Origin of the sequence: Paenirhizobium daejeonense, assembly GCF_014280875.1 — a bacterium.
GTDB classification, from domain to species: domain Bacteria; phylum Pseudomonadota; class Alphaproteobacteria; order Rhizobiales; family Rhizobiaceae; genus Allorhizobium; species Allorhizobium daejeonense.
On the sequence record NZ_JACLAL010000009.1, the window covers coordinates 173,015 to 230,685 of the forward strand.

A 57,671-nucleotide genomic window follows, 5' to 3' on the forward strand; every position below is an offset into this window, starting at 1 on the left:
GGCACCGGTCGAGGATACGACGCTTGCGATGTGGAACAAGAATATCGACATCCTGGCGACCGGCTATTTCCTCGTCTCTCGCGAAGCGTTCCGCCTGTTCCGCCGTCAGGCGCTCGGCGGCAACATCGTCTTCGTCGCGTCGAAGAACGGCCTTGCCTCCTCGCCGAACGCATCGGCCTATTGCACCGCCAAGGCGGCAGAGATCCATCTCGCCCGTTGCCTGGCGCTGGAAGGGGCAGACGCCGGCATTCGCGTCAATACCGTCAATCCCGACGCGGTCCTGCGCGGTTCCAAGATCTGGAACGGCGAATGGCGCGAACAGCGTGCGGCTTCCTCGAAGATCGAGGTCACCGATCTCGAGGAGCATTATCGCAAGCGTTCGATGCTGAAGCTCAATGTCTTCCCGGAAGACATTGCGGAAGCCATCTACTTCCTCGCGTCCGATCTCTCGGCCAAGTCTACCGGCAACATCATCAACGTCGATGCCGGTAACGCCCAGAGCTTCCCGCGCTGATCGACAGCAATTGCCTGCTGCCGGCGCTCCCAAGGTCGGCGGCAGGCCCCTTCGCGGTTTGGAAAGTTGCAACGTCTTCGGCGCGGCCTCATGCTCGCGCGGCGTTGCAGGGAGGATGACATGACAGAACAGAAGATCCCCGCCGACGTGATTTCGGCCGAGAACGAAAAGCGCGCCGGCGCGCTCAAGTCCGACTATGCAGCCCTTGGCGAAAAGCTCGCCCGCAACAATATCGACATCGACGCCGTCACGAAGCAGGTGGCCAAATTCTTCGTCGCCGTTCCCTCCTGGGGTGTGGGCACCGGCGGTACGCGCTTTGCCCGTTTTCCCGGCCTCGGCGAGCCGCGCAATATCTTCGACAAGCTGGAAGACTGCTCGGTCATCAACGAACTGACCCGCGCCACGCCGACGGTTTCGCTGCATATTCCGTGGGACAAAGCGGACCCGATGGACCTGAAGGCAAAGGGCGATGCGCTCGGCTTAAGCTTCGACGCCATGAACTCCAACACCTTCTCCGACGCGCCGGATCAGGCCCATTCCTATAAATACGGCTCGCTCAGCCACGTAGACGCGGCAACCCGCGCGCAGGCCGTCGAGCACAACATCGAATGCATCGAGCTTGGCAATGCCATCGGCTCGAAGGCGCTCACCGTCTGGATCGGCGATGGTTCGAACTTCCCGGGACAGTCGAATTTCACTCGCCAGTTCGAGCGTTACCTCGCCTCCATGGCCGACATCTACAAGGCACTGCCGGACGACTGGCGGCTGTTCTCAGAACACAAGATGTACGAACCGGCCTTTTATTCGACGGTGGTGCAGGACTGGGGCACCAACTTCCTGATCGCCCAGACGCTTGGCCCAAAGGCTTTTTGCCTCGTCGACCTCGGCCATCACGCTCCGAACACCAATATCGAGATGATCGTTGCCCGCCTGATCCAGTTCGGCAAGCTCGGCGGCTTCCATTTCAACGACTCGAAATACGGGGACGACGACCTCGACGCCGGCTCGGTCGAACCTTACCGCCTCTTCCTCGTCTTCAACGAACTGGTTGATGCCGAGCATCGCGGGGTCAAGGGCTTCCACCCGGCCCACATGATCGACCAGAGCCACAATGTCACGGATCCGATCGAGAGCCTGATTTCCAGCGCCAACGAGATCCGCCGCGCCTATGCCCAGGCCCTGCTGGTCGACCGCGTGGCACTGGAAGGCTTCCAGAGCGATAACGATGCGCTGATGGCGACGGAAACGCTGAAACGCGCCTATCGCACGGATGTCGAGGCGATCCTGGCCGAAGCCCGTCGCCGCGCCGGCGGCGCCATCGATCCGATTGCCACCTATCGTGCCAGCGGCTATCGCGCGCAGGTCGCCGCGGAACGGCCCGCGGTGAAGGGTGGTTCGGGTGGCATCGTCTGAGGCTTTCATCCCCTCCCCGAAATCCGCTTGCTCAAGCAAGTGAACACAGACGCCGGTAGCCCCTGCTGCCGGCGTCTTCCGTTTAGGGACTTTCTGACGGGTTCCTGCAGGCGCCCACCAGAGTGCCACTCTTCCATGACGGAAGTCACATTTGCTCTCTGGACAAGATAGTGGATGTCATCCACTATCTTGGTGCCGGCGACGGTCAAAAGGCCGCGCGGCACATAGCGACGATACCAGAAAACAAGGGGAACCTATGTCGCAAGCCTCCATGCCTCCCAACGTGGTGCTATCGGTGCGTCATCTGACGGTCAGTCTGCCTCCCAAGATGGAACGCGCCCACGCAGTCCACGATATTTCCTTTGATCTCAATGCCGGCGAAATCCTCTGCATCATCGGTGAATCCGGCTCCGGCAAATCCGTCACCGCCAACGCCATCATGGGCCTTCTCGCGCCCTCCATTAAAGTGACCGGCGGGCAAATCCTGTTCAAGGGCATGGACATCATCGCCACGCCTGAGGAAAAGATCCGCCCCTTACGCGGACAGGCCGTCTCCATCATCTTCCAGGACCCTCTTTCAGCTCTCAACCCGCTGATGACCATCGGCGACCAGATCGCAGAAGTCATGGAGGCGCATGGCGTCGGCACGCCCGAAACGCGCACCTCGCGGGTGCTCGAACTGCTGGAGGAAGTCGGCCTTCCTGATCCGGCGCTGATGCGCCTGCAATATCCCTTCCGCCTTTCCGGCGGCCAGCGGCAGCGTGTGATGATCGCCATGGCGCTGGCGCTCGATCCCGATGTCCTGATCGCCGACGAACCGACGACCGCGCTCGATGTCACCACGCAGGCGCAGATTCTGGAACTGATCCGCAAGATCCAGCAGCGCAAGAACATGAGCGTGATGTTCATCACCCATGATTTCGGAGTGGTGGCGGAGATCGCCGACCGCGTGGTGGTGATGGAAAAGGGGATACTGGTCGAGCAGGGCAAGGCCGACGACGTGCTGACCCGCCCGTCACATCCCTATACCCAGCGCCTCGTGGCTGCGGTTCCGCGTATGCGCGGCGATGACCGCTCCGCGGTCGAGGAAACACCCGTCGTGCTCAAGGTGGAAAACCTGCAGAAGGAATACCGTACGACCGGAACCTTCCTCAGCAAGGGCCGCACCGTCAAAGCCGTCAACGACGTGAGCTTCGTCATTCACAAGGGCCAGACACTCGGCGTCGTCGGCGAAAGCGGTTCGGGCAAATCGTCTCTCGGACGCGTCCTGCTCAAGCTTCTCGAACCGGATGCGGGACGCATCCTCTTCGACGGGCGCGATGTCGCGAGCATGCCGGAAGAGAGCTTTCGGCTTCTCAGGCCCTATATCCAGATGATCTTTCAGGACCCCTTCGCGTCGCTCAACCCGCGTCACACGATCGGACGTATCCTGACGGTCGGACCGATTGCCCACGGCCTCGCCGTCCATGAAGCGAAAACCAAGGCCTTCCGCCTGCTGAAGCTGGTCGGTCTCGACGAAGCGGCCTTCGACCGTTTTCCGCACGAATTCTCCGGCGGACAGCGTCAGAGGATAGGCATCGCACGCGCCCTGATGTTCGACCCTGTCCTGCTTGTCGCAGATGAAGCCGTCTCGGCGCTCGACGTTTCCATCCAGGCCCAGATCCTCGAATTGCTGGCCCGCGTACAGAAGGAAATGAAGGTCGCGATGATCTTCATTACCCACGACCTGCGCGTGGCAAGCCAGATCTGCGACAACGTGATCGTGATGTACAAGGGAAGCGTCGTGGAGCACGGTCCGCCCTCGAAGATATTCCGGGCGCCCGAACACGAATATACGCAGCGGCTGGTTTCAGCCATCCCAGGAGCGGACTGGGAACCGACCGCGAAGCTGGCCGAAGCCTGACGAGGTCACCCCGCAGGAGATACACTGGAGGTAACTCGCTTCCGCTCCGGTAGAGGAAGCGGGTTCACCTCGGCCACGACAAAAAAGACACGAAAACCGGCTGGATCAGCAATGAATCCGGGGATTTTTGGGTTGCACCCAAAAATTTCCGATCAGGTGAAAAAATTTCCTGTCAGGCAGAATAATATAGTTGCATTTATCCACTATTTGCCCTTTCCTATCCATCACAGTGACACATGATATGGCCGGACGGATTTCCCCGGCAGCCCGATGCAAACACGGGTTGCCGATGATTTTTCTCGTCCGTCAGAAGACAGGAATGTAATGCCGAAACCACCTGTAAAGCCGCCGACAACCGTCAAGGAGATCGATCTCGATGTCCTGGGGGATACGTTGAGCTTCTATATCCGGGCGCTCAGCCTCGCAGTCTCCCGGGATCTCGACGAATGTCTCGACGGTCTCGACGTGGCCAAGGGCACGGGAAAGATTACCACGCTCCTTCTGGTCGACAGCCATCCCGGCATCAGGCCGTCGGTGCTCGCCCATCTGACCATGAAGGACCGATCGGCCATGGGGCGGATCATCGACCAGATGGAAGCCCATCATCTCCTCCGGCGCGAAACGTCCTCCGAGGACAACCGTGCCCAGGAACTCTATATCACCGAGACCGGTGCAGCACTCGCCGTGAAGATCCGCGAACTCGTTCCGAAACAGTCGCGAGACTTCTTCGACTTCATCCCGGAAAACGAACAACAGCAACTTATGGACATATTGCGGCGCGCCTACCGCCGCATAGTGGGGCTTAGCGAATGACAGACAAGATCGATAGGCGCGTGGCACTGATATCGGGTGCCAGCAGGGGCATCGGCGACCATGTGGCAGCCGAACTGTTCCGGCAGGGATGGGCGGTATCGCTCGGCATGCGCAACCCCGCCATGCCGGCCTGGGCCGGTTCCGGCGATGCGGCAGATTTCGTGCATCTTGCGCAATACGACGCCAACGACACCGGAGCCGAAGCCCGCTGGGTCGAAGACGCAATGCAGCGTTTCGGTCGGGTCGATGCGATCATCGCCAATGCCGGCATCATGATCCCCAAGACCGTGATCGAGGCGGACGACGAGGACATCGACGCGATGCTCGCCGTCAACGTCAAGGCGCCGCGGCGTCTTGCAAAGGCCGCCTGGGAGCCGCTCTGCGAAAGCGGCGAGGGACGTGTCATCATCCTCGCATCGCTCTCCGGCAAGCGCGTCAAGTCGGCGGGGTCGGGCAGCTACGCCATCTCCAAGTTCGCAGCCGTGGCGCTTTCCCATGCGATCCGTCAGGCCGGTTTTGAAAAGGGCGTGCGCGCCACCGCTGTCTGCCCCGGTTTCGTCGCCACCGACATGGCGGCAGGGCTGACTGCGCGCCCGGCCGAACTGCTGACGCAGCCTGCCGATCTCGCCCGCATCATTGCCCTGCTCGTGTCCCTTCCGAACGAGGCCTCGGTCGCCGAATTCGCCATCAATTGCCAGCTTGAGGAGTCTTTCTGAGATGCCCGGTCCCTATGTCGTTCCCGTCCATGGCGATGATGAACTGCCGAAGGAGGTGGATGTCGTCGTGATCGGCGGCGGAATCATCGGAACATCGACGGCGCTGGAACTGGTCGATAGCGGTCTGCGCGTCGCGCTCTGCGAAAAGGGCGGCATCGGCCACGAGCAGTCGAGCCGCAACTGGGGCTGGGTGCGTATTTCCCGCCGTGACCCGCGCGAAGTGCCACTGATGGCGGAATCGCTCCGGATCTGGGCCGATCTCAATCGCCGCACCGGCCGCGAGACCGGCTTCAAGCGATCCGGCATCGTCTTCACTTGCGCCGACGAAAAGCAGTTCGAGGAACACGCCAGCTGGAACCGCAATCTGGAAGGCTACCAGATCGAATCCCGCATGTTGAGTGCTGCGGAGTTCAAGGCAAAGTATCCAGACTCCAATATGAACATCGCCGGCGCTCTCTATACTGCTGGCGACTGCCGCGCCGAACCGCAGCGCGCCGCACCGGCGATTGCCGAGGCAGCGCGTGACCGCGGCGCCCATATCCTCACCGAATGCGCGGTACGTGGGCTGCAGCTTTCCGCAGGCCGGGTCTCCGGTGTCGTGACCGAACGCGGGGAAATCGCCTGCAAGGCCGTCGTTCTCGCCGGCGGCGCATGGTCCAGCCTCTTCCTCGGCAATAACGGCCTCGACCTGCCGCAGCTGAAGGTGATGAACTCGGTGCTCAGAACCAAGCCGCTGGAGGGCGGACCGGACGAGGCCCTCTGGTCGAGCGGCTTTGCCATTCGCAAGCGACTGGACGGCGGTTACACCATCGCCGACGGCTTCCAGAACATCGTCGACATCGTGCCCGCCTCCTTCCGCTATGCGACAAAATTCCTGCCCGCACTGGGACATGAATGGCGCTCGCTCCGCTTCCGCTTCGGCGGCAGGTTCTATGACGAGTTCCGCATGCCCCGCCATTGGGCTCTCGATGAGCCTTCCCCCTTCGAATACAATCGCGTTCTCGACCCGATCCCCTCGAAGGCAATGACCGACAGCGCGCTCGCCAAGCTGGCGAAGGCCTTCCCGGTCTTCGAAAAGGCGGAGATCGCGCAGCGTTGGGCGGGAATGATCGATGTCACGCCGGATGCGATCCCGGTGATCGACGCTATCGACGCCATTCCCGGTTTCCATGTCGCTACCGGCTTTTCAGGTCACGGTTTCGGCATCGGCCCGGCGGCCGGCCGATTGATGGCAGACATTGTGACCGGACGCCCGCCGCTCGTCGAACGTGAAAACTTCCGCTTCAAGCGGTTTTCGGACGGATCGAAGATCGAGCTGATCAGCGGCTTCTGACAGGTTTTGGCCGGCGGCATCGATGTCGCCGGCACCGGAACAGGCGGTGAAGAGGGTTCACCGCCTTGCTGCGAGAACTGCCCGGAGAGGCAGCGCAGAAATGCAAACTGACGTTTCATCCAATCCAAGAACAAGGGGAACTGACATGTCTGACCAAAACAACCCATTCATGAAACCGACCCGCCGGCAGGCGCTTGGCCTGATGGCTCTGGGAGCCTCGGGGCTCGTTCTTTCCGGAATGCCCGGCATGGGCAAGGCTCTCGCCGCCCAGCCGAAAACCATCAAGGGCCAACTCACCGTCGGCTTCTCGCAGGAGCCGACCGTCTTCAATCCGCATATGCCGCACATCGAGGTGGATGAAGGCATCCATTTCAGCATCTTCGACACGCTGTTTTCCGTTGATCCTGAGGGCAAATTCGTCGCCGCCCTGGCGGCCGAGGTGCCGACCGTCGAGAATGGCGGCATTTCCGCCGACGGCCTGAGCTGGAAGGCCAAGCTGCGCGACGACGTCAAATGGCACGATGGCAAGCCGTTCACCGCCGAGGACGTCAAGTTCACCATCGATCTCTTGGTCGATCCCAATTTCCGCAGTTGGCGCAAGACCGGCCACGAACTGGTACGCGACCTGACCGTCGTGTCGGCGACCGAGATCACATGGCGCATGGAAAAGCCCTTCGCGCCCTACCCGTCCATTCTCGCCTCGACCTTCATCACGCCGAAGCACATTCTTGGAGCGGAAGCAGACAAGAACACGGCCGCCTTCAACAACGCTCCCGTCGGCACTGGTCCGTTCAAATGGTCTGAGCGCGTCGCCGGCGACCATATCCTGCTTGAAGCCAATGCCGACTATTTCGGCGATGGCCCCTATGTCGAAAAGCTGATCTACAAATACGTCCCCGACCTCAACGTCATGTACACCCAGTTCAAGACCGGCGATATCGACGTCGTCGGCCTGCAGTGGATCACGCCTGATCATTACGACGAGGCGAAGGCGCTCGAAGGCAAAGCGGTCGACGTTGTGCCAGGCTCGACAATCGAATCCTTCACCTTCAACATGGAGCGGCCGCAGTTCAAGGATCCGGCCGTGCGCGAGGCGCTCTACCACGCCATCGACAAGCAATCGATCATCGACGCGCTCTATTACGGCCTGCCTGCGCCGACCGAAAGCTACGTCCCGCAGCAGTCCTTCTACTTCAACCCGGACCTTCCGAAGCACGAATACGATATAGAGAAGGCCAAGAAGCTTCTCGATGACGCGGGCTGGGCGGCAGGCGCCGACGGCATCCGCGCCAAGGATGGAGTGAAGCTTTCCTTCACCTGCTCCACGACGGCAGGCAACCACATCCGCGAACAGGTGCAGCAATACATGCAGCAGTCGTTCAAGGACCTCGGCGTCGAGATGACCATCTCCAACCTGCCGCCGGCCGTCATGTGGGGCGATTACTGGATGCTGTCGAAGTTCGATACCGTCATCGTCGGCCTCGACTTCCTCACCGGATCGGACCCGGATACGTCCGACTTCTTCCGCTCCAATTCAAGCCCGGCCAAGGGCGGCGCCGGCCAGAACACATGGCAGTTTGCCAACACGGAAGTGGACGACCTGCTGACCAAGGGCGGTGAGATCTTCGTGCCGGAGGACCGCAAGGCGGTCTATCTGAAGATCCAGGAAATCATGCGCAAGGAACTGCCGTTCCTGCCGCTCTTCCAGTATGCGACCGTCCGTGGCCACAAGAAGGAGGTCGAGAACGTCATCCCCAACGTCAACGTTCGCATCGACACCTGGAACGTCGCGACCTGGCGCTGGGCCTGAGGCTGAAGACCCGGCCGGCGCCGCATCGGCACCGGCTACGGAACCTCGACCGGCCGCACGACACGCGGCCGGCCTGACGTATCCATTGGTGTGACCCCGGAGCCCCGCACATGCTGTCCTATCTTCTTCACCGGCTGTGGCAGAGCCTTGTGCTCTTGCTGCTTGTCTCGGTCATCGGATTTGCCATCCTTAACCTCGCGCCCGGCGGGCCCTTGTCGCAATATGCGCTGACCCCCGGCATGACCCGCGAGGCGCTCGACCGCATCGCTCATCAGATGGGCCTCGACCGTCCGTTGCCCATCCAGTACCTCGACTGGATCTGGAGGCTTTTACAGGGCGACTGGGGCAAATCCTACCGCGACCAGAGACCGGTTCTGGAGATCATCTCCGGCCACCTGTTCGCCACCCTGCTGCTGATGGTCTCCTCGACGGTGATCTCGATCCTGATCGGAACATGGATCGGCATAAAGGGTGCCACCAGCCGCTACTCGATCTTCGACTATGCGGCGACCGTCGGCGCGATGATCGCCCTTTCGATCCCGACCTTCTGGTTCGGCCTTGTCGCCATCTACGTCTTCTCGCTCAAGCTCAGATGGCTGCCGGCCGGCAACATGTACACGATCGGCAACGGATCGTTCTATGACTACGCGATCCATCTCATCATGCCGAGCCTTGTGCTGGCGCTGGTCAATATCGCGGTGTGGAGCCGCTACATGCGGACCGCGACACTGGATGTCATCAATCAGGACTTCGTGCGGACGGCCCGCGCCAAGGGACTGAAACCCAACAGGGTGCTGATGAAGCATGTCGTCGGCAATGCCCTGCTACCGATGATCACCCTTGCCGGCCTGCAGCTTCCGACCATCCTCGGCGGCGCGCTGGTCACTGAGACGGTGTTCACCTGGCCCGGCATGGGACGCCTGTTCCTCGACAGCCTCGGTTACCACGACTACCCGGTCGTGATGGGGCTCCTGATGTTTTCCGCCATTCTCGTTCTGCTCGGCAGCCTGATCGCCGACCTGCTGGTCGCCTTTGTCGATCCGCGCATCCGCCTCGGATAGGAGACGCACCATGTCCGCTACGACGCTTCCCTCCCCGGACCTCGCGCCGCGTTCCCGCTGGTGGAACAACCGCACCGTCCGCCGCTTCGCCCGCCACAGACTGGCCGTCGTCGGCCTCGTGATGATTACCGTACTTGTGATCGCCTGCGTGGCTGGCCCCTATCTCCTGCCCTATGACGAACTCTATATCGATCTGAGAGCCCGCTTCGCACCGCCGTTCACCGGCTACCACATCTTCGGCACCGATCCCCTCGGGCGCGACCTCGCAGCACGGCTCTTCAATGCCGGACGCATCTCGCTCTTGGTCGGCTTCTTCGCCATGGTGCTGTCAACGGCGCTCGGCACGGTAATCGGCATCATCGCGGGATATTACGGCGGTCGCCTCGGCGCCATTCTGATGCGCCTCGTCGATGCCTTCCTCTCCTTCCCCAGCATCTTCCTGCTGCTCGCACTTGCCGCCTTCATCAAGCCGAGCCCCTTCATGATCACCGTCATCATCGCGGTGACGAGCTGGATGGAAATCGCCCGTCTGGTGGAAGCCGAGGTCCGCTCGCTGCGCGAACGCGACTTCGTGCTCGCCGCCCGCATGCTCGGCCTTTCCAACACCTGGATCATGTTCCGCGAACTTCTGCCAAATGCAATTGGCCCGATCATCGTCGCCGCGACGCTCACCGTCGCCCGCGCCATCCTGCTCGAGGCCTATGTCAGCTTCCTCGGCTACGGCATCCAGCCGCCTCTGCCAAGCTGGGGCAACATGCTGAACGGTGCTCAACAGTATCTCGACAGCGCCCCATGGCTCGCCATCGTTCCCGGCGTTGCGATAACGCTTGCGGTGACCAGTTTCAACTTCATTGGCGACGGGCTGCGCGATGCCCTCGACGCCCGCAGCGACCTGAACTGAGGGGGCCGATGAACACGTTTTCTCCCTTCGACGTGACGCTATGGTATGCGACGGCTGCCGCGACACCCAAGACCGAACCGCTGGAAGGCCGCGTGCAGGCGGATGTCTGCATCGTCGGAGCCGGCTATACCGGCCTGACGACCGCTCTCGAACTTGCCCGGGCCGGCGTCAAGGTCGTGCTGCTGGAGCGGGCTGAAGCGGGCTTCGGCGGTTCCGGCCGCAATGCCGGTCACTGCACCCCCACCTTCACCCATTACAGTCTGCCCGAATTGCGCACCATGCTGGGCGCGCCCTGGGCAGAACGTCTGATCGAGCGCCAGACGCGGGCGAACGACCGCGTTTCCAGCATGATCCGCGACTACCAGATCGACTGCGAATGGGTGCAAAACGGCTATGTCATGGGCGCGCCCTACAAGGGGGCGTTGGCCGGCATCGACAAGAAGGTAGAGACCTACAATGCCGTCGGCGCCCGCACTCGAGTCCTCGACCGGGACGAGGTGGAAGTCATGACCGGCAGCCCCCGCTTTTATGGAGGCTGGCTCCACGAGGAAGGCGGACATCTCAATCCGCTCGGCTATGCGCGCGGTCTTGCCCGCGCCGTCATGCAGGAGGGCGGCGTCATCCACACCGGTTCGGCAGTCATCGCCTGTGACCGCAACCCGACCGGCGGCTGGTCGGTAAAGACGGACAAGGGCGAGGTGGTCGCAGACAAGGTGATCTTCTCCACCGGCGCCTACACCATGGGCGGATGGCCGAAACTCGACCGCACCTTCAAGATCCAGAGGGTTTTCGTCGCGGCAACCCAGCCGCTGGACGAGGAAACGCGTCGCACCGTGCTGCCGAACAACACGACGATCCACGACGGACGCGGCGATATCTACGTCTACAAGTACAATGCTGAGGGACGCATCGTCGCTTCGATGTTCCCGATGGGCCGGCGCGGCCGCGACATGGCCTATACGCGGCAGGTCATGAGCGACCGGCTGAAATGGCTGCATCCGCAGATCAAGGGCGAGATCCGCTGGGATTACTTCTGGTTCGGCGAACTCGACATGCAATATCGCACCGTACCCCGCTTCTATTCCCTCGCTCCCGGCGTGGTGGCGCTGACCGGCCTTTCCGGACGTGGGGTACCGACCGGTTCCATGCTCGGCTCCATCCTTTCGGAATGGGCGCTCGGCAAACCGGAAAACGAACTTCCCCTGAGGCTCGAGCCCCTGAAGGAAGCGCCCTTCTACATGAACTTCGGCCCGGCCCTGACACTGCGCTACTACCGGATCAGAGACAATATCGCAGCCAGGCTTTCTGGCGCACCGCTACCGCCACACGCCTGAGCGTTTTCATCGCCACGCGCCGTGACGGCGGGAGTGTCACTTCCGCCGCAATAACTATGGATCGAGAACAAGGAGATCACTAATGACCATGCAGATTTTCAACATTTCCGACGACATCGACCTGACGCCCGGACTGCCGGCGGATGGCCGTGACAGCGGTTCCTACAGGCGCTCCATCTGGCAGGATGATGTCGAAAACGGCACCATCGTCGCCGTCTGGAAGGCAGAGCCCGGCACTTACAGCTATCCGGGCCGCGACCTCGAGGAAACCTTCGTCGTGGTGGAAGGCGAGGCGCTTTACTCCCAGGAAGACTCAGAACCGATGAGGATCGGCCCCGGCTCCATCGTGCGCGTCGCCAAAGGGGTGGCGAGCCGGCTGGAGATCCTTTCGACCTTCCGCAAGCTCGCAACCGTCGTGCCCAAACCCTGACGCGCTAGAGCAATTTCAGCCGAAGCGCGATCGCTTTGGCGTCGGACCATGCGGTAAGAACAAAAAGTAGAGAGTTTTCGCGATCCGGAGAAAAGCGGAAACTTTCTAGCGACATGGCTGCCGGTGTTTTTTCACACCGGCGAGATCTAGGCGGTGGAAACGAGAAGTTCCGCCATCTTGATGTCGGTCACGAGATGATCCACGAAGCCACCGCGCAGGGCAGCTCTCGTTGCATCGAGCTTGAAGGTGCCGCTCACCACGAGCAGCCCTTCCATCTTGCGGAGCAGATCGTGGTCGGCGCCGATGATGCGTTGATCGAGATCGCCGAGAACCGCCCGCCCCGCTTCGTCGATGAAACGGCCGGCGATGATCCCGACCGCGCCCCGGTTGCGGTATTCATCGATTTCCTCCACGGTCGCGATCTTGAACTGCACCACATGGGTATCCGGCGTACAGGGGCTGAGCGAAAAGATCGACTTGTTGCACTTATGCAGGTTCTCGAGCTGCTCGCGGATGATCGGCTCCACTTTCAGCGCCGACGCCAGCGCCGAGCTGGAACAGACGGCCGGCGCATTGAAGTTGATGCAATAGGCATCAAGGCGCCGGGCGATTTCGGTGGTACAGCTTTCCGACGTGCTGAGCAGCGGATTGGCGATCGATCCGAGAAGCTGGCGCACCGTCAGGTCTTCGATCGCCCAGTGCGGCACATATTCCGAGACGAAGGACACGGTCTGCCCCCAGGAAACGCCGAGCACATCGCCCTTTTCGAGGAAGTTCGGCAGATGGTGCGCTGCGACCTCACAAACCGCCCGCGTCAGCATTTCGCCCTGCATCCCGTCATCGGGAACGACATGCACGCTCTTCAGGCCGTATTTCTCTGTCAACGCATCCGCCATGGCATTGACGCGGTAATGCTCCGGTGCGACCTGGATGCAGACGATGTTCCGCTCCTTGGCTAACTTCAGGTAGCTGATCACGGTCGGCCTCGACAGGGAGAGCGCGTCGGCAATCTCTCCCTGATTGAGGTTCTTGACGTAGTACATCCACGCCACCTCGGCGACAATCTTGTTTGACGGATGTTGCGGTCGGTACATGGATGTTTCCCGGTTACCCTCTTACCGCTCTGCGGCGGCCATCAGTACCTCTTCGGTGATCAGCAGATCGTCGTCAACAGAGCGGTCCGCCGCAAGGCCGAGATTGGCGAGATCGCCGTGATAGCCGCGAATGGCCTGAACAGGCGTGGCGTCGCCATCCGCCACGGCACGCATCCATTTGATGAAGGTGGGCTGATGCTCCGCCATGTTGATCTTGCGGCCGAAAAGCGCAAGACGGGCGCCGAACTTTTCCGCCTGCCAGACCAGCTCGAACGTGTCGCGATGCGTGCCGGTGCCACCGCCAAGCACGCCGATCACGACGGAACTGTCGTGAGCGACAAGCTCCTCAAGGGCAGCGGGGCCGTTATAGGCGACCTTCAGGAATTCCGGTCGCTCTTCCACCGTCAGGCTCGCAAGTGCGCGGGCGATGCAGTCGTTGACATACATGCCCGTTTCCGCGGCGCTAAAGCCGGTCGGCATGTTGGGGTTGAACACTTCAAGGAAATGCTTCTTACCGGCAGCCCGCGCCTTCGGACGGAAATCGCGATAGGCTTCAAGCGTCGCGGTATCGGCCTCGGTGTTGTTGTTGAACGTCATCGAATAGAGGCAAAGCTCCGCCTGCGCGCGCGTCAGATCCGTGCCGCTATAGGGCAGCGACTGCGTCGCGCGGTAGTTGCCGCCGCGAATGACGCCCCAGACATCCGTCGTGTCGTTGGCCCGGAAGGCCGGCATGATGCGCGAGCCGGAAAAGGCGCCGCGCGACTGCAGGTTCTCGATGTTGGACGTGGAAGCCAGCATGATGTCGACGACATCCTGCTTCACCAGTGCCTCGATCTCGGCAAGAAATTCGGCGCGGGTGCGGTTGCCGGTCGCCCGACCCTCGGCATCCCTGCGACGCCCGGCCGTGAGGATGCCGCCGGAGAGATCGGCGTCCTTGGCATCGGCGATGATGAAATCTCCCTTCGCGTACTGGCCGGCACGGATGCGTTCCATCTTTTCTTCGTAACGGGTTTTCGTCATGTCATGATCCATCGTGCTGTCGAAGATGCCTCAAGCCGCGGCGCGCAGGAGCGAGCGGCCATCTTCCTTCGAGAAAATGTGAATACTGTCCGCGTCGATGGAGAAATCGACCCGCTGTCCGGCCTCGAGCGTCCGGAATGCCTTGGTGACAAAGGACATCTCCCGGCCATCGACATCGACGATCACCTGTCCCTCGCTGCCCATGTTTTCGACGAGCACCACCGTTCCGCTGATGACGTTGACATCGCCCTCTGCGGCAATGTCCATCTTGGAAGGACGAAGGCCCACCTCGACCCTCGCTCCCTGACCGAGCTCCCGATAATCCTTCGCCGACACCTTCAGTCGGATCGACCCCGAGGTCAGTTCCGCCTGTTCGCCGTCGATGGCGACGCTGCAATCGCGGAAATTCATCGCCGGCGAGCCGATGAAGTCGGCAACGAAGCGGGTGGCCGGCCGGTCGAAGATTTCCGACGGCGTGCCCTGCTGCTCGATCGCACCTGCCCGCATCAGCACGATGCGGTCGGCAATCGTCATCGCTTCGAGCTGGTCGTGCGTGACGAAGATGGTGGTGGTCTTCAGATCGAGATGCATGCGGCGGATTTCGGTCCGCAGCTTCTCGCGCAGCTTGGCGTCGAGGTTAGACAGGGGTTCATCGAACAGGAAGAGCTTCGGCGTCTTGATCATGGCGCGGGCCATGGCAACGCGCTGCTGCTGGCCGCCCGAAAGGTTCTTCGGCTTGCGCTCCAGAAGCTGGGCGAGACCGAGCATATTCGACACATGCTCGACACGCCGGCGGATCTCCTCGGCCGGCACTTTCTGCCGGCGCAGGCCGAAGGCGATGTTGTCGAACACGGACATATGCGGATAGAGCGCGTAGGACTGGAAGACCATCGCCACGCCACGCTCGCCCGGCGGCAGATGCGTCACGTCGCGGCCGCCGATGCTGACCGTGCCGTCCGATATCTCCTCGAGACCGGCGATCATGCGTAGCATGGTGGACTTGCCGCAGCCGGAAGGTCCGAGAAAGACCACGAATTCATGGTCGGCGATGTCGAGGTTGAGATCCGAGATGACCGTATGGCTGCCATAGGACTTGCGGATCTTGGTGCATTTGATGTTGGCCATGTCGATTTTTCCTATTTCCGGCCCGTGGCAACCATGCGGTTGATGAAGCTCATCAGAAGACCGATGAAGACCAGCGGCGGCAGTACGAGGATGACGGTCGAGGCATTGATGACGCCCCATGGAACTTCCTTGCCGAGCGACGTGATGGACGCGGCCACGACGGGGAGCGTGGAGTTTTCGGCAGCGAGCGTGAGCGCGAGCAACAGTTCGTTCCAGACCAGCACGAAGGTGAAGACGAGGGAGCCGAACAGCGAGGGTGCGGCGATCGGCAGCGCAAACTTGAGGAAGATTTCGGTCTGCGAGCAGCCTTCCATCGCCGCCGCTTCCTCGATCTCCTTCGGTACCCGCTCGAAGGCCGGCACGGAAAGCCATATGACCGTCGAGATGGTGGAGATCAGGTAGACCAGGATCAGGCCCGTCAGCGTGTCGTAGATGCCGCTGTCGAGATAGATGATGATGAACGGGATCGCGATTGCCACCGGCGGCATGAAGCGCAGGGACAGAACGAAGAACTGCAGGTCGTCCTTCTTCTTCTCCACATGCCGCGCGAGGCTGTAGGCGGCGGGAATGCCGAACAGCGCCCCGAGCAGGACCGAGACACCCACGACCACCACCGAATTGCCGAGACCATCGCGGATGGACGGGTTCTTCAGGATGGTCGCGAAGTTCTCCAGCGTCGGCGTGAAGATGAGCGTCGGGACCGGCGTCACGATATCCTTCAGCTTCTTGAACGAACCGAGGATGGTCCAGACGATCGGCAACAGCGCGATCAGGATCATAAGGGCCAGGAAGCCCCGGGAAAAGGTGCGGCGGATCAGGCTGACCATTTGCGGATACCTCGCCAGACGAGCGTAAAGACGACCGTGGTTATGAGAAGAAGGAGAATGGACATGGCGGAGGCATAGGAAACGCGACCGCCGAGATTGATGCCGGCCTGATAGGCATAGAGATCGAGTGTCTCGGTCGCCGTTCCCGGTCCACCGCCGGTCATGACGAAGATCAGGTCGAAGGACCGCAGCGATTCCACCGCCTTGACGAGGGCAAGGCTGATGATTGGCGCCTTCAGCATCGGCATGGTCACATAGGCGTGAATTTCCCAGGTCTTGGCATTGTCGAGCTGGGCGGCTTCGATCGGATCCTTGGGCAGGGTCTCAAGCAGCTTCAGCATGATGACGGTGAAGAACAGGCCCCACTGCCAGATGTCGACGACGGCGACCGAGAACAGCGCGAGCTTCGGATTGGCCAGAAACTCGATCGGACCTAAGCCGAACAGGCCGGCGATGTAGTTGATGAGGCCAAGCGACGGCGAATAGAGAAAGCGCCAGATAAAGGCGGCCGCGACGCGCGGAAGCAGGACCGGCGCGAGAAACGCCAGGCAGATCAGGTTGCGTGCGCGCGCAGAACGCGTGTTCTCGAAGATGTAGACCGACAGGAACATTGCCACCAGCAGCGAGCCCGCAACGGTCACCACCTCCCAGATCGCGGAGATCTTGAGGGCATTGAGGAAGCGGCGGTCGCCGAGAAGACGCTGGTAGTTGTACAGCCCGACGAAATCATAATCGGGATAACGCAACGACCGGTCCATCACCGAGAAGTACAGCGCTCCGGCAACGGAAACCAATGCCAGGATCGCGAGAATGGTAAAGGCGGGCGCAAGCGTCCAGAAGACGAATCTCTGTTTTTGCATTCCGTTGCTCTTTGAAAGTTGCGGGCCCGGCCGGGCGCATGTTCGCCCGGCCGCGGCCTCTGCAGTTATTTTGCGTGCCGAAGCGTGTCCTCGGCGGCGAAGGCTGCCTCGTCGAGCGTTGCCTGAACGTCCGTCTTCGTACCGGTGAAGAGTTCTTCAAGCGCAAGGCCGAGATTGTCGCCGATCTCCGGCCAGACGGGGCTCGCCATGATCAGAAGCTGCGTGCGCGAACCCGTCGCCAGCAGTGCCTCAATGTATTCGGCCGGCACGGCGTTGGCGAAGGCCTCGCTCTTCAGCGTGGACTGGCGGCCGATATCCGAGGCGATGCCGTCGGCAAGGCGATGGGCTTCCATCTCCTTGGAGGTTGCCCAGCCGACGAAATCGCCGGCAACCTTCTTCGTGCACTCGTCCTTGGCGCCGACCGTCGAGACGGCGAAACCATGCGCCCAGCCGGCAGAGCCGAGCGGCTCGGGCGGCGGGGCATAACCGACCTTGCCCTTGACCACCGACTTTTCCGGATCTTCCATCCACGGACCGAACACGTCGGATTCGATCAGGTACGCGACCTGACCACCACGGAAGGCTTCGACTGAGTCCGACCAGTTGAACGTGCCGACGCCGGGCGGCGCATACTTCATCAGGTCGATATAGAGTTCGGTCGCCTGAACGCCCTTGTCGGAGTTAAAGGCCGGCTGATCGCCATTCATCCATTCGCCGCCAAGACCGCGGAAGAACGGTGTCCAGCGCCATACGTTCATGCCGGAGCCGCGCTGGCCGCGGGCAGCCCATCCGTAAAGCTTGTTGGCAGGATCGTTGACCGCCTTGATGCCGGCAACCATCTCGTCCAGCGTCTTCGGCACGGCAAGGCCAGCCTTTTCAAGCACATCCTTGCGGTAGATTAGGATATCGCCACCACCGACGAAGGGCGCGAAATACTGCTTGCCCTGATAGCTTGCGACATTGGCGAGGTCGACGCGGAAGTCGGCGATGTCGTATTCGGCGGGTAGCACATCAGCCAGCGGATAGATCCATCCGGCCGTCGCATATTCGGGCGTGTTCGCCTCATCGACGTAAAGGACCTGATAGGCACCGGCGCCAGTAGAGGCATCGAGACGCGCCTTGGCGCGGCGCTCGTTCTCACCGAGAAGATTGATCTTCACCGTCGTCTGCCACTTCTTGTTGAACTCGCCGACATACTTGTCGAGTTCAGTGACGGACGGCATGCCCTGGCCGATCACGTTCAGAGTCGGCACCTTGCCGACGCAGGCATCTTCCTGCGCCCGGACGGCAGCCGGCACCGCCAGCATGCATACGGAGCATAAAAAGGCTGTCTTCAATTTCATCGTCATTCCTCCTCCAAAGAACTGATTTTCCAGGTTGCCGATCGCTAGAAGAGATCGGCGAGTTTCTGATCGAGTGTCAGAAATTGCTGATAGCGTTCCTCGTAGAACTGGCGCACCGCCGCATTGGGCAGGGCCGTCCGGGTCACGCGGCACATGCCGCGCGACGCCGCCGCAAGATCGCTGTAATGGCCTGTTGCAACCGCCGCGCACATCGCGGCACCGAGCGCGCCAAGTTCCTCGCCCTCGGATACTTCCACCGGCAGGCCGCAGATATCGGCGAAGATCTGCGACCAGACCTCACTCTTGGATGCGCCGCCTGCGAGGCGGATGGTCGAAGGCCTGAGCGGTGCGACATATTCCGCAACGCTCTCGCCATGCCGGCGATGCTGGAAGGCAACCCCTTCGTAAAGGGCGCGCAGCATCGAGCCGCGATCGTCGGAATTGACGATGCCGACGAAGGCGCCACGCCTCGGCGCCGGACCGTTGACGAAGGGCATGAAGTGGCAGCGCCGGCCGGCAACCGGGCTTGCCGCAACCAGTTCATTGGCCGTCGCCACGTCGATCTGGCCACCGGCGGCGCGCGCAAGATACCAGTTGAGATTGGCCGCCGATGTCGGGCTTCCTTCTGCCAGAAGACGGCAGGCGCGGTCCCGGTGCAGCATGTTGAGGATGGGCGGCGGCTGGCGAACCTTCCTGTCCGTTTCGATCGCATTGATCGACCACGTTCCGGCAATCATGGTCAGCGCATCGCCACCGATCACGCCGGAGCCGGTGACGCAGGCGCTGACATCCATCATCGCCGCGACGACCGGTGTTCCGGCCAACAGGCCTGTTTCCTCGGCCGCGGCATGCGAGATCCGCCCGGCTATGCCGGTGTTTTCCACGAGCGGCGGCATGCGGCTTACGAAAGAGCCGATACCCAGACGCTCGAAATAGGCGGCGTCGTAATCGCCGCGCTCCAGATCCAGCAGACCACCGCCGCTTGCATCGGTCGGGTCGGACGCCGCAACACCCGTCAACCGCATGCGGATGTAATCCTTGCAGGCCAGCGCCCAGCGGGTTCTCGCGACGACATCGGGTTCGTTCCGCGCCAGCCAGATCAACTGCATGATCGTCTGGCCACCCCAGATCCTGTGGCCGGACAGTTCCTCCATCGCTTCGGCCGTACCGTCGCGATGAAACTCCTCGACGATCGACTGCGCCCGGTGATCGACCGAGACGATGCCATCGCGCGTACCGCGACCGTTCTCGTCGACCAGAAAGATGCCATTGCCGAAACCCGTGCAGGCGATGGCGGCGATGCGGCCGGGATCGACCTGCGTGGAGGTCAGTTCGCGGATAGCGAGCGCCGTGTTGCGCCAGAAGGCCTCCGGCTCGCGCTCCACCCAGCCATTGTCGCGATGGATCGTGGAAACATCGACGGCGCGGGATGTCACCAGCCGTCCGTTTCCGTCGAAGATCGCGGCCTTGACCGCAGTGCCGCCGGCGTCGATTGCCAGAAAGAGGTCACCCATGGCGAACCTCCAGCATTTCGGCTCGCGCAGCACCCTGCGGCAGAACGGTCGGCATGGCGAGGCAGCGGGCGATTTCCTTCTCGGCCCATGCAGTATCGAGCCCACGCACCTTCGCCAGATGCAAACCAAAATCGCGCACGATGGCCTCGGTGCAGCGACCGTCGAGAACGATCTGCGTGCGCCGCAAAAGCAGGTCATCGAGGAAAACAGCCGCCCGCTTCTCGATCAGCCAGCGTAGTTCCCGCTCGGTGAAATCCGGAATGCTGGCAATCACCGTATCGGCAGACAGGTTGCAGAACGTTGCGACCTCCTGTGCCACCGCGCCGTATCGGGCAACCAGATCGGACGCCCTTGCCGGGGCAAGCGACAGGCCGCTGCAAAGCCGGTTCACCAGTTCCTGCCGGCCCGCGCCGCCCGATCCCATGCCGGCAGCCCCCCGGTATTGCCGCCGGCGGGTGTCCACCCTGCGCTTGACGGAAAGGATCTGGAAAATGCGGTCGGATGCCTGCTCGCCGAAGGCCCTGAAGGTGGTCCACTTGCCCCCGACCAGAGAGAGAAGCGGCTGGCCGGAAGCGAGCCGGTCCTCGGCGATAAGATGGTCGCGGTTTGCCCGGTTGACGCTTGCGCCACCGCCAGCCTGCAGCGGACGAATGCCCGTCGTTACCGCCACGATATTGCGCTCGGTAACATCGATGTCGTCGAAGAGCCTCGAAAGCGCGCCCGTGAGATATTTGGTTTCGGACGCGGCAACGGTGTCGTCGTCAGGGCTATCGACCTGAATTTCCGTAGTGCCCAGCAAAATGGTGTGATCGAGTGGATAGCAGATTACCATGCGGCCTGTGCCATCGTCGAAATAGAAGGCACGGCTGTCCATGCGCTTCTGCAATTCATCGTGTCGGACCAGCACATGGGCGCCCTTCACCGGCCGGATATAACCCGTGTTTAGGCCGAGCGACCGGTTCACCTGATCCACCCAGGCGCCAGCAGCGTTGACGACGAGTTTGGGGCGCAGGTGTATCGTCCGGCCGGAAACGCGGTCCGAGATCGCGATGCCATTGCCGTCCTGCTTCCAGTCGACATGGTTGAGGCAGGCGACGTTTTCGTTCGCCTGCAGAGCGTCTTCGATCATTTCCATGACCAGCGCCTCCGGATTGCGGATGCGAGCATCGAAATAGCTGATGACGGCGCGGTAGCGCGAAGAGAGGGCTTTCGGAAACGCCGCGCGACGAAGCGCCGTGCGATGCGACGGCAGGACCTTGTCCACGCGTCCAAGGAATTCGTAGAGATAAAGCGCGCCCTTGAGACCGGCCGTGCTCAGTGGACCACTACGGCTGCTGAGACCGAGGAAACGCAGGATCGAGCCGGCCAGTCCGTGCAGGTAATGGGAAAGCGGCACGACCACTTCCAGCGGCAGGGTGAAATGGGGAGCATACTTCAGGAGAAGATTGCGTTCGCGGGCGGATTCGGCAACCAGCTTGAATTCGCGGTTTTCCAGGTAACGAAGGCCGCCGTGGGCCATGCGCGAGGAAGCACTCGTTGCGCCCTTGCAGAAATCCGCACGGTCGATGAGAAGCGTCGAAACGCCGTTCAGGGCCAGTTCGCGCAGAACGGCGACGCCATTCACGCCTCCGCCGACAACAAGCACGTCAAAGTTCGCACCCGACGCGATGCGCGCCAGGCTCTCCTCCCGGATATTCATTCTCTCTCCCAGTGCCCCTCAGGCGGCCTCCGCCAGCTCCCGTTCGATGAGGCAAGCGAAACCTTGCAGTTTGCTTTATAAAAGTCAATCTATGTTTATCTTTGTAAACATTAGCATCAATTAAATATCAAGTTATTGAATTACTTAATTCTTTAGAAAACCGGAAAACCGAAAGGCATCATCGGTGTCTCAGGCATGAGACACAATGTTCGGAAAATCTGAGGCGTTTTCTGTATTGTGGTCTCCGGTCGCAGCCAGGTGACCGGATCGGCAGCCGGCAGAGATCCGTGCTGCCAGACGCAACGAAGGTCGTTTCGACCTTGAACGCGATCGTGTGGATGGCGGCCTGCGGAGTGAAACCGATAACGCATAGACGCTTCTCGTCCTCGGTGCCCGGCGCTGTTGCACCGCATGTGATCGAAGCGGCGTTCACGGTCCGCCCGGTCACGACCGGATACTGATCCGGAACGGCATCAGAAAGCCGAGAGGCTTGCGGCATCGCTCTCCTTGAGTAACAGCATGGCAAGCCGAGCCACTTGTGCGCGGCGCACTGTTGAAGCCTGGCAGCCATGTCGCGCTGATCGGCGGTCCAAAATGCGCGAATGCGACGACGAAACCATCCGCTAGGCTGAACTCCACACCGACAGCCGGGAAACCTGCGGAGATTGCGGGGAATTCGTCCAGTCGATCGAAAACGGGTTGATGTCCTGGGACGACATAGAAGCCGATCTTTTCGACCTTTGCTGAGACGACGCGACATCCTATCTATCCGGGGATGGCATAACACCGTTGAAGAATGCCGGCGGTGCCCATCTCGATCTCTTCACGGCGCAGGAATTGCTGGCCCGGCACGTTGCAGGCCTGTAAGGAATGCCAACCCACCTTTCCAATCTACCATCAGTCAGGATGCCCCCATGCTGCAGAACAAGACACTGATCGAAAAGCTCAACTTCTATATCGATGGCGCTTGGGTCGCTCCGGTTGGCGGAACGCGGATCGACGTCATCAATCCGGCAACCGAAGAAGCCTATGCCGTCATTTCAGGCGGCACCGCAGGCGATATCGATCGCGCCGTGGTAGCAGCACGCCGGGCCTTCGACAGCTGGAGCACCACCAGCCGCGACGAACGGCTCGCCTATCTGGAAAAGCTCGTCGACATTTATGAGCGCCGCATGGAAGAGATGGCAGAGACGATCACCGCCGAAATGGGCGCGCCGATCAAGCTCTCGCGCGAGTCCCAGGCCGTTTCGGGCACTTTCCACCTGAAGGCTTTCATCAAGGCATTCAAGTCTTACGAATGGGAATCCCTGCCGGACGAAAGCCGCCCGAACCAGCGGATCGTGCATGAAGCCATCGGCGTCTGCGGCCTCATCACGCCATGGAACTGGCCTATGAACCAGATCGCGCTGAAGGTCATCCCGGCCGTCGCCGTCGGTTGCACCGTGGTGCTGAAGCCGTCTGAAATCGCGCCGATGTCCGCAATGCTGTTTGCCGAGTTTATGGACGAAGCCGGCTTCCCCGCCGGTGTGTTCAACCTCGTCAACGGCGAGGGCGCTGTTGTCGGCGAAGCGCTCTCCAGCCATCCTGATGTGGATATGATGTCGTTCACCGGCTCCACCCGCGCGGGCGCGGCCGTCTCCCGCGCCTCTGCATCCACCGTAAAGCGGGTTTCGCTCGAACTCGGCGGCAAGTCGCCGAACATCGTGTTCGCCGACGTCGATCTCGCTGCAGCCATCGAGCGCGGCGTCAGGCATTGCTTCGAAAACACCGGACAGTCCTGCAACGCACCGACCCGCATGCTGGTCGAGCGTTCCGTCTATGACGCAGCGGTCGAGATTGCCGCCAAGGCTGGCGCACAGGTCGTCGTCGACGATCCGGCCAAGGACGGCGATCACATCGGCCCGCTTTCTTCCGGCGCGCAGTTCGAGAAGGTACAGGGCATGATCGAGAAGGGCATTGCGGAAGGTGCAAAGCCGGTACTCGGTGGGCTCGGCCGCCCCGAAGGCTTTAACCGCGGCTATTTCGTCCGGCCGACCATCTTCGCCGGCGTCAACAACGACATGGCGATTGCCCGCGAGGAGGTTTTCGGACCGGTGCTGGTGATGATCCCCTTCGACACGGAAGAAGATGCGATCCGCATCGCCAACGATACCGAATACGGTCTTGCCGCCTACATCCAGACCGGTTCGCCAGAACGCGCCCAGCGCGTCGCCCGGAAGCTGCGCGCCGGCATGGTGCAGATCAACGGCACGTCGCGCGCTCCGGGCATGCCTTTCGGCGGCTACAAGCAATCGGGCATCGGTCGTGAAGGCGGCAAATGGGGTCTCGAAGACTTCATGGAAGTCAAGCTCATCGCCGGCTGAGGCAGGCATCCAGCAGCTGTCCACAAATCGCTGCGCTATCGATAAAACATGTAGACCCGGGCTTCATAAAAGCCCGGGTCTTTTTATGAACGTCGGCACGGGGAAGGTGTGACCTGCCCTGCCGTCAGGCCAGCCCCATCACTCGACGAATTTGGCGATGCGGAATTTCCGCTTCTCCAGCTCGGGGAAATAGGTGGCCACGTCGAAATAGCTTTCCGGTGCATGAACTCCCGGCTTTTTCGGCAAGGCAAGGATGAGCTGCGCCGCGATCGACCCATTCATCGAAGTGCAGGCATCGACATAGGGGGCATACATTTCATCGGGCGAAACCGTGACTTCGACGCGGACGGTGCGTTCGACACCATCTTTGCGGCCACGGCCGATGGCGAAATGGATTTCGTGGCTGTCCTGCGTCGGGATCCTGTCGGCGTGTTTACGGATGTTGCGTTCGATCACCTTGTTAAGAACGTCGAGCGGCTTGACCTTGATACCGCCAATCTCGACCGGCTCGTCGAAATCGCCGAAACCGGCCTTGACCAGACCGACCCAGGCCTCGTGCTCGCGATGCGGCAGATGCAGCTTCCAGGAGAATTCGCGGATGCCCTTCTCCCGGATGCCGTCGGCAAGCGGAACGGTAAGTTGTTCCGAATGAGGTGAGTGCATGAATTCGCAACGGCCCCATGGCTCCGGCAGGTCGAGGAATTCGCTGCCGCTCATCGGCGCGCATTCCACATGCTTGCCGTCATAGAACTGGGTGCTTGGATGGGCGTATTCGGCAAGCACCGTCGAGACGCTGTAAGGGGGCACCAGCACCGGGTTTTCGTCCCCCACCAGTTCTGCGGCCCAGTAGAGGTTGATCCGGTCGATCTCGTCGAGTTCATCGGCCACGGCCCGGCAAATGACGTTCGACATGCCCGGATCCGCGCCGCAGCCAATGACGGCGGGCACACCGGCCGCCTTGAAACGCTCATGTTCTGCAAGCTGCTTGACGGTATAGGTGCCAAGGCCGCCAAGGTCCATGTAAGGCACCTTGAGCGCCAGAGCCGCCTCGAAAATCGTCATCTGGAAACCGAGCAGGGTCGGCACGCAGTTGATGCAGAGATCGGCACCGGCAATCGCCGCATGCAGTGCCTCGGCATTGGTCACATCGAGATTGACCAGTGTGATGCGCGGATCGCCGAGTTCAGTCGCCAGTGCTTCCATCTTTTCCCGCGATGCGTCGCAAAGACGGATAGTATTGATGTCGATGATGGCGCGGTCCGAGAGGAGGTCGCGCACGATGCCCGCGCCCATGAAGCCGGCGCCGCCGAGAAGGGTGATAATCATTGATCTTTCCTTTGCATGCATATCTCAGACGTGCTTGCGCCCGCCCTCTTCGTAGAACCAGTCGTCCGGATAGGGATACCACCAGCCCTGTACCGCCGGCTTGTGGTCGATGATGACCATCTTGGCGCGTCGGAAGGTATCGAGGCCGAGCTTCGACAGCTCCCGCCCGAGGCCGGACTTCTTCCAGCCACCAAAAGGCAGGGCGTCGTTATCGATCAGCGGATTGTTGACCCAGACCATGCCCGCCTCCAGCCGGTCGGCGGCCTCCATGGCTTCCTCCAGCGATGTGGTGAAGATGGAAGCACCGAGGCCAAATTCGCTATCATTGGCGCGATCGATCGCCTCGTCGAAATCCCTGACCCGCATGACGGCGGCAACGGGACCGAAGCATTCCTCCCGCATGATCGCCATGTCGGGGGTGCAACCGGTGAGAATGGTCGGTTCATAGAACCAACCGGTCGGCTCGCTCTCGGGAATCTTGCCGCCGATGACAACCCTGGCTCCCTTGGCCTTAGCGTCTTCCACCAGCCGGATAACCTTGGCCCGCGCCGCTTCGCTCACCAGTGGACCGATCTCGGCGCGGGTGAGACCATTACCGATGCGCAATCGCTTCGTCTCGGCGACGAACTTCTCGATGAATTCGTCATGCACGGCATCGACGACGAAGAACCGTTCGGCCGACGTGCAGACCTGCCCGGACATATGAAAGGCTGCGGTAACGGCACCGGGCGCGGCGACATCGAGCGGCGCGTTCGCGGTGATGATCATCGGGTCGGAACCGCCTGCCTCTATCACGGCCGGCTTCATCTGGGCTGCGGCTGCCATGGCCACGGCCTTGCCGGCGGCAACCGATCCCGTGAAAGCGACGGCATGGGTTTTCGGCGATGCGATCAGCGCGCTGGCAAGCTCGACGCCTCCCGGAAGGCACGCGATCAACCCTTCCGGCAGAGCTTCGAACACGGTCATGAATTCGAGCGTGGAAAGTGTCGTTGCGGGCGCGGGCTTGATAATGCAGGCGTTACCCGAGGCAAGCGAAGCCGCAACCGTCCAGCACATCAGCAGGATCGGGAAGTTGAACGGCATGATATGCACGCTGACGCCGAGCGCCTCGTAACGCGCATGCTGGAACGATCCGGCCTGGGTCGTGCCGGCAACCTTGCCCGCCTCGTCGCGCGCCATCTCGGCGAAATAACGGAAGGCGCTGGCGCAGTTCGCCACCTCGCCGATCGCCTCGGGGTAGGGCTTGCCCATCTCACGCGACATCAATTCGGCGCAGCGCCGCATGTCGGTTGCCTCGATGCGGTTAGCAATGCGGTGGAGGATAGTGGCCCGCGTCTTCGCGTCGAGCCGCTTCCAGTCGCGCTGCGCCGCAGTTGCGGCGGCAAGGACGGTTTCCATTTCGGCGGCCGTAGTATCGGCAAAGCTGCCGACAGTCGCAAGCGTCGCCGGGTCGATCACCGCATGGCGCTCGCCCTCGCCCGGAACATAGACGGGGTGCCGGTAGAAAACGGGTTCGGCTGGATTGAACATATCAGTCATTTCCTTGGCATTCTGCGGGTCGGAAAGGTTGCCCGCCCCTCACCCCCTCGCTCCGCTTACGGGGAGAAGGTGCCGGCAGGCGGATGAGGGGCGGACGCCAATTCTCGTTCAGCGGATCATGTAGACCTTCTTCACCGTCTCATGGACGGTGCATTCGCCCTTCCAGTCCTTCGGGAAGAAGGCTGCGGTATCGGGCGTGATCTCGATCACCTCGCCGCTCTCATGCACATAGGTGCAGCGTCCTTCGAGAAAGTGGCAGAACTCGTCGCTCGTGACATGGCAGAACCACTTTCCCGGCGTGCAGATCCACAGCCCGCTCTCGGACTCTCCGTTCGGGCCCTTATAGATGACCTTGCCGGAGGTGTGGCTCTCGCCTTCGATCATGGTGGGGATCACGCCCCAGTCCTTGAGGTCGGTTTCCTCGAGCGGCTTGCGCATCAGGGGTGTTGCGGTCATGGGGAGTTTCCTTTCATTTTCTTGTTGAGAGCATTTCCAGCAAGAGTGCGAAGCGTTTTTGCGTCCGGGAATGCTTTAAAATAAAGGGATTGGGCGTTTTCACCTTTCCGGGAAAAGCGGAAACGCTCTAGGTCAGACCAGCATGTAGATGTTGCGCATGGTCTCGATCACGGTGCATTCGCCGGTCCAGCCACCGGGGAACATGACGACGGTGCCCGGCTCCACCTCGATCACCTCGCCGGCATCCGAGCGGTAAACCGCACGGCCGGCAACGAAATGGCAGAACTCGTCACGCGGAATGGAAAGCCGCCAGCGACCGGGCGTGCAAACCCATATGCCGGATTCCGGCTGGTTATTCGGTCCCTTGAACACAAGCCGGCCGGAAGAATGGGACTGGCCCTCCAGACTGTCCGGCTGGTCGCCCCAGTCCACGAGATCGGAGAAGGTCGTCGCGTCATAGATATGCGGCGCCGAGGATTGCGTGGTCTCAACCATTATAGGCACCGGTCTTTACGAGTTCGTCGAGGATGCCGGCCGCCTTTTGCGGGCCGTTCCTTGCCTGCATGTGGGCGCTGGTTGCCGCAAGCTTCGCCTTCATGGCAGGGCTGTTGATGCAGGCATCGAGCTTTTCCGCAAGGTCCGCATCGGTCCAGTCATACCGCGGCATCTTGAAGCCGTGGCCAGTCTCGTCCACGCGCGTCGCATTATCATGACCATCCCAGACATAGGGCATGATGATCGCCGGCTTGCCGAAATAGAGGCACTCGGTGAACGAGTTGTTGCCGCCGTGATGGATCACGGCATCGACCTGCGGAATGACCGAAGGTTGCGGGAACCAGCTGTCGATGATGACATTGCCCGGCAGGTTCTCGTACTGGTCCTTGTAATCGCCGACATTGACGAGCGCCCGGTAGGGCAACTTGCCGATCGTTTCGATCAGACGCTTCAAGAGGTCCGTATCGCCAGCACCGAGGGAGCCGAAGGAAATGTAGAGGAGCGGCTTGTCGTTGTTTTCAGCGAATGTCGGAACCTCGTAGGATTTTTCCTTGCGGACGCAACCCTCGAGATACTGGAACTGTTTCGGATCGAGCGGATGCTCGCGCTCGAACTTCGCCGGCTCGGGATACAGCAGCAGGTTCATGAAGGGCGACGCCTCAAAGAACTGGCCGATCGGATAGGCCTCCTCTCCACTCTCGGCAAGGAAGCCATTGAAATCGTCGTGGATCGGCTTGATGACATCGTTGAAGTGATCGCGATAGGCCGCATGGCCTTCGAAATCCTTCTCGCCGCAGCCGGAAAGATGGGGCGGGATCCTGGGGTCCTCGATCTCGTTTTCCGAGCAGGAGATGATGCGCACCCACGGCGTGCCGAACTGCTTGATCGCCGGGAAGAGGATGACATTGTCGACGCAGATGAGATCCGGCTTGATTTTCGCCAGCACGCCCGGCAGGTCCTTCTGCGCCCACTTGGCGCTATCGACGATCGCTGTCCAGCAATCCTTCACGTAGTTATCGACCTGATCGTAGGGCGATTTGCGGAAATTCGGGATGTGGCCGTTGATGAAGTCTTCCCAGAACTTCGCCATCTGTTCGGGCGGCATCGGCTCGGAAAGGTTCACCGGATGCGCCTCGAAACCATATCCCTCATAGACCGAAACGAAACCGGGATCGGAAAGGAAGACGGCCTTGTGGCCCAGTGCCTCGACGGCCTGGGCAATGCCGACCGAATTCAGCGCCGGGCCGAAAGCCGCCTCCGGAAAGAATGCAATTGTCTTGGACATGGTGTTCCCCTGTTCTCGCTTATTGGAAGAGCCGGCATTTCGCCGGGTCGATGCCGAGGCTGAGTGTTGCGCCGATCTGCCAGGACCCGGCACCGCTCGCGGGCACGCGAACCTGAAGCGGTGTCTCCGCGGCAGCGGTCTTCACATGCAGCACGCGGTCGAGGCCGTGATAGGCGACATCCGCAATCACGCCGGCGACCGGCAGGTTGCCGGAGGCCTCGACGGCCATGTTCTCCGGCCGTACCGCAAGCGTCGCTACGCCGGGCCTGGCGTCAGGTATCGCAAGCCGCAGTCCATCCGCCTCGAAGACGCCATCCGAGCCGACCTTGCCCTCGATGAAATTCATCACGCCGATGAAGTTCGCCACGAAGCGGTCGGCCGGCCGCTCATAAACGTCTTCCGGTGCCCCGACCTGCAGAAGGCGTCCGTCCTTCAGGATCGCCATGCGGTCGGCCATGACCAGCGCCTCTTCCTGATCGTGGGTCACGATGATGAAGGTGATGCCGGCCTCATGCTGCATGCGCTTCAATTCGAGCTGCATCTTTTCCCGCAGCTTCTTGTCGAGCGCGCCGAGCGGCTCATCGAGAAGCAGCACCTTGGGACGCTTCACCAATGCGCGGGCCAGCGCCACGCGCTGCTTCTGGCCGCCGGAAAGCTGTTCCGGCTTGCGCTCGGAAAACTGCGTCAGGTCCGTCATCGCCAGCGTCTCGTCGACGCGCCGGCGGATCTCGGCCTTGTTCAGACGCTCCATCTCGAGCCCGTAGGAAAGGTTCTGACGCACGGTCATGTGGGGGAAGAGCGCATAGGACTGGAACATCAGGTTGAGCGGCCGCTTTTCGGGCGGCAGCGGCGAGATGTCCTTGCCGTCGAGCAGGATGCGGCCGGCGTTCGGCGTCTCGAAACCGGCGAGCATGCGCAGGAGCGTGGTCTTGCCGCAGCCCGAAGGTCCCAGAAGCGCGAAGAATTCGTTCTCACGGATATCGAGCGAAATGCTGTCGACGGCGGTGATCGGCCCGAAGGTCTTGGCGACACTCTCGATGCGCAGGATCGGTGAACTGCTCATGGGACCTGCTGTTCTCTGTTTAGCCATTGCGAGATCAGGAGCACCGTCGCGCTGACCGCCATGACGATGGTGGCGAGCGCGTTGACCTCCGGCGTGATGCCGAAACGGATCATCGAATAGATCTGCATGGGGAGGGTGATGGATGAGCGGCCGGCGCCCGCCGTGAAGAAGGCGATGATGAACTCGTCGACCGAAAGCGTGAAGGCAAGCAACGCACCGGCGACGATCGAAGGCAGGAGGACCGGGAAGGTCACCCGCCAGAAGGTCGTCCAGCTGGAAGCGCCAAGATCGCGCGATGCCTCGACGATGGAAAAATCGAAATGCTTGAGCCTGGCGCGCACGACCGAGCAGACAAAGGCGAGGTCGAAGATCACATGGCTGATGACGATGGTGTGCAGGCCCATCGTCAGGCCAAGCCGGGAGAAGAACGTCAGAAGGGCTACGGCAAGCACGATGTCGGGGATGACCATTGGCGCGAAGGCCAGCGCTTCCAGTCCGCTGCTCTTGCGCCGCCGCGTTTCCATGCCTAGCGCCAGCAGGGTGCCGAGTACGGTCGAGACCACAGTGGCGAAGACGGCGACGACAAGCGTGTTCCAAGCGGCGCGCAGGATATCGGTGTTGGAAAGAAGCGCCCCGTACCAGCGGGTCGAGAAACCCGACCAGGATGTCGGCAGGCCGCTGTCGTTGAAGGAAAGCAGCACCAGGACTGCAATTGGCAGATAGAGGAAGCCGAACACCAGCAACAGGATGATGCGGCCCGGCAGCTTGCCGGAAAATGTGGCGTTCATTGCGCCGCCTCCCCTCTCCGCTCGCCCGAAGCGTGGGCGGTGGCGCGCGCCTGAACCAGCAGCAGCACGATCATAGTGGCGATCAGGGCCGCACCGAGAGCCGCGCCGAAGGGCCAGTCATTGGCCGTCAGGAACTGGTCGTAAACGAGATTGCCGACCATCTGGAAGCGACCGCCGCCGAGGAGTGCCGGCGTCACGAAATTGCCGATCGACAGCACGAAAACGAAGACACCGCCGGCCGCAACACCGGGCATGGTCAGGGGCAGTGTCACGCGCAGGAAGGTTCGCACCGGCCCGGCCCCGAGATCGCGCGAGGCTTCCATCAGCTCCGGGTTCAGCCGCGACAGCGTCGAATAGATCGCGAGGATGACGAAGGGCAGGTAGTTGTAGACGAGGCCGGTGATGACCGCGGCTTCCGTATAGAGCATCGACAACGGCTCCCCGGTATAACCGAGCGAACGCAGCAGATTGTTGATGAGGCCCTCGCGGTTGAGCAGCACGATCCAGGCATAAGTGCGGATCAGGTAATTGCTCCAGAAGGGCAGCACCGCAAAGAATAGCAGGATCGGCTGGGTCATGCGCGGTGCGCGGCTGATCGCATACGCCGCTGGATAGGCAATGAGAATCGCAACGACCGTCGCCGTCAGGGCGATGCGGGCGGAATTGAGAAAGATCTTCGCGTAGAGCGGATCGACGACGCGGGCGAAATTCTCCAGCGTGAACGTGTACTCCACGCCACCCCAGACGCCGCGTTCGAAGAAGGCGTAACTCAGGACGAGCACGCACGGCACCACCATGAAGGCGACGAGCCAGGCGACGCCGGGCGCGGCGAGCAGGTTCGGTCTGGCGGTGTTGAAAGACAAAGGCATACTCCAGCGAAGCCACGGCAGGCTTCCGCTCATCGATGGTTCATGGATGAATGGTGGGCCCCATGGCGGCCGGGGATTGCCCGCCGCCATGGGAGGATTAGCCGATCAGTTCGCGGCCTTGATCTCGCTCACGATGCGGGAATAGTCCTTCTGCGCAGAACCGAGGTCGCGCAAGAGCTCGTATTTGACGAGGTCTGCAGGCGCCATGGCCATGTTCGGATATTGCTCGACAAGCGCCTTGTCGAGGCTATCCATGGCGGCCTTGTTCGGCACCTTGTAAAGGATGTTCTGGGCGGCCCAGGCGTGGTTCTTGGCGTCGAGGATGAAGTTGATGAACTTCATCGCCGCGTCCTTGCGCTCGGAGCTTTTCATCACGACGATGGTGTCGATCCAGAGGTCGGAACCTTCCTTCGGCACAACGAACTTGATCTCCTTGTTCTCACCGATACCGTAGTTGCACCAGCCGTCCCAGGCATGCACCAGCGACGCCTCGCCGGAAACGAGCTTCGAATAGAAGGTCGTGTCGTCATAGGCGAGAAGCGTCCTCTTCGCCTCAATCAGGAGGTTCTTCACCTCCTCCAGCTTTGCCGGGTCCTTCTCGTTGACGGAATAGCCCTTGGCGAGTTCACCCGCCGCCATCAGCCAGCGGTCGGTGGCGAGCATCGTGGTCTTGCCCTTCAAGGCGTCTGTCGGCTGAAGCAGGTTCAGCCAGCTGTCCGGCGTACCCTGCACGAGGTCGGAACGGTAGCAGAGACCGGTCGTGCCCCAGGTGTAAGGAACGGAGAAGGCGTTGCCAGGATCATAGGCGAGCGTGGTTGCTTCCGGATAGAGATTGGCAAGGTTCGGCACGGCCGCCTTGTCGATCGGCTCCGCCAGCCCCTGCCCGTTCAGGATTTCCGCGAAAGGCGAGGAGACGAAGACGACGTCATAGCCCTTGCCGCCGCTCGCCATCAGCTTGCCCATGATCTCTTCATTGGTGGCGTGGTTGACCACCTCGATCTCCAGCCCGGTCGCAGCCTTGAAGGCATCGGCGATATCCGGGGCCATGTAGCCGTCCCAGTTCGAGATGACGAGATCGGCGGCGGATGCCGCGCCGGCCGCAAGGCTTGCAGCAAGAAGCACCGCGGCCGCAGAGGTCGCAGTCAGTCCGTTCTTCGCTTTCACGGAAGACTCCCTTGTTTCTATTGTTCCAGCCTCTTTGACGGGCGCGCCGGTTCTCCGGTCTCATTCCCAGTCGAGTGGCAGTATTATTTAGAAAAAAAATACGTCAATAGGGGGCGTGCATTTTTGTGTGCGGAAACGAAAACCGGTTTTGACGGACTTGCTAAACTTCAGCGCAAAGGGCAGCATGCACGGTCATGGAGAGCAATTACCGCCGATGAGCCAGGAACCGAAACGCACCAACTTTCGCCATGTCGAACTGGCGCAAAAAATACTGGATGTCGCCGGCGAGCGCGGAATGCTTCCCGGCGAACGGCTTGCCGAACAGGCCCTTGCCTCCCTGTGCAACGTCTCCAGAACCCCGATACGCAAGGCTTTGCAGATACTTGCCGAACGCGAACTGGTGACGGCGGACACGGATGGCGGCTATCTGCTTGCGATCGATCCCGTCGCCACGGCGCGTCTTGAGGACACCTCGGAAGGCGAAGGCGAAAATGAAATCTACGCCGCGATCCTGCGTGATCTTTCAGCCGGTCGGATCGGCGAAAGCCAGACGATCGCCGCCCTGCAGCGCCGCTACGAAGTCCCCCGGCAGACGGTACAAAATGCGCTGATGAAACTGGCGGAGGAAAGTCTCGCGGAGCGTGGTTCCGGTCAGCAATGGATGCTGAAACAGTTCGCCATCAGCGGCGATGCCACAGCCAAGAGCTATGAATTCCGTCTGGCGACCGAACCGCTGGCGCTGACACTGCCCGATTTCAAGCGCGATATCCCGGCTATGACGGCGCTGCGTCAATCCATGCTGATCCTGCGTGGTATGAACGAAACGACCTTTGACCGGAAACTCTTTGACCGCACGGACTTCGATTTCCATCTGCTGATCGCCCGTTCCTGCGGCAATCCCTTCATGGCGGAAGCGCTCACCAACCATCACCGACGTCGGCGCGCGACGCCTCCGACCGTGCACATCAACGCCTTCCGCTTGATGCAGTCGAACCTCGAACACATCCAGATCCTCGAGCAGATCGAGCGCGGCCAGATGGAGCTTGCCGCCGATCTCATGCGTGTGCATATACAGCTTTCCCAGACCCAGCGCCCCCGGCTTGCCGGTCGCGGCGTCCCTCCCGCCTTCAAGCTCGGCGCGCGTTAATCCTCCATGACGCCAGTCAAAACCATCGCCCTCTTTCCCGAAGCGAGCTACGGCGCGGCGCTGAACTGCGTCGGCATCGCCCAGGAACTGCGTCGCATGGGACATCGCCCGGTCTTTCTCTGTCATCCCGGTTTCAGCGGGGTTTTCGCGGAATACGGGTTTCCGGAATATCAGCTCACAGAGGCCGAGGCCGGAACTCAGACAGACTGGAACGACTTCATCGAACGTCATCAGGATGCTTTCCGGCAGACACCGCTGGAGCAGGTCGAGAGCTATGTCGGCCCGACCTGGGACGCGATCGTGGACACCGCCATGCGCGTCGAGGAACCGCTGCGCCAGCTTCTCGTGCGGCTGAAACCGGATGCGATCGTGCTCGACAATGTCGTCATGTTTCCGGCCATCGCGAATGCGGGCGTGCCCTGGATTCGTGTTGTCTCCTGCGCCGAAACGGAGATACCGGACGAGGACATGCCGCCCCATCTCTCCGGCTGCGGGGAAGACGAACGCGCCGCATGGGCGGTTTATTCCGAGCGTTACGAGAAAACGGTCGCTCCCGCACACAAGCGTTTTTCCGCCTTTCTCGCGGATTGCGGCCTGAAAGCGCCGCAGACACCGATTTTCCTCGACGCCTCACCCTGGCTGAACCTGCTGCTTGCGCCCGAGATCATCCGGCATCGGCGTCGCCAGCCCCTCGATTCCGCACGCTTCGTCTTCCTCGACGGCTGCGTTCGCCGTGAGGCGCCCTATACTCCGCCGCGCTTTGCGAGCCACAACGAGGCACCACTGGTGCTGACGAGCTTCGGCTCGCTCGGGGCCATGGACGTGGACATGACGAAGCGGATGATTTCCGTCTTTGCCACCCTGCCCTTCCGCTTCCTCGTCAATGCGGGTAACTGGCGGGAGGAATATCGCGAGGTGCCGGATAATGTCTTCATCGACAGCTGGTTCCCACAGCCCTCCGTAGTCGAACAGGCAAGCCTCTTCATACATCACGGTGGCAATAATTCCTTCTGCGAGGCGCTTTATTACGGCGTCCCATCGCTCGTCATGCCCTATTGCTGGGACGGTCACGACAATGCGACGCGTGCCGCCGAAACCGGCGTCGGCCGAAAACTCGCTCGCTACAACTGGAGCGAGGACCAACTCGCCAGTGCGATAAGGGGACTTCTCGGCGACAGCGACATGCATGCGCGCCTGAAGGCCAATTCGGCCGGCATGCGCAAGGCTGCCGGCGTGACGCGGGCGGCGGAAGAAATCGTCAGGGTCGCGACCGGCGCCAAAGCTGCCGCGCGGGCTTCCATCTGAACCTATCGGGAGACATCGAATGCGTGACAGGCTCTTCATCGACGGCAAGTGGCAGGCCCCGGCGAAGGGCGGCACCTTCCCGGTCATCAACCCCGCAACCGAAGAGGTCGTGCATCAGGCGCCCGCCGGCACAAGGGAAGACATCGATGCTGCCGTGAAAGCAGCACGCCTTGCCTTCGACAAGGGACCATGGACGAGGCTTTCCGGCAAGGAACGCGGAGCGGTCCTGCGCCGTATTTCTGAGATCATTCTCGCCCGCAAGCTCGATCTTGCCCGGCTCGAAGTGATCGATAATGGCAAGCCCATGCCGGAAGCCGTCTGGGACGTGGAGGATACGGCAGGCTGCTTCGCCTTCTATGCCGGCCTCGCCGAGGAGATGGACGACAATCCGGAAGAAACGATCACGCTCGCAGAGCCCCGCTTCTCCTCTAAGGTCGTGCGGGAACCGATCGGCGTCGCCGGCGCGATCATCCCGTGGAACTATCCGCTGCTGATGGCCTCGTGGAAGGTAGCGCCGGCCCTTGCCGCCGGCTGCACCATGGTGCTGAAGCCTTCCGAGCTGACGCCGCTCACCGCGCTGGAACTGGGCGCAATCGTCGAGGAAGCGGGTCTTCCGGCCGGCGTGCTGAACATTGTGACGGGGCTAGGCGCGGAGGCCGGCCAGCCGCTTTCGGAACATCCCGGCGTCGACAAGCTCGCCTTCACCGGCTCCGTGCCGACAGGCGCGAAGATCATGGCGGCGGCGGCACGCGACATCAAGAATGTCAGCCTGGAACTCGGCGGCAAGTCGCCTTTCGTCGTCTTTGCCGACAGCGACATCGAGAAGGCCGTCGAATGGATCATGTTCGGCATCTTCTGGAATCAGGGGCAGGTCTGCTCGGCAACCTCGCGGGTTCTGGTGGAGGACAGTCTTTATCCGGCTCTCATGGAGCGGCTTGTCGCCGAATCCGCGAAAATCCGCATCGGCAACGGGCTTGAGGATAGAACGCTGCTCGGCCCGCTCGTCTCGAAGGGCCAGTATGACAAGGTTCTGGCCGCCATCGAACGCGGCAAGACGGAAGGTGCTGTCGTCGCCGGCGGCGGCAAGCGGCCCGCCGGTCTCGACAAGGGCTATTTCCTCGAGCCGACCATCCTCACCGACATGCCGGAGGATAGCTTCGTCTGGACCGAGGAGATCTTCGGCCCCGTCGTCTGCGTCAGACCGTTCAAGGACGAGGTGGATGCGATCCGCATGGCGAATGACAGCCGCTTCGGCCTCGCCGCCGCCGTCATGTCCAAGGACAAGGCCCGCTGCGAACGGGTTGCGAAGGCCTTCCGCGCCGGGATCGTATGGATCAACTGCTCGCAGCCGACATTTACCGAAGCGCCATGGGGCGGCTACAAGCAGTCTGGCATCGGTCGCGAACTCGGCCGATGGGGGCTCTCCAACTATCTTGAGACCAAGCAGATCACCTCGTTCAATAGCGAGGAACCGTGGGGCTGGTACATAAAGCCGGCCTGAGGGCGGCGGGCACGCGTCAGCATGTTCGGGAACGACAGGGCAGCGAAATCGACAAGAAGCCTTCCCCAGACCGCAACCAACCATGTCTGACCGGAGCGACCCAGAGTGGATTGGAGATCGATCCGCGCCTGTCCGATACTGCCCAGGGTTTTCTATCGAAAACAAACGGGACACGCGCGGCGGATAGCGCGCGTCCCTTTCAATGTCCGAGACAGGGAAATCCTACGGACATTACCGACCTTCGACCGCGGGGTTCCGGACAAAGGTCGGCAAACGGAAAACTGCTGAAACGCGGCCTTTCACCATCTCCATTCGTTGCAGATGACGTAGGAAGCAGCGGAGCTGCGATGATCTCCACTCCGCCAATTCAAACTGCGCCCTCCGCAATGGTCATCGAACGAAACTGAATGGGCGGCTAGCAAAGAATGCCTCCTTCACCTCACCCATCCTATATATACAAACGAAACGTTTGTATATATAGGATGCATCGCTTTCGACGTGACGACGTCAGTATTGGCCTTATTAAAAATGGCTCTAGCGTCCGGGACAACCACTCAACAAGAAAGACTGAAAGGAGAAGACGGGACCGACCGCGAACGGACCCCTTCTTGGAAACTCGCCTCGTGTTCAGGGGGTCGTTTGCGGAAGCTGACGGAATCCTACGCGAAGGCCGCCGCTTTGGCTAACTCCGCCATTTTCCGTATTGCTGACTGAAGCTGCTCATCGCCCATGTTGCGGGACAGCTCCGCTTTAGCCGCTTTCCATATGGGAAAGGCATCGACCATGAGGTTGCACCCGGCATCGGTCAAGTTTAGCCGCTTTCCCAAGCGGCCACGTCCGCCTTCAGCGCGAACCAAACCTCGCGCCTCCAGGTTTCGAACATTTCGACTAAGCGTGGTCGCATCAACCCCTGCGCTGACCGCGAGATCAACGAGTGTAGCTCCCTCGCCCGCTCCGATCCCGACCAAGAGGCTGAACTGCTCGGCCGTCAGCCCGAAAGGCTTGAAGCAAGCGTTGTAATAGCGCGTGACTGCACGCGCTGCGGCACGGACCTGAAAGCCCGGACATTCCGCTGCAACGCCCTTCAAAAATTCTGGATCAAAACTGCTCACTGCTGCACCCTAGACAAGTCCATTATCTCCAAATACTGTATATGCATTATTAGGAGACTTGTCATGCCCGCGTACGTGCATATAAATCTGCGTGTCATAGACCCCGCCAAGCAGGCGGCGCTCGCTCCACGCTTTCAGGCGGCCCTACAAGAGGCTGGTGGGCGTATTCTCCACTTCGGTCGTGTTGCGCAGGTTCTTGAAGGCGAAGACGCACCTCTGCCAATGGCCGGCGTGTTCGAGTTCCCGACCTTGGCCCAAGCGCTAACCTTCTACAATTCTGAGCGGTACGCGCCGATCAAGGCCGAACGTCGGGAAGCCCAGGAAGCGCGAATGTTCGTGGTCGAAGCCGGCTGAAGCACCCACGCCAAAGGAAGCACCCACGCCAAAGATTGAATATAGCAAGCTGCCCCGCATCGCTCGTTTCGCGTCGAATCCATGGTCGAACCCATGACCGAATTGTCGCCGGCCGCTACCAGACTTCGGAAAGCCTTTGCCGAAGTCGTCGGCGCCGTGCTCGACCACGAACCGCATACGTTGCACTGTCGCTGCTGGAGGAGGTCGTGATCCTGCACCACGGCTCGAACAGTGCGGCGCATACCACCTTCTTGCGGCCAAACTCGAAGGGGCATCGCCATCGTCGTTCCCAGGCGGCTGGCAACGCTCGCCTATGGAAAATCGCGGTGCTGTTCCATCTGCACGAGGTCGGCTCGCGTCGAGCGAACCCATTCAGATCATGAGTTTAACCGATGATGAAAAAACTATCAGCTCATTTTGTAAGGCTGGCAAGGATCGTCCTGATATAGAGGCTACCGTCTGGGGAAATATTGAAGCCCCCTTTCCCCAATGCCCATTCGATGACGAGACCGCTGATGGTTGCACTCACCATGGAAGCCGCCTTCTGGGGGGTCCATGGTGACGGCATGCCGGTATCGCGCTCCACCGCCTGAAAAATCCGGACGAAGATGCTGTTGATTTCCTCGCGGAAGGTGGAGCCGCCGGGCTCGTCCTTTTCGGAAAGTGCGATGTCCAATCGTATCATGCCGCGGATCAGACCCTGCTGACGTGGGTCGTTCTCCATCTGGTCGAAAATGTCCGCGATGATATCTCCGAGCTTCTTAAGGGAAGCCGCACCGTTATTCGGCGCAAGCTCATCAGCCAGTATGCGAAACGGCTCCTGCGCGGCATCGCGCAAAGCGAGCAGAAGACCCTGCTTGTTCTTGAAATGCCAATGCACCGCCCCGCGCGTCACTCCGGCAAGTGCGGCAATCTCCTCCAGCGTTACATCTTCGTAGCCCTTTTCGAGAAAAAGATCCTCGGCTGCCTGCAATATCTGCCGACTTGTCTCCGCTGCCTGCTCTTTCGTTCTCCTCACGGTGTTTCTCCATTTTCGTTTTTATTATTCGGCAAGCGAAAGGCCGGATATCCGGGAACGGACCAATACATTCCGTCGATAGCAGATAGGCCGCAGTTATCATTGACGAAACGCCAGCGCGGCATACCTTTCCCGAACATGCTGTCAAGCTTTGCCAATCTTGCAAGGCAGATTCGGATGCCACCCGAAATTGACCTTGAGCATCCCTGAGGGACAGCTGCCTTCCATGTTGAAAGCTATTCATGCGCGAGGCTACGGCTCATACGCAAATACGGCCTTCCCGCTTTCGATAGTGGTTGATGAAAGCGTCGTTCCCGATCAGGTCGATCAGAACTGAAAACCGATACGCCCCTCGAAGTTGAAGCGGGCGGTATCGCAGTCCCGGGTATACGCATACCCGGGACTGCGATTGGCAAAACCTCAGGCTGTAGCCTCTTCCGTCTTGGTCGGCTTGCTTCGGGTGAAAAGCCGGTTCACGAGCACGAAGAACACCGGCACGAAGACGATGGCGAGCAGCGTTCCGGTAACGGTACCGAAGAACGTGGCAAAGCCGATCGCCTGACGCGCTCCGGCACCTGCACCACTTGAGAGAACCAGCGGAACGACGCCGAGACCGAAGGCAAGCGACGTCATCAGAATCGGGCGGAAGCGAAGCTTTGCCGCTTCGCAAACCGCTTCGAACGCCGACTCGCCAAGCTGCGACATCCGCTCGCGAGCGAACTCCACGATCATGATGCCGTTCTTGCCAGTCAGCCCCACCACCGTCAGCAAGCCCACCTGGAAGTACACGCCGTTCGACTGTCCGCCGATCTGGGCGCCGATAAGCGCACCCAGAATACCGACCGGCATGGCGAGAAGCACTGCGATCGGGATGGTCCAGCTTTCGTAGAGGGCTGCAAGGCACAGGAACATGGTTGCCAGCGCGAGAGCATAGAGCGGAAGTGCCCCGGCACCTGCATCCTTTTCCTCCAATGAAAGACCCGTCCACTGCAGACTGAAGCCCGGCGGAAGCTTGCTGGCGAGGCTTTCCATTTCGACAAGGGCGTCACCGGACGAGAACCCGGGCGCGGACGAACCGTCAATCTGCATGGCTGGCAAGGCGTCGTAACGGCTGACCTGCTGCGGGCCGAAGACCCAGTCCTGCGTAGCAAAGGTGGAGAAGTCTACGAAATCCCCGTTCGAGTTCGGCACGCGCCACAACGCCAGATCTTCCGGTCCCGTGCGGGCCCAAGGCTCGCCCTGAACGTAGACTCGCTTCATCCGGCCTTGATAAAGGAAGTCGTTGACGTAGGAACTCGACCAGATCGTGGTGAGGAACGATCCGACATCCGACGCGCTCAGGCCGACGGCACCGGCTTTACCCCAGTCGATGTTGAGTTCGAACTGGGAGGCGTCTTCAACACCGTTGGGACGAACGGCCATCAGCTTGTTGCTTTGTGCCGCCATGCCAAGCAGGGCGTTGCGTGCTTCCAACAGTTCTTCGTGGGTCTGGCCCGAGCGCGCCTGCAGGTACCCCGAGAAGCCATTGGAGGTGCCGAGTTCCATAACGGCCGGCGGTACGATCGGCACGACAATGGCCTCGCGAATACCACCCATCAGCGGACCGAAAGCACGGCCGGCGATAGCCTGAGCGGAGTTTTCAGCCCCCTTGCGCTCTTCCCAGTCCTTGAGCCTGATGAACATCATGCCCATGTTCTGGCCCTGACCGGCGAAGGAGAAGCCGTTTACGGAGAATACGGCTTCGACATTGTTGGCTTCCGCACCCAGAAAGTAGCCTTCAACCCGGCGCAATAGCTTATCGGTGTTTTCAGCGGTGCCGCCCGACGGAGCCTGGATGATCGCGAACAGCGTCCCCTGATCTTCGTCGGGAAGGAAGGAGGTTGGCGTGCGCTGATAGAGGCCGACCATGGCTGCCACCAGAACCAGATAGACGATAACCATGCGCACCGGGCGGCGGGCCGTGACCCGCACGATGCTGCCATAAACGGCAGTTATCCTGGAGAAGTAATGCTCGAACCAGTTGCCGAACTTCTTCCCCCAACCCTTATCGTTCTCAGGGGAATGAGCCTTGAGCATGGTCGCGCAAAGCGCCGGCGTGAAAATCAACGCAACGAGAACCGATAGCGCCATAGCGGAAACGATGGTGACGGAGAACTGCTTGTACATTTCCCCTGTCGAACCGCCGAAGAAAGCCATCGGCACGAAAACGGCCGAAACCACCATGGCGATACCGATGAGAGCTCCGGAGATTTCGCCCATCGACTTCTTCGTCGCTGCGACAGGATCGAGATGCTCGTCGCGCATGATACGCTCGACGTTCTCCACCACCACGATCGCATCGTCCACCAGGAGGCCGATAGCTAGAACCATGGCAAGCATGGTCAGCGTGTTGATAGTGAACCCGAGGGCGGCCATGATGCCGAAGGTGCCGAGAAGCACCACCGGCACGGCGAGCGTCGGGATCAGTGTTGCTCGGAAATTATGCAGGAAGAGCAGCATAACCAGAACGACGAGTACGATGGCCTCGATGAGGGTGTGGATGACAGCCTCGATCGAGAGGGTGACGAACGGTGTGGTGTCATAAGGAATGACGTAGCTCACCCCGGCCGGCAGGAATTCCGCCAGATCGGCTACCTTCGCCTTGACCAGTTCCGCCGTCTCGAGCGCATTTGCACCGGAGGCAAGCTGGATCGCCATACCCGACGCGGCCTTGCCGTTGTAGAAGCTCGAGATTTCGTAGTTCTCGGCGCCAAGTTCCGCGCGGGCTACATCACGCAGAAGTACAAGCCCGCCATCCGTATCGGCGCGCAGCACGATCCGCTCGAAATCTTCGGGCGTCTTGAGCAATGACTGGGCGGTAACAGTCGCATTCAGCTGCTGACCTTGCGGTGCGGGCATCGCCCCAAAACTGCCCGCCGAAATCTGCGCATTCTGGGCCTTGATTGCAGAAACAACCGCATCAGCCGAAAGATCGTAATATTTCAGCTTCTGCGGATCGAGCCATATACGCATCGCGTATTCGGAACCGAACACCTCGACCTTACCGACGCCGGAAAGGCGCGAGATGGGCTCAACCATGTAAGAGTTCAGATAGTCGGCGAGGTCGATTGCGGTACGCGAACCGTCCTCCGAAATCAGACCGACAACCATCAGGTAACCAGTCGCTGACTTTTCCACGGTGACACCCTGGCGGGTAACTGCCTCCGGGAGGTTTGCCTCGGCCTGGCTAAGCTTGTTCTGCACCTGCACCTGAGCGATGTCGGGATCTGTCCCCAGCGTGAAGGTCAGCGTTATCGTCGCTCGGCCAGTCGAAGTGGTCGAGGAGTTGATATAGCGCAGCCCGTCCAGGCCGGTCATATCCTTTTCGATGATCTGCACGACGGTATCGGCTACGGTCTCTGCCGAGGCTCCGGGATAGGTCGCGCCGATGACGATGGACGGTCCGGCAATCGAGGGATATTGCGAGATGGGCAGCCTAAGGATGGAAAGCACCCCGAGACCCATGATGATGATCGCGATGACCCATGCGAAGATGGGGCGATCGATGAAGAAACGCGCCATCCTCAGTTGCTCCCGCCCGCAGCCTGCTGTTCACCCGCTGGCTCTTCGGCAATCTGTACAGCCGCACCGGGTGCGATCTTCTGGAAGCCAGAAGTGATGAGCTGGTCTCCAGCCTTCAAACCACCATTGGTGACCCAGACATTGCCGGAACCGGTCACGATGGAAAGCGTGCGCACAGCAACCTTGCCGTCCTCTACCACCCAAGCGAAGGCATCGCCCTTGGCGTTGCGCATGACCGCACTTTGCGGAACAAGAACAGCATCCTTAGCAGTGTCCTGCGGCAACTCGACTTCGACATAAAGACCCGGCAACAGCAGCTGATCGGGGTTGGCGAATGTGATGCGCAATGTGACCATGCCTGTGGTCGGCTCGACCTGCGGCTCGGCGGCCTTGAGATCGCCCTTCAGGGCATAGGTTTCACCATTCGGCAGTATCATAGACGCAATGCCCGAAACACGCACCGAATCCGATTTGTGCACGGCGTTCCAGCGTAGGAGATCGGTGGCCGACTGCGTGACATCGACATAAATCGGATCGAGCGCACGGATCGTGGTGAGCGCGGTCGTCTGCTGGGCGGCGACAAGCGCGCCGGGCGTCGTCTGGGAGAAGCCGATCACCCCGGCGATTGGAGCTCGGACAATGGTCCGGTCGAGATCGATTTCCGCCGTCGTCAGTCCAGCGCGCGCAACCTGGAGCGCTGCTTCGGCCTTGCTCCGCTCTGCGAGCTTAGTGTCGCGGTTAGATGCGGTACCGCTCTTGTTGGCGAAAAGCTCTTCTGCACGGCGGGCCTCGATCACGGCGAGATCGTAGTTTGCCTGCGCCTGCGCCACAGCCGCCTTGGCCGATGCGACGGCAGCGACATAAGTTTCGTCCTCTATCTTGTAGAGCGGCTGGCCTGCTTCGACGCGCGCGCCTTCCTCGAATTGCCGGTCACGGATAATGCCCGAAACCTGCGGGCGAACTTCCGCGACCGTCGAAGCCTTGACGCGGCCCGGCAAGCGGGCAGTCAGGGTGAAATCCTCGACCTTCACCTTTTCGACAGTGACCGAAGGCAAGGGCTGCTGCTGGGCGTAACCCGCGACAGGCAGGGTGCCGATCAGAGCAGCAAGCGCGACGCCGCGTCCGATCGTCCATATGGGATTACTAGACATGTCTAACCTTTCTCTAGGAAATCTATTCGCGGGGTGGCCATGCGTGCTGGCTCTTCTTGTGGCCGTTCAGTCATGAACACCTTTTCAGTAGCGGCTGGTTCGACCCGGCATATGATCCTGCTTCTAAAAAAGCTGCGTTTCGGCGCTGCCATGGCGAGAACCCGCATTTTACCATGGAAATGCTCGCCATTGAGAAGTCCTTTCACCCGTGAGGAAGCAGCCCTCTCTTGCCGAGGGACGAGGGAAACGGTGCAATAACAAACCCCGGACATGACCGTAAATCATTCACAGCCCTCGCTCATGTTCAAGGGCAGGCATCAATAATATACATACGTAACGTTTGTAAAGGTGAAATTTTACGATTGCACGATCCGCGAAACCGGCATGAGCATGCGGAACGACAGCCATTGTTATAACCGGCGACATATCGATTACGGCCTTATCGGCTCAGGTAAGATCCGGCTCGTCCGTCGGCTCGATCTGTTCGTCCGGTATCTCCCCTGTCTCTTCCAGCGGTTCGCCTTCCACATCATCGACACGGCGGCTGAGTAAGCCCGCATCCTCTAGTGCCTCGATATCCGGCAAATCACGGAGGGTCTCGAAACCATAAGCGGAGAGAAAATGCTTTGTTGTGACATAGGTATAAGGTGCTCCGGCCGTCGGAGAGCGCGGTCCGGAGGCAATGAAGCCAGCGCCGCGCAGGGCACTGATCGTATCACGCGAGATTTCCTTGCCGAATATCTTGCTGAGTTCCGCGCGTGTGACCGGCTGGAAATACCCCACCGCCATCAACACCATCGCTTCGGTTTCTGAAAGCGCAGAAGCGACAGACCGTGCTGGCACCGAGGAAGCGCGAATTGTATCGGCATACCGCGGTCGAGTGCGATGCTGCCAGCCTCCAGCGACATAGACGAGTTCGTAAGGCCTGCTGCGCAGTTCCTCTTGCAAGTCGTCGATCAGAAGATCGATACTGCAATCTCTTCCCACCACTCTTGCAAGCGTTTCCCGCGCAACTGGTTCAGCAGATGCGAAGATCACCGCCTCGACCCGCAACATCCATTCGCGCCAGCGCAGATCCTGCGGCAGCTCCTCCAGCTCGCGGTCGAGCAGCACCTCGTCCCTTGCCCTCGTACGGCCGCGCCCCTGTGCGGATTTGGCTACGTTCGATCCCGCCATCTTACAACCCGTAGAGACGAAATGAGGATCGCCCAGAGAGTTCGCGAACAGCCTCGAAACTCTCAAGGCGCTCGAACAATCTGGTGCTCGCCCAGCGCGAAAGGTTCGTGCCCGACGAGGAAGCAGCAACAGCATCCTCATCGAGCAGCTTCCTGATAACGGCGTCGCCACCTTTGGTTCGAACCTTCGGAGCAGCGGCAAGAAGCCGGTCAGCGCGGCGGGCGATATCGCTAGCCACCCTCAAAGACCCGCAAATTGCGTCGACGAGAGCAAGACAGACCGCGCGACCAAAAGCCTCATCGCCGGGCCGAACACGCCCCCTGCCTCCGATGGTCCGGAATGCAGGGCCATAGCGCTCAGCCATCAGCAAAGGCACGGGACGCTCCCATTTCAGCCTTGCAGCGACCAGCCAGTCCGCCAACCACCAGGCAAGTATTTCCGCGCGAGGATGCTGAGCGCAGATTGCCGTCACTAATCCGGCCACGGCGAAGGGAACGGCTCGACCGGATTGCAACGCATCATCGAAAAGGTCGACGCAACGGAGAAGCCGCTCATCGGAGGGAAGGCCCAGCTGTCCAACGATTTCGGCAATAACCTTCGAAGTGACTCCACCTCTCTGGCCGGCCAACCTCTTGAAGGCAAGAAACACCTTTCCAGCAGGCCCCGGATCATCCCCGGCTGAAGTCAGCAATACGGCATCGCGCAGGTCGCCTTCAGCCTCCCTTCTCCCCATCAGCCTCACCGTCTCGACAGCGCATGACAACGCCTGACGGTTTCGCCAGCATCCCGACCACACGGGTTGGAATCGAATGAGATCATCGATTGTTTTCAAGGCGATACCGGCGGAAAACGCTGCGTCCGACTCGATCGCCTCACCCCCGCGCGACGTCGCCCACGCCGGAAGATGGAATGACACGGGGAAAGCGGAATTGGGTAGAGCCGGCAACGAATCCATGAAGGAAAGGCTACACCGAACGCGCGGTTAATATCAATTATTTTCGTTAAACCGCACGGTTCGTAATCATCTATTTATGATCGATAATGTTGCATTATCAGTCTTATGTCTCTATTTATGAAAATGAGCAGGAAGCGGTAGCGAAAAGTTTGTTTCGTCGAACAGAATGATCGCAAGCGCATTTTGGCACGACTAGATCTGCGTAAGACGATCTCTTTTTAGGAGCCGTTCTATAGCCGTTGAACCTGCTCATCCAACCGAGCTGTTCGCTCGGCCCCCCGTGATCCCTTGAGGGAAACTCCTCACGAGTAACAAGGCTTTAAGCCTTGAGCACCGTTCCACGAACCGATGGTAGGCCGTAGACGTCTCAACCGCGAGCATTGACCCATATGAGGATATGGCAACGCCTTACCTTGATATTCATGCAACCACGCTGTGGTTGAACAAACCGCTCGGGAGTTCCAGGCAATCCGGTCTCACGTTTGCCGATTGCTCCGAGAATGAGTAGGACTGCCCCAAACGCCAATCAACTTGTCACTCTTGGCGTCACGCCTTAATCTGAAGCAAATCACCTGCCCCGCGTGCGGGGAACAAGCAGTCTGCGGCCCCTGGGACGCGCGGCAACACAAAATGGTCCGAATGGAAAACTCGAACAAAGACCATCCCCTCCCCTCTCCGGCTGCTATGAGCGCACCTGAAGCAGGGTCTGTTTCCGACCTGCCGGCGGCGGTAGAGCTTACCTCGCCGGGTATTCTATCGTCGCATCTGGAGCAGTTGACGGAACGAGCCCGCACCTATGTCGACGCGGCGAGTTCTGCGAATACCCGTCGCGCCTATTCGTCGGACTGGAAGCATTTTTCGGCATGGTGCCGCAGACAGGGGCTCGCGCTGCTGCCACCCAGCCCACAGGTTGTCGGCCTTTACATAACCGCCTGCGCGTCTGGTACTGTCGAACGTGGCGCCAAGCCGAACTCGGTCTCGACGATTGAAAGACGGCTCTCCTCGCTCAGCTGGAACTACACGCAGCGCGGTCTCTCTCTCGACCGCAAGGACCGGCACATCGCCACGGTTCTCGTCGGCATTCGCAACACCCACGCGGCACCACCCCGGCAGAAGGAAGCAATCCTCCCGGAAGACATCATCGCTATGCTGGAGACCCTCGACCGCGGTACGTTGAGGGGATTGCGCGACCGCGCCATGCTCTTGCTGGGCTTCGCCGGCGGTCTGCGACGCTCCGAAATCGTCGGCCTCGATCTCGGACGCGACCAGACGGAAGATGGCAAGGGCTGGATCGAAATTCTTGACAAGGGAATGCTCGTCACGTTGCGCGGCAAGACCGGCTGGCGAGAGGTTGAAGTCGGCCGCGGTTCCGCCGACACCACCTGTCCGATCGCCGCAATAGAAACCTGGATCAAGTTTGCGCGGCTGGCGAAGGGCCCCCTCTTTCGTCGGGTGACAGGACAGGGAAAATCCGTTGGCGCCGATCGCCTCAACGACCAGGAAGTTGCCCGGTTGGTAAAGAGAACGGCGATGGCCGCCGGTGTTCGCGGCGATCTTTCCGAGGCCGAACGCCTGCAGAAATTCGCCGGCCATTCCCTTCGTGCCGGCTTGGCCTCCTCCGCCGAAGTTGATGAACGCTATGTCCAGAAACAGCTCGGTCATGCGTCCGCAGAAATGACCCGGCGTTATCAGCGCCGGCGCGATCGATTCCGCATCAACCTCACGAAAGCCGCAGGTCTCTGATCCCTCATCACGACTCTCTCGCAAGCGTTTCTCGTCCATCGTTAGCTCCCGGAGCACTCTGCCAATGCCGTGTCTCCCAAAATCTTGATGTTGTAACACACCACGTTTCCTCCTCATCCGGAACGCGTCGGCCACTCTCTAAGCGACATGCTTAAGACGCCCTTGTCGCCGGAGCGGGATTGGATCTCGCAAGTGCCATGATCATTGGCCCGAGAGAAAACTCACCCCGCGCGGCCTTACGGGTCAGATCCCGCAGATAACCGCCCGGAGAATTGATATGCCCCGCCCTTTCCAGAATACATGCCACAGCCACGGCCGCGTTTTCAGGCCCCATGACCTCGCAAGCCTCCTGATAGGCCGACGGGCTGACCCCAAGCATGGATCGAACCACAACAGCGGCCGACATCAGGTCACGCCAATCTGCCACCCCCCCACTCGGACCGTATGCGACAACCTCAGGGCATGCCCTGAGCACCATACCCAAGGGAAAAGTCTTTATCCGCTCGTGCAAACGTACCGGATTTCCCGCCGACGGCTGCCCCTGCTCATCTTCGGAGCTAGGTTCAATTTCACTGCTGGATTCGGTATTTGAATTCTGTATGTGATGACGGCATTCGTTAGCATTGCCGTCGTTTTTTTGTGATTTTATCTGCATTTCCAGAATGTTGACGACTTCCCCATACAGAAGCTCCAGATCTTCCCGTATTGCTCCAAGCTCACCCAGGGTCTTGGCCTTTGCGACGCCGCTGACTATCTCGATGTATTGGTCTTCCACCTGCGCCCAATTCCCTGATGCTCCTTCCTCCATTGCCGCCGTAATAAGCTTTCGAATGTCTCGCCGCAAAATTGTGATCTTTTCCCGATGTAGCTGCATGCTTCTTCGCTCCGCGACGACCTGCTGGGCAAGCTGTGCCAGTTCGTCGGCGCGAGCCAAAAGCGGAGCCAGGCTGAAACCGTAAGCATCCTCAATCGTTCCACCGTCGGACTTGCGGGCGTACCGCTTTCCATTAGGGCTGTCTTTGCGATGAATAAGGCCCGCCTTGACAAGCAGAGCCAGATTTTCCCTGAGCGTCGTGCCGGCAATTCCGTTTGCACGAGCAGTCAACTGAGCATTCGATGGAAAGACAATGAGATTATCATCCGCAGACAGATGGCTCTCCGGATAGAATGAAAGGAGCGCGTTAAGCACCGCAAGCGCCCGGTCCCTGAGACCGAGCAGGGTACGGGCATCACATGCGTCCCGATAGACGCGCCATTTATCGACGGTCTTTCCCGTGGGCACATCGGCACTTTCCAGCTGGCCCTTGATCAAGGCAAGCGTAATCGTTCGCCGCCCAAACGGCGTCGTTATAGTCTGACCTGGCATTTTTCTTCACCCTCTTGCAGGCAAAAGAAATTAGTTCACCGAAACGGCGCCAAGACTCTTGACTATGATTTGCGGAAATGTGATTCTCAAGTTGCTACACACGAGAAGGGCTTCCGCTACGGCAACGTTCGGGGGCCTTTTTCTTTTGCTGGTCAATCTCCTTCGTTCAAGCCCTGCTCCTGAAATTCGGCGTAAAGCCGATCCAGGTTGTTTGAAAGAAAGCGTCCAAATTCTCCGGCAGCCTTTGCCTTGAGCGATACGGTACACGTTCTCCCTGTATTGATGATTTCGGCCGAGAGCCGCTGATCTTTCGCCTGCCATGATTGCTTGAGCGCAGGCACAACTTTTTTCACCGGTTTACCGGCCTTGTTCAGGGTTGCTACAAGCGCATTGAAGCGCTCGTCCGATCCTAATGCGATAAAGTCCTCACTCTCGACCAGACCGCCGATCTTCTCCCGAGCGCCATCCTTGCCAATCAGTAAGGACAACTCCACCCAACGCTCACGTCCGATGGATGGAGCCGCCCCGATCTGGACAATCAGGCTTTCCGGAATACGCTCGGTAACCGATGCCATCTTCGAGACCGCAGCTGCGTTCGCGGCCAGCGCTGACGAAATCACCGCTCGGTCATATCCAAGCTCAATGAGTCGGCGCGCAAACGCAGCCCGCTCGATGAAGGAGAGATTGGCACGCGCCGAGTTTTCCTGCCCCTGAGCAATGACATGCGTGCGGTCGTCCAGCGGCTTCACGACCGCCTTGACCTTGCGGCCCAACTCGCGGGCGACACGAAGACGCCGGTGACCGAAAACCACCTGGTAGCGGCCTGTCGTTACTGGGTGAGGGCGCACCAGGATCGGCGTGTCCTGCCCCCGCTCCTCGATTGCCGCTTTCAGTTCTTCGAACTGTTCGTTGCCATCCTCCAACCGATCGGACACGAAGGACCCATCCACGGTTTCCGGGTCGAGTTCGACGACAGCATCGCCCTCCAGGAACTTCTCGGCCTGCTTGGCCAGTTCATCCAGCGAACGGATCATATTCTTGGATGCACCGCGCATCGGATAGTTGCCAGCGGCCGGCGAAGCTTCCGGCTCGTCGGCGTCGGTCAGGCCCGCCAAGAGGTTTTTACGCGCCATCCACTACTCCAATTCAAGGTAGATAACTGAAAACAAAAGCGAAATCTCCGTTTTTGTCAGCCGACAACCGGCCTTCCCCAGGCCGCATGTATGAGTTGAGCGATTTCCTCATTGACGGAATCCAAGGACTCCAGCGCCCGGTCGTAGGTCGAGCGGGTCATCTGGCTTTTGTCGACCTCGTAAAGGGTCTGCTTGGTGATCCCTGCATCCGATATCGCCGTCGACTTCAGCATCGGGTTCTTCAAAACGTATTGATGGAAGAGCGTCTGCATAAAGCCCACCATCTGCGCCTGCGGCACATCCGTCGGCTCATACCGGGTAATCAGATAGCGATACCAGGAGAGATTGACCTCAGCGCCAGCCTCCCGGATCGGCTTCAGGATCCCGCCGAGCATGAGCAGAAACTGGCCCATCGACATCACATCCAGCATCTGCGGATGAATGGTGATCAACACGCTGGTCGCGGCAGTGAGCGCGGTGATCGTCAGGTAGCCGAGCTGGGGAGGGCAGTCGATGACCACGACATCATACTGATCGTCAACGTCGGCCAGTGCTCGCGAAATGCGAGTGAAGAAGGTCTTGCCTTCATTGCTCGACTTGTTCGACATCGCGAGCGGCGTGTCGTACTCGAACTCCTGAAGCTCGAGATTGGCCGGCACGATATCGAGCCCGGGGAAATTCGTCGGATGGATGATATCCCGGATGGAACGCTTTCCCTCATCGTAGCGGATTGCCTCGTAAAGCGAGGGCGTCTGATCCAGTTCCGGTTGGAAACCATGCAGCGAGGAGAGCGATGCCTGCGGGTCGAGATCGACCGCCAACACGCGATGGCCGGTCAGCGCGAGATATTGGGCGAGATGGGCTGCCGTCGTCGTCTTGCCGGAGCCGCCTTTGAAGTTCACGACTGCGATGACCTGCAGCTTTTCGTTCGCCCGCCGATGGGGAACATAGTTGCGACTTTCCGAACGGCCGTGCTCGTCGAGATAACGCCGAAGCTCAAGCATCTGCTCAGCCGTATAGAACCGACGTCCCGACGACGAAGTGTCGGGCAGGGGGCCTTTGCCTTCGAGATGAAGCTTCTTCAACGTGCTCTGCGACACGCCGATATAATTGGCGACCTCTGCCATGGTGAACTGGCGAAGCGTCTTCTTGGCATTCGGCGGAAAACGCTGCATGCTGAGTAGATGCAGTTTCTTCGAAATCAAATCGCCCTGTTCGAGGATCTCGTCCTCAAAATGAGCGGGCTGGCTCGCAGCCATTGATGGTTTCGCGTTCATGGGGTTGTCGCTCTCAAATAACGATATTCAGGCCTATGCCCGCACTTAACCGTTATTATCTGCGATTCTCGACCTCAAACAAGGGAAATAGAGTTAATACACTACTAACAAAGTGCCGCGACGGCTGCGGAGAACCGTCCGCAGAGCTCGATATTCTGATTGATATTCAGAATGTTAAGCTGAGTCGCATGTGCGACCCTGGGGCAGATTTCACCGGCAACAGCCACAGGCCGTTTCAGCCGTTTGACAGCCAATCGGACCCGTTCTTCATCTGAAAACAAACCGAAAAACATAAAATCGCGCGACTCACTGGCCCGCAAGCAAAACACATCGAGTCGCCGCGCTGAAGAATGGCCCGCCAGAGAGGTGTCCTCCGCCCCTTGGTAAAATTCACTGCATCCGCTACCATTATCGGCGCCGGCCCATCGCCGGCGTGCTCGTACCGCATTCATTGAACTCCGATATAGGTCCAATCCCGGTGCGTTGAATAATCGAAACAAAGATCGGGTCCTATCGTTCTTCGGCAACGCCTTTTTCGGCTTTCCGTATGGCAAGCGACCCTGCAGGAGTGGTTTGATGGATATCACGAGAGTTGGAACGCGACCTTCGGGCAAGGGACCTGCCGAGTGGTTTACCGGCGCGGTGCGGATAGATCCGCTGTTCCAGGCGCAGGAACCCGCTCGCGTTGCCGGAACATCCGTCACGTTCGAACCCGGCGCCAGAACCGCCTGGCACACCCACCCGCTCGGTCAGACCCTGATCGTCATTTCCGGGCTCGGCCTTGTACAGCGGGAAGGGGGACCGATCGAGGAAATCCGTCCCGGTGACGTCGTCTGGTTTCCACCTGGAGAGAAACATTGGCACGGGGCGTCTCCCACCGTTGCCATGACCCATATCGCGATCCAGGAGGCGCAGGACGGCAAGGTCGTGGACTGGATGGAGCATGTCAGCGACGAGCAATACTCCGCTCGCTGAAGAGACTGGCAATCCCAACGAAAGGAACTCACCTATGCATACGAAAGCATTCGGCGCTTATGCTGCCAACCAACCGCTTGAGGCCATGAACATCTCGCGCCGCGAGCCGGGTCCGAGCGACGTGCAGATCAAGATCGCCTATTGCGGGGTCTGCCATTCCGATCTGCACACCGTCCGTTCGGAGTGGGGTGGCACGATCTACCCATGCGTGCCGGGCCATGAGATCGTCGGGCATGTGACCGCCGTCGGCAACGCAGTAACGAAATTCACGGTCGGCGAGACCGTCGGGGTCGGCTGCATGGTGGATAGCTGCCAGCATTGCTATGCCTGCGACGAGGGTCTCGAGCAATATTGCGAGCACGGCTTCACAGGCACCTATAATGGCGCAACCAGTGACGAGCCGGGGCACACCCTTGGCGGCTATTCCGACACCATCGTGGTCAGGGACAAGTTCATCCTGAAGATCCGCCATCCGGAAGATCAGCTTGCTGCCGTCGCACCACTCCTCTGCGCCGGCATTACTACCTACTCACCGCTCAGGCACTGGAAGGTTGGACCAGGCCAGAAAGTCGGTATCGTCGGTATCGGTGGTCTGGGACACATGGGCATCAAGCTCGCCCATGCCATGGGCGCGCATACGGTCGCCTTCACCACATCCGAAAGCAAACGACAGGCAGCACTCGATCTCGGCGCCGACGAGGTCGTGATTTCAAAGGACGCAGACGAAATGGCGAAACACGCCACGAGCTTCGACTTCATTCTGAACACCGTTGCCGCCAGCCACGATCTCGATGCCTTCACCAATCTCCTGAAGAGGGACGGGACCCTGACTCTAGTTGGTGTTCCAGAACATCCGCATCCGTCGCCGAACATCTTCCCGCTAATCTTCAAGCGGCGCTCGATCGCAGGATCGCTTATCGGCGGCATCGCAGAGACACAGGAGATGCTGGATTTTTGCGCTGAGAAGGGGATCATTTCGGACATCGAAATAATCCCGATCCAGAAGATCGATGAAGCCTATGACCGCATGCAGAGGAGCGACGTCAAATATCGCTTCGTCATAGACAACGCGACGCTTTAAGTCTTCGAGTGATCACGGCCTTTGTATAGGGCCGTGATCCATTCTCTGTGAAATTGTCTATGCTCCGCCTCCGGGAAATGCTGCGGCAATCAACGTCCGGGTATAATCCTCCCGTGGGCTGTCGAGCACCGAAAGGGCAGGGCCATCCTCAATGACCCGACCGTTCTTCATCACAAGAATTCTGTCCGCCATGGCGCGAACGACTGCCAGATCGTGGCTGATGAAGAGATAGGAAAGCGCATGTGCGGCCTGCAGGTCACGCAAGAGATCGACGATCTGTTTCTGCACCTGCCGGTCCAGCGCCGAGGTCGGCTCATCGAGCAACAGGACGCGAGGCTTCAGGATGATCGCCCGGGCGATAGCGATCCTCTGGCGTTGCCCGCCTGAAAATTCGTGCGGATAACGGTTGCGCATTACCGGATCGAGGTGAACCTCCTCCAGCGCCCTAATGGCGCGCATATCCCGCTCACGGGCGCTAAGGCCCGGTTCGTGAACGGTCAGCCCCTCAGTGACGATCTGCCCGACGGTCATTCGGGGACTGAGCGATCCGAAGGGATCCTGAAAGACCACCTGCAACTGCCGGCGCAACGGACGCATTTGTGCTCGGTCGTAACCCGAGATATCCCTATCATCGAAGCGTATCCGGCCAGACGAGGGCAACAGTCTCAGCAAAGCTCTTGCCAGCGTCGACTTGCCCGAACCGCTCTCACCGACGATGCCGATGGTCTGACCCTGATGCAGGGTCAGCCCCGCATCCGCGACTGCCTGCCGCCGATAGGCTCCGCGTCCATAGAACACATCCAGATTTGAAGCGGACATGACCACGGGAGCATCCAGGGCATGGGGTTGTTTCAATCCCGAAGGCCCGGCCGCTATCAGCGCACGGGTATAGTCATGCTGCGGATTGTCGAACACCTCCGCAGTCCGCCCGGATTCGACGACATCGCCCCGGCACATCACATAGACCCTCTGCGCGATGCGCCGCACCACGCCGAGGTCATGCGAGATGAAGATCACCCCCATGCCGAGCCGCGCCTGCAGGTCGGCGATCAGGTCGAGGATCTCCGCCTGAATGGTCACGTCGAGAGCCGTCGTCGGCTCGTCGGCGATCAGGAGTTCCGGATTGTTGGCAAGCGCCATGGCAATCATCACGCGCTGACGCTGCCCGCCCGACATCTCGTTCGGATAGGCATCCATCCGTCTCTCCGGATCCGGGATGCGGACAAGCCGAAGCATCTCCAGCGCCCGCTCCCTGGCATTCTTCCTGCCGATGCGCTGATGCCGCATGATAGGCTCGATGAGCTGGCTGCCGATCGTATAGAGGGGATCGAGCGAGGTCATCGGTTCCTGGAAAACCATACCGATCCGGTCGCCACGGATGCGGTTCAGCGCCGTCTTGTTCATCCCGACGAGGTTCTCGCCGTGGAACAGAATGCGACCTGTCGCGCGTCCGTTCCTCGGCAAAAGGCCCATCGCAGCCATCATCGACTGGCTCTTGCCCGATCCGCTCTCGCCGACGATGGCGATTGTCTCTCCGGGGCGAACATGGAAGGAAATGCCATGCACGGCTTCTACAGAACCTTCATCGGTCTGAAACCCGACCCGCAGATCCTCGACCGCGAGAAGGACGGGCTTGTCATTGGCGTCCGGGGTCATGTCAGTGGTCCTTGGGATCGAGAGCATCGCGCAAGCCGTCGCCGATGAAATTCAGCGCGAAGAGCGTGGTGATGAGGAAGGCCGACGGGAAGACCAGCAGCCAGTTGGCCGATGGCATCGAACGGGCGCCCTGCGCGATCAGCACGCCCCAGCTCGACATCGGCTCCTGCACTCCGAAGCCCAGATAGGAGAGGAAGCTTTCGAGAATGATGACCTGTGGCACGAGCAGGGTCATGTAGATCACCACGGGACCGAGCAGATTGGGCACGATATGGCGCAGCAGGATACGAGCGTGGGAAACGCCCAGCGCCTCAGCAGCCTCCACGAACTCCTGACGGCGCAGAGAAAGTGTCTGGCCGCGCACGATGCGCGCCATGTCCAGCCACAGCACCGCTCCGACGGCCACGAACATCAGCAGGAAATTCCGCCCGAAAAAGACGACCAGCATAATGACGAAGAATATGAAGGGCAGTGAATAAAGGACATCAACGATGCGCATCATCACCTGGTCGGTTCTACCGCCGATGAAACCGGCGGCGGAACCATAAAAGACGCCGATCACCACAGCGATCAGGCCCGCGAGCAGCCCGATGGACAACGACACCCGCCCCGCCATCAGCGTGCGTGCCAGAAGATCACGGCCGGTACTGTCCGTGCCGAAGAAAAAATAGCGCTTTTCAAGGGCAGCCGAGATCGTCATGGAACCGGACACGCTTGTCTTCACCTGTGCGTCCTCCAAGAGATCGGAGCGGTCGATATAGCGAGTCACGCGCGGATCGATATCGCCCTTCGAGGAGAGGCGTATCTCGACGCGTCCGTCCTTTTCCTCCCATCCGGCGAGGGTCAACCGAGCGCGAGCGACGGCTTCCTCGATGGCCGGACCGATCATGTCGGCCGTAGGGTAGGGGGCAAGGCTGGGTGGCACCCGGGTGTAGTTCTGGTAGATGGCTTCGTAGCTGTTCGGCAGGAGCATCGGACCGAAGACGCAGACGACCGCCATCAGCAACAGGTAGACGGCGCTGGCCATGGCCGCGCGATTGCGCGCGAAGCGCGAGCGGGCATAGCCCCAAAGCGAACGGCCGACGACTGCAGGGCTCTCGCCCGTCAAAGCGGTATTCTCATTCATAGCGAACCCTCGGATCGATCACCGCATAGAGGATGTCGACGATGAGGTTGAAGAGGATGGTGAAGACCGCGACGATGACGACCCCTCCCATGACGACGGTGTAATCGCGGTTAAGCGCAGCATCGACGAAGTAACGGCCAATGCCGGGGATCGAGAAAATCGTCTCGACCACCACCGACCCGGTGAGCAGGGCCGCGGCGGCAGGCCCTGCATAGGAGACGACCGGCAGCAATGCCGAGCGCAGGGCATGGCGAAGCACGATGGAAAGATCCGAAAGACCCATCGCGCGAGCGGTGCGGATATGATGGGCGTGCAGGGATTCGATCATCGCGCCCCGCATCAGCCGGGCAACGATGGCAAGCTGCGGCAGCATCAGCGTCACCACCGGCCCGATCTTGTTGACGAGGGCGCCATCGCCCCAGCCGCCAACGGGCAGCCATTTCAGCGTCAACGCGAAGAAGAGCTGGAAGAGCGGTGCGATGACGAAGGTCGGTATCGTGCTGCCGGCGGTCGCGACAGCAATCACGGCAACGTCAGGAGCGCGGTTCTGCCTTAGAGCAGCGACAATACCGAGCGCACCGCCGAGAACGAGCGCAAGGATAAGCGCGAGGCCTCCAAGTTGCACGGAGACCGGCAATCCCGCCATGAACAATTCGGCGACGGTGAATTCCGGCATTGTGAAACTCGGCCCGAGATCACCGCGCGCGAGATTGCCGAGATAGATGAGATATTGGTGCCATAGCGGCAGATCGAGGTGATAGGCGCGTTCCAGATTGGCGCGGATCACCGGATCGAGGCCGCGTTCCTGATTGAATGGCCCGCCCGGAGCGACGCGCATCATGAAGAACGACAGCGTGATGATCACGAAGATCGTCGGGATGGCGGTCAACAGCCGCCGCAGGACATAACGGATCATGGTGGGCTCACATGAGGAGACAGGCGGATGTCATCACCACGGCGATGGCCGCGACGACAG

48 protein-coding genes (1 of these 48 cut by a window edge) are annotated in these 57,671 nt (G+C 60.4%); 19 read left to right on the forward strand and 29 right to left on the reverse strand.

The annotated features are described in order from the left end of the window. The 11 genes from H4I99_RS20570 to H4I99_RS20620 all read left to right on the forward strand — a co-directional run. Positions 1–514, forward strand: the 3' end of a protein-coding gene (locus H4I99_RS20570) for a bifunctional rhamnulose-1-phosphate aldolase/short-chain dehydrogenase (protein ID WP_163898411.1). Its footprint begins 1,583 nt before the window's first position; only the last 514 of its 2,097 coding nucleotides appear in the window; its start codon lies off the left edge, out of view; the stop codon is at positions 512–514. Positions 515–634: 120 nt separating this feature from the next. Next, a complete protein-coding gene (rhaI, locus tag H4I99_RS20575) occupies positions 635–1,927 on the forward strand; it encodes an L-rhamnose catabolism isomerase (protein WP_163898414.1) in 1,293 nt (430 codons plus the stop codon). Positions 1,928–2,183: 256 nt separating this feature from the next. After that, positions 2,184–3,830, forward strand: a complete 1,647-nt coding sequence (locus tag H4I99_RS20580) for an ABC transporter ATP-binding protein (RefSeq protein ID WP_163898417.1) — start codon at positions 2,184–2,186, stop codon at positions 3,828–3,830. A gap of 324 nt (positions 3,831–4,154) precedes the next feature. After that, positions 4,155–4,643 carry a MarR family winged helix-turn-helix transcriptional regulator gene (locus tag H4I99_RS20585; RefSeq protein WP_163898420.1) on the forward strand — a complete coding sequence of 163 codons (489 nt, stop codon included), beginning with the start codon at positions 4,155–4,157 and terminating at the stop codon, positions 4,641–4,643. Beyond that, positions 4,640–5,359, forward strand: coding sequence for an SDR family NAD(P)-dependent oxidoreductase (locus tag H4I99_RS20590; RefSeq protein ID WP_163898423.1), 720 nt, complete (start codon positions 4,640–4,642; stop codon positions 5,357–5,359). Before H4I99_RS20585 ends, H4I99_RS20590 begins: the two co-directional genes overlap by 4 nt. 1 nt (position 5,360) lies before the next feature. Next, on the forward strand, positions 5,361–6,692 hold the full coding sequence (locus tag H4I99_RS20595) for an NAD(P)/FAD-dependent oxidoreductase (RefSeq protein WP_163898426.1): 1,332 nt from the start codon (positions 5,361–5,363) through the stop codon (positions 6,690–6,692). Positions 6,693–6,837: 145 nt separating this feature from the next. Beyond that, on the forward strand, positions 6,838–8,502 hold the full coding sequence (locus H4I99_RS20600) for a peptide ABC transporter substrate-binding protein (RefSeq protein ID WP_163898429.1): 1,665 nt from the start codon (positions 6,838–6,840) through the stop codon (positions 8,500–8,502). Positions 8,503–8,612: 110 nt separating this feature from the next. Beyond that, positions 8,613–9,563 carry an ABC transporter permease gene (locus H4I99_RS20605; protein WP_163898432.1) on the forward strand — a complete coding sequence of 317 codons (951 nt, stop codon included), beginning with the start codon at positions 8,613–8,615 and terminating at the stop codon, positions 9,561–9,563. A 10-nt stretch (positions 9,564–9,573) separates the two neighbouring features. Next, positions 9,574–10,464, forward strand: a complete 891-nt coding sequence (locus tag H4I99_RS20610; RefSeq protein WP_163898435.1) for an ABC transporter permease — start codon at positions 9,574–9,576, stop codon at positions 10,462–10,464. A gap of 8 nt (positions 10,465–10,472) precedes the next feature. Further along, the gene (locus H4I99_RS20615; RefSeq protein WP_163898437.1) at positions 10,473–11,798 is read left to right on the forward strand and encodes an NAD(P)/FAD-dependent oxidoreductase; all 1,326 of its coding nucleotides are present in this window, start codon (positions 10,473–10,475) and stop codon (positions 11,796–11,798) included. 82 nt (positions 11,799–11,880) lie between these two features. Continuing rightward, positions 11,881–12,228 carry a cupin domain-containing protein gene (locus tag H4I99_RS20620; protein WP_163898440.1) on the forward strand — a complete coding sequence of 116 codons (348 nt, stop codon included), beginning with the start codon at positions 11,881–11,883 and terminating at the stop codon, positions 12,226–12,228. A 146-nt stretch (positions 12,229–12,374) separates the two neighbouring features. Here the strand turns inward: H4I99_RS20620 and H4I99_RS20625 are convergent, their stop codons facing one another. From H4I99_RS20625 to H4I99_RS20660, 8 genes are all read right to left on the reverse strand, one after another. Then, complete coding sequence (locus H4I99_RS20625; RefSeq protein WP_163898443.1) at positions 12,375–13,322, reverse strand: sugar-binding transcriptional regulator; 948 nt, start codon at positions 13,320–13,322, stop codon at positions 12,375–12,377. 21 nt (positions 13,323–13,343) lie between these two features. Further along, complete coding sequence (locus H4I99_RS20630) at positions 13,344–14,342, reverse strand: hypothetical protein (RefSeq protein WP_163898446.1); 999 nt, start codon at positions 14,340–14,342, stop codon at positions 13,344–13,346. Between the two features lie 30 nt (positions 14,343–14,372). Beyond that, positions 14,373–15,467 (reverse strand): ABC transporter ATP-binding protein, encoded by a 1,095-nt coding sequence (locus tag H4I99_RS20635; protein ID WP_163898449.1) that lies wholly within the window; start codon positions 15,465–15,467, stop codon positions 14,373–14,375. An 11-nt stretch (positions 15,468–15,478) separates the two neighbouring features. Continuing rightward, positions 15,479–16,294, reverse strand: coding sequence for a carbohydrate ABC transporter permease (locus H4I99_RS20640; RefSeq protein ID WP_163898452.1), 816 nt, complete (start codon positions 16,292–16,294; stop codon positions 15,479–15,481). Further along, a complete protein-coding gene (locus tag H4I99_RS20645) occupies positions 16,282–17,154 on the reverse strand; it encodes a carbohydrate ABC transporter permease (RefSeq protein ID WP_163898455.1) in 873 nt (290 codons plus the stop codon). The genes H4I99_RS20640 and H4I99_RS20645 overlap by 13 nt, the downstream gene beginning before the upstream one ends. Before the next feature lie 65 nt (positions 17,155–17,219). Further along, positions 17,220–18,497 carry an ABC transporter substrate-binding protein gene (locus tag H4I99_RS20650; protein ID WP_244625202.1) on the reverse strand — a complete coding sequence of 426 codons (1,278 nt, stop codon included), beginning with the start codon at positions 18,495–18,497 and terminating at the stop codon, positions 17,220–17,222. 44 nt (positions 18,498–18,541) lie between these two features. Further along, complete coding sequence (locus H4I99_RS20655; RefSeq protein WP_163898458.1) at positions 18,542–20,011, reverse strand: FGGY-family carbohydrate kinase; 1,470 nt, start codon at positions 20,009–20,011, stop codon at positions 18,542–18,544. Continuing rightward, positions 20,004–21,710, reverse strand: a complete 1,707-nt coding sequence (locus H4I99_RS20660; protein ID WP_163898461.1) for a glycerol-3-phosphate dehydrogenase/oxidase — start codon at positions 21,708–21,710, stop codon at positions 20,004–20,006. The genes H4I99_RS20655 and H4I99_RS20660 overlap by 8 nt, the downstream gene beginning before the upstream one ends. 914 nt (positions 21,711–22,624) lie before the next feature. Between H4I99_RS20660 and H4I99_RS20665 the strand changes: the two genes are divergently transcribed. Further along, the gene (locus H4I99_RS20665) at positions 22,625–24,073 is read left to right on the forward strand and encodes an aldehyde dehydrogenase family protein (protein ID WP_163898464.1); all 1,449 of its coding nucleotides are present in this window, start codon (positions 22,625–22,627) and stop codon (positions 24,071–24,073) included. A 138-nt stretch (positions 24,074–24,211) separates the two neighbouring features. Here H4I99_RS20665 and H4I99_RS20670 read toward each other — a convergent pair whose 3' ends face one another. The 9 genes from H4I99_RS20670 to H4I99_RS20710 form a co-directional block, all read right to left on the reverse strand. Further along, positions 24,212–25,399 (reverse strand): saccharopine dehydrogenase family protein, encoded by a 1,188-nt coding sequence (locus tag H4I99_RS20670; RefSeq protein WP_163898467.1) that lies wholly within the window; start codon positions 25,397–25,399, stop codon positions 24,212–24,214. A 24-nt stretch (positions 25,400–25,423) separates the two neighbouring features. Further along, positions 25,424–26,938, reverse strand: a complete 1,515-nt coding sequence (locus H4I99_RS20675) for an aldehyde dehydrogenase family protein (protein ID WP_163898470.1) — start codon at positions 26,936–26,938, stop codon at positions 25,424–25,426. Between the two features lie 108 nt (positions 26,939–27,046). Continuing rightward, positions 27,047–27,394: a cupin domain-containing protein gene (locus H4I99_RS20680; RefSeq protein WP_163898473.1), complete on the reverse strand. Its 348-nt coding sequence runs from the start codon at positions 27,392–27,394 to the stop codon at positions 27,047–27,049. A gap of 132 nt (positions 27,395–27,526) precedes the next feature. Then, positions 27,527–27,889 carry a cupin domain-containing protein gene (locus H4I99_RS20685; RefSeq protein WP_163898476.1) on the reverse strand — a complete coding sequence of 121 codons (363 nt, stop codon included), beginning with the start codon at positions 27,887–27,889 and terminating at the stop codon, positions 27,527–27,529. Next, the gene (locus H4I99_RS20690; protein WP_163898479.1) at positions 27,882–29,174 is read right to left on the reverse strand and encodes a nucleotide disphospho-sugar-binding domain-containing protein; all 1,293 of its coding nucleotides are present in this window, start codon (positions 29,172–29,174) and stop codon (positions 27,882–27,884) included. Before H4I99_RS20690 ends, H4I99_RS20685 begins: the two co-directional genes overlap by 8 nt. A gap of 19 nt (positions 29,175–29,193) precedes the next feature. After that, positions 29,194–30,237: an ABC transporter ATP-binding protein gene (locus H4I99_RS20695; protein WP_163898482.1), complete on the reverse strand. Its 1,044-nt coding sequence runs from the start codon at positions 30,235–30,237 to the stop codon at positions 29,194–29,196. Beyond that, on the reverse strand, positions 30,234–31,025 hold the full coding sequence (locus H4I99_RS20700) for an ABC transporter permease (protein ID WP_163898485.1): 792 nt from the start codon (positions 31,023–31,025) through the stop codon (positions 30,234–30,236). The genes H4I99_RS20695 and H4I99_RS20700 overlap by 4 nt, the downstream gene beginning before the upstream one ends. Beyond that, positions 31,022–31,822 carry an ABC transporter permease gene (locus H4I99_RS20705; protein ID WP_237352020.1) on the reverse strand — a complete coding sequence of 267 codons (801 nt, stop codon included), beginning with the start codon at positions 31,820–31,822 and terminating at the stop codon, positions 31,022–31,024. Before H4I99_RS20705 ends, H4I99_RS20700 begins: the two co-directional genes overlap by 4 nt. Before the next feature lie 177 nt (positions 31,823–31,999). After that, complete coding sequence (locus tag H4I99_RS20710) at positions 32,000–33,058, reverse strand: polyamine ABC transporter substrate-binding protein (protein ID WP_246225549.1); 1,059 nt, start codon at positions 33,056–33,058, stop codon at positions 32,000–32,002. A 214-nt stretch (positions 33,059–33,272) separates the two neighbouring features. Here H4I99_RS20710 and H4I99_RS20715 point away from each other — a divergent pair, with 214 nt between their 5' ends. The 3 genes from H4I99_RS20715 to H4I99_RS20725 are packed head-to-tail and all read left to right on the forward strand — an operon-like array spanning position 33,273 to position 37,011. Further along, positions 33,273–34,205, forward strand: coding sequence for a GntR family transcriptional regulator (locus H4I99_RS20715; RefSeq protein ID WP_163898489.1), 933 nt, complete (start codon positions 33,273–33,275; stop codon positions 34,203–34,205). Between the two features lie 6 nt (positions 34,206–34,211). Beyond that, a complete protein-coding gene (locus H4I99_RS20720; protein ID WP_163898492.1) occupies positions 34,212–35,510 on the forward strand; it encodes a glycosyltransferase in 1,299 nt (432 codons plus the stop codon). A 19-nt stretch (positions 35,511–35,529) separates the two neighbouring features. Further along, positions 35,530–37,011 (forward strand): aldehyde dehydrogenase family protein, encoded by a 1,482-nt coding sequence (locus tag H4I99_RS20725; RefSeq protein WP_163898495.1) that lies wholly within the window; start codon positions 35,530–35,532, stop codon positions 37,009–37,011. A 659-nt stretch (positions 37,012–37,670) separates the two neighbouring features. Here the strand turns inward: H4I99_RS20725 and H4I99_RS20730 are convergent. Continuing rightward, the gene (locus H4I99_RS20730; protein ID WP_163898498.1) at positions 37,671–38,123 is read right to left on the reverse strand and encodes a MarR family winged helix-turn-helix transcriptional regulator; all 453 of its coding nucleotides are present in this window, start codon (positions 38,121–38,123) and stop codon (positions 37,671–37,673) included. A gap of 63 nt (positions 38,124–38,186) precedes the next feature. Here H4I99_RS20730 and H4I99_RS20735 point away from each other — a divergent pair, with 63 nt between their 5' ends. After that, on the forward strand, positions 38,187–38,477 hold the full coding sequence (locus H4I99_RS20735; RefSeq protein ID WP_163898501.1) for a DUF1330 domain-containing protein: 291 nt from the start codon (positions 38,187–38,189) through the stop codon (positions 38,475–38,477). Between the two features lie 412 nt (positions 38,478–38,889). On the opposite strand, the gene H4I99_RS20740 is transcribed toward H4I99_RS20735, so the two are convergent. The 5 genes from H4I99_RS20740 to H4I99_RS20760 all read right to left on the reverse strand — a co-directional run bounded on the left by H4I99_RS20740 (position 38,890) and on the right by H4I99_RS20760 (position 46,338). Continuing rightward, positions 38,890–39,495: a TetR/AcrR family transcriptional regulator gene (locus tag H4I99_RS20740; protein ID WP_163898504.1), complete on the reverse strand. Its 606-nt coding sequence runs from the start codon at positions 39,493–39,495 to the stop codon at positions 38,890–38,892. 420 nt (positions 39,496–39,915) lie between these two features. After that, on the reverse strand, positions 39,916–43,056 hold the full coding sequence (locus H4I99_RS20745; protein WP_163898507.1) for an efflux RND transporter permease subunit: 3,141 nt from the start codon (positions 43,054–43,056) through the stop codon (positions 39,916–39,918). A gap of 2 nt (positions 43,057–43,058) precedes the next feature. Further along, entirely contained in the window at positions 43,059–44,207 is a 1,149-nt protein-coding gene (locus H4I99_RS20750) for an efflux RND transporter periplasmic adaptor subunit (RefSeq protein ID WP_163898511.1), read from the reverse strand. A 447-nt stretch (positions 44,208–44,654) separates the two neighbouring features. Then, on the reverse strand, positions 44,655–45,383 hold the full coding sequence (gene scpB, locus H4I99_RS20755; protein ID WP_163898514.1) for an SMC-Scp complex subunit ScpB: 729 nt from the start codon (positions 45,381–45,383) through the stop codon (positions 44,655–44,657). Between the two features lies 1 nt (position 45,384). Beyond that, positions 45,385–46,338 carry a DUF1403 family protein gene (locus tag H4I99_RS20760; protein WP_163898516.1) on the reverse strand — a complete coding sequence of 318 codons (954 nt, stop codon included), beginning with the start codon at positions 46,336–46,338 and terminating at the stop codon, positions 45,385–45,387. A gap of 684 nt (positions 46,339–47,022) precedes the next feature. Here H4I99_RS20760 and H4I99_RS20765 point away from each other — a divergent pair. Continuing rightward, positions 47,023–48,081, forward strand: coding sequence for a site-specific integrase (locus tag H4I99_RS20765; RefSeq protein ID WP_244625204.1), 1,059 nt, complete (start codon positions 47,023–47,025; stop codon positions 48,079–48,081). 151 nt (positions 48,082–48,232) lie between these two features. Here the strand turns inward: H4I99_RS20765 and repC are convergent, their stop codons facing one another. The 3 genes from repC to repA form a co-directional block, all read right to left on the reverse strand. Beyond that, the gene (gene repC / locus H4I99_RS20770; protein ID WP_163898522.1) at positions 48,233–49,447 is read right to left on the reverse strand and encodes a plasmid replication protein RepC; all 1,215 of its coding nucleotides are present in this window, start codon (positions 49,445–49,447) and stop codon (positions 48,233–48,235) included. 152 nt (positions 49,448–49,599) lie between these two features. Beyond that, complete coding sequence (repB, locus tag H4I99_RS20775; RefSeq protein ID WP_163898525.1) at positions 49,600–50,580, reverse strand: plasmid partitioning protein RepB; 981 nt, start codon at positions 50,578–50,580, stop codon at positions 49,600–49,602. 56 nt (positions 50,581–50,636) lie between these two features. After that, on the reverse strand, positions 50,637–51,857 hold the full coding sequence (gene repA, locus H4I99_RS20780) for a plasmid partitioning protein RepA (RefSeq protein ID WP_186663382.1): 1,221 nt from the start codon (positions 51,855–51,857) through the stop codon (positions 50,637–50,639). A 576-nt stretch (positions 51,858–52,433) separates the two neighbouring features. Between repA and H4I99_RS20785 the strand changes: the two genes are divergently transcribed. Beyond that, positions 52,434–52,832 carry a (R)-mandelonitrile lyase gene (locus H4I99_RS20785; protein ID WP_163898529.1) on the forward strand — a complete coding sequence of 133 codons (399 nt, stop codon included), beginning with the start codon at positions 52,434–52,436 and terminating at the stop codon, positions 52,830–52,832. 34 nt (positions 52,833–52,866) lie between these two features. Further along, positions 52,867–53,913 carry an NAD(P)-dependent alcohol dehydrogenase gene (locus H4I99_RS20790; RefSeq protein ID WP_163898532.1) on the forward strand — a complete coding sequence of 349 codons (1,047 nt, stop codon included), beginning with the start codon at positions 52,867–52,869 and terminating at the stop codon, positions 53,911–53,913. Between the two features lie 57 nt (positions 53,914–53,970). Here the strand turns inward: H4I99_RS20790 and H4I99_RS20795 are convergent, their stop codons facing one another. The 3 genes from H4I99_RS20795 to H4I99_RS20805 are packed head-to-tail and all read right to left on the reverse strand — an operon-like array spanning position 53,971 to position 57,611. Next, positions 53,971–55,569 carry an ABC transporter ATP-binding protein gene (locus tag H4I99_RS20795; protein ID WP_163898535.1) on the reverse strand — a complete coding sequence of 533 codons (1,599 nt, stop codon included), beginning with the start codon at positions 55,567–55,569 and terminating at the stop codon, positions 53,971–53,973. 1 nt (position 55,570) lies between these two features. Then, a complete protein-coding gene (locus tag H4I99_RS20800; RefSeq protein ID WP_163898538.1) occupies positions 55,571–56,695 on the reverse strand; it encodes an ABC transporter permease subunit in 1,125 nt (374 codons plus the stop codon). Next, complete coding sequence (locus H4I99_RS20805; protein WP_099061327.1) at positions 56,688–57,611, reverse strand: ABC transporter permease subunit; 924 nt, start codon at positions 57,609–57,611, stop codon at positions 56,688–56,690. The genes H4I99_RS20800 and H4I99_RS20805 overlap by 8 nt, the downstream gene beginning before the upstream one ends. Positions 57,612–57,671: the final 60 nt, after the last annotated feature.

What these genes read in the sequence shown, in the direction of transcription:
- H4I99_RS20745 (WP_163898507.1), bottom strand. Translation starts at nt 43,056, where the DNA reads ATGGCGCGTTTCTTCATCGATCGCCCCATCTTCGCATGGGTCATCGCG.
- H4I99_RS20600 (WP_163898429.1), top strand. Translation starts at nt 6,838, where the DNA reads ATGTCTGACCAAAACAACCCATTCATGAAACCGACCCGCCGGCAGGCG.
- H4I99_RS20620 (WP_163898440.1), top strand. Translation starts at nt 11,881, where the DNA reads ATGACCATGCAGATTTTCAACATTTCCGACGACATCGACCTGACGCCC.
- H4I99_RS20590 (WP_163898423.1), top strand. Translation starts at nt 4,640, where the DNA reads ATGACAGACAAGATCGATAGGCGCGTGGCACTGATATCGGGTGCCAGC.
- repC (WP_163898522.1), bottom strand. Translation starts at nt 49,447, where the DNA reads ATGCCAGGTCAGACTATAACGACGCCGTTTGGGCGGCGAACGATTACG.
- scpB (WP_163898514.1), bottom strand. Translation starts at nt 45,383, where the DNA reads ATGGCGGGATCGAACGTAGCCAAATCCGCACAGGGGCGCGGCCGTACG.
- H4I99_RS20790 (WP_163898532.1), top strand. Translation starts at nt 52,867, where the DNA reads ATGCATACGAAAGCATTCGGCGCTTATGCTGCCAACCAACCGCTTGAG.
- H4I99_RS20630 (WP_163898446.1), bottom strand. Translation starts at nt 14,342, where the DNA reads ATGACGAAAACCCGTTACGAAGAAAAGATGGAACGCATCCGTGCCGGC.
- H4I99_RS20765 (WP_244625204.1), top strand. Translation starts at nt 47,023, where the DNA reads ATGAGCGCACCTGAAGCAGGGTCTGTTTCCGACCTGCCGGCGGCGGTA.
- H4I99_RS20605 (WP_163898432.1), top strand. Translation starts at nt 8,613, where the DNA reads ATGCTGTCCTATCTTCTTCACCGGCTGTGGCAGAGCCTTGTGCTCTTG.
- H4I99_RS20690 (WP_163898479.1), bottom strand. Translation starts at nt 29,174, where the DNA reads ATGTCCAAGACAATTGCATTCTTTCCGGAGGCGGCTTTCGGCCCGGCG.
- H4I99_RS20760 (WP_163898516.1), bottom strand. Translation starts at nt 46,338, where the DNA reads ATGGATTCGTTGCCGGCTCTACCCAATTCCGCTTTCCCCGTGTCATTC.
- H4I99_RS20795 (WP_163898535.1), bottom strand. Translation starts at nt 55,569, where the DNA reads ATGACCCCGGACGCCAATGACAAGCCCGTCCTTCTCGCGGTCGAGGAT.
- H4I99_RS20805 (WP_099061327.1), bottom strand. Translation starts at nt 57,611, where the DNA reads ATGATCCGTTATGTCCTGCGGCGGCTGTTGACCGCCATCCCGACGATC.
- rhaI (WP_163898414.1), top strand. Translation starts at nt 635, where the DNA reads ATGACAGAACAGAAGATCCCCGCCGACGTGATTTCGGCCGAGAACGAA.
- H4I99_RS20615 (WP_163898437.1), top strand. Translation starts at nt 10,473, where the DNA reads ATGAACACGTTTTCTCCCTTCGACGTGACGCTATGGTATGCGACGGCT.
- H4I99_RS20725 (WP_163898495.1), top strand. Translation starts at nt 35,530, where the DNA reads ATGCGTGACAGGCTCTTCATCGACGGCAAGTGGCAGGCCCCGGCGAAG.
- H4I99_RS20585 (WP_163898420.1), top strand. Translation starts at nt 4,155, where the DNA reads ATGCCGAAACCACCTGTAAAGCCGCCGACAACCGTCAAGGAGATCGAT.
- H4I99_RS20695 (WP_163898482.1), bottom strand. Translation starts at nt 30,237, where the DNA reads ATGAGCAGTTCACCGATCCTGCGCATCGAGAGTGTCGCCAAGACCTTC.
- H4I99_RS20750 (WP_163898511.1), bottom strand. Translation starts at nt 44,207, where the DNA reads ATGTCTAGTAATCCCATATGGACGATCGGACGCGGCGTCGCGCTTGCT.
- H4I99_RS20685 (WP_163898476.1), bottom strand. Translation starts at nt 27,889, where the DNA reads ATGGTTGAGACCACGCAATCCTCGGCGCCGCATATCTATGACGCGACG.
- H4I99_RS20705 (WP_237352020.1), bottom strand. Translation starts at nt 31,822, where the DNA reads ATGGTGGTGCCGTGCGTGCTCGTCCTGAGTTACGCCTTCTTCGAACGC.
- repA (WP_186663382.1), bottom strand. Translation starts at nt 51,857, where the DNA reads ATGAACGCGAAACCATCAATGGCTGCGAGCCAGCCCGCTCATTTTGAG.
- H4I99_RS20660 (WP_163898461.1), bottom strand. Translation starts at nt 21,710, where the DNA reads ATGAATATCCGGGAGGAGAGCCTGGCGCGCATCGCGTCGGGTGCGAAC.
- H4I99_RS20680 (WP_163898473.1), bottom strand. Translation starts at nt 27,394, where the DNA reads ATGACCGCAACACCCCTGATGCGCAAGCCGCTCGAGGAAACCGACCTC.
- H4I99_RS20735 (WP_163898501.1), top strand. Translation starts at nt 38,187, where the DNA reads ATGCCCGCGTACGTGCATATAAATCTGCGTGTCATAGACCCCGCCAAG.
- repB (WP_163898525.1), bottom strand. Translation starts at nt 50,580, where the DNA reads ATGGCGCGTAAAAACCTCTTGGCGGGCCTGACCGACGCCGACGAGCCG.
- H4I99_RS20625 (WP_163898443.1), bottom strand. Translation starts at nt 13,322, where the DNA reads ATGTACCGACCGCAACATCCGTCAAACAAGATTGTCGCCGAGGTGGCG.
- H4I99_RS20645 (WP_163898455.1), bottom strand. Translation starts at nt 17,154, where the DNA reads ATGCAAAAACAGAGATTCGTCTTCTGGACGCTTGCGCCCGCCTTTACC.
- H4I99_RS20640 (WP_163898452.1), bottom strand. Translation starts at nt 16,294, where the DNA reads ATGGTCAGCCTGATCCGCCGCACCTTTTCCCGGGGCTTCCTGGCCCTT.
- H4I99_RS20700 (WP_163898485.1), bottom strand. Translation starts at nt 31,025, where the DNA reads ATGAACGCCACATTTTCCGGCAAGCTGCCGGGCCGCATCATCCTGTTG.
- H4I99_RS20635 (WP_163898449.1), bottom strand. Translation starts at nt 15,467, where the DNA reads ATGGCCAACATCAAATGCACCAAGATCCGCAAGTCCTATGGCAGCCAT.
- H4I99_RS20675 (WP_163898470.1), bottom strand. Translation starts at nt 26,938, where the DNA reads ATGACTGATATGTTCAATCCAGCCGAACCCGTTTTCTACCGGCACCCC.
- H4I99_RS20785 (WP_163898529.1), top strand. Translation starts at nt 52,434, where the DNA reads ATGGATATCACGAGAGTTGGAACGCGACCTTCGGGCAAGGGACCTGCC.
- H4I99_RS20665 (WP_163898464.1), top strand. Translation starts at nt 22,625, where the DNA reads ATGCTGCAGAACAAGACACTGATCGAAAAGCTCAACTTCTATATCGAT.
- H4I99_RS20580 (WP_163898417.1), top strand. Translation starts at nt 2,184, where the DNA reads ATGTCGCAAGCCTCCATGCCTCCCAACGTGGTGCTATCGGTGCGTCAT.
- H4I99_RS20655 (WP_163898458.1), bottom strand. Translation starts at nt 20,011, where the DNA reads ATGGGTGACCTCTTTCTGGCAATCGACGCCGGCGGCACTGCGGTCAAG.
- H4I99_RS20720 (WP_163898492.1), top strand. Translation starts at nt 34,212, where the DNA reads ATGACGCCAGTCAAAACCATCGCCCTCTTTCCCGAAGCGAGCTACGGC.
- H4I99_RS20610 (WP_163898435.1), top strand. Translation starts at nt 9,574, where the DNA reads ATGTCCGCTACGACGCTTCCCTCCCCGGACCTCGCGCCGCGTTCCCGC.
- H4I99_RS20715 (WP_163898489.1), top strand. Translation starts at nt 33,273, where the DNA reads ATGAGCCAGGAACCGAAACGCACCAACTTTCGCCATGTCGAACTGGCG.
- H4I99_RS20595 (WP_163898426.1), top strand. Translation starts at nt 5,361, where the DNA reads ATGCCCGGTCCCTATGTCGTTCCCGTCCATGGCGATGATGAACTGCCG.
- H4I99_RS20670 (WP_163898467.1), bottom strand. Translation starts at nt 25,399, where the DNA reads ATGATTATCACCCTTCTCGGCGGCGCCGGCTTCATGGGCGCGGGCATC.
- H4I99_RS20650 (WP_244625202.1), bottom strand. Translation starts at nt 18,497, where the DNA reads ATGAAATTGAAGACAGCCTTTTTATGCTCCGTATGCATGCTGGCGGTG.
- H4I99_RS20800 (WP_163898538.1), bottom strand. Translation starts at nt 56,695, where the DNA reads ATGAATGAGAATACCGCTTTGACGGGCGAGAGCCCTGCAGTCGTCGGC.